The sequence below is a fragment of the Pseudarthrobacter sulfonivorans genome (assembly GCF_014712225.1).
Lineage (GTDB): Bacteria > Actinomycetota > Actinomycetes > Actinomycetales > Micrococcaceae > Arthrobacter > Arthrobacter sulfonivorans.
In genome coordinates, this window is the sequence record NZ_JACXBW010000020.1 from 1 (window position 1) to 57,024 (window position 57,024).

At 65.8% G+C, this 57,024-nt stretch carries 52 protein-coding genes, 1 tRNA gene and 2 riboswitches (1 of these 55 only partly in view); of the genes, 35 read left to right on the forward strand and 18 right to left on the reverse strand.

Annotated features, from left to right (window positions below; genetic code table 11):
- Positions 1-103: 103 nt before the first annotated feature.
- The 5 genes from IAQ70_RS19720 (at position 104) to IAQ70_RS19740 (ending at position 6,653) form a co-directional block, all read left to right on the forward strand.
- Positions 104-868, forward strand: a complete 765-nt coding sequence (locus IAQ70_RS19720) for an IclR family transcriptional regulator (protein WP_190991436.1) — start codon at positions 104-106, stop codon at positions 866-868.
- Between the two features lie 99 nt (positions 869-967).
- A complete protein-coding gene (locus IAQ70_RS19725) occupies positions 968-1,939 on the forward strand; it encodes a PDR/VanB family oxidoreductase (protein WP_190991438.1) in 972 nt (323 codons plus the stop codon).
- Positions 1,940-1,965: 26 nt separating this feature from the next.
- On the forward strand, positions 1,966-3,174 hold the full coding sequence (locus IAQ70_RS19730; RefSeq protein ID WP_190991440.1) for a cytochrome P450: 1,209 nt from the start codon (positions 1,966-1,968) through the stop codon (positions 3,172-3,174).
- Positions 3,175-3,287: 113 nt separating this feature from the next.
- Positions 3,288-4,622 carry an MFS transporter gene (locus IAQ70_RS19735; RefSeq protein WP_190991442.1) on the forward strand — a complete coding sequence of 445 codons (1,335 nt, stop codon included), beginning with the start codon at positions 3,288-3,290 and terminating at the stop codon, positions 4,620-4,622.
- A 468-nt stretch (positions 4,623-5,090) separates the two neighbouring features.
- Complete coding sequence (locus tag IAQ70_RS19740) at positions 5,091-6,653, forward strand: M1 family metallopeptidase (RefSeq protein ID WP_223860408.1); 1,563 nt, start codon at positions 5,091-5,093, stop codon at positions 6,651-6,653.
- On the opposite strand, the gene IAQ70_RS19745 is transcribed toward IAQ70_RS19740, so the two are convergent.
- Entirely contained in the window at positions 6,631-7,302 is a 672-nt protein-coding gene (locus IAQ70_RS19745; RefSeq protein WP_190991444.1) for an alpha/beta hydrolase, read from the reverse strand. The two genes, IAQ70_RS19740 and IAQ70_RS19745, sit on opposite strands and share 23 nt — an antisense overlap.
- A gap of 106 nt (positions 7,303-7,408) precedes the next feature.
- Positions 7,409-7,756, reverse strand: a complete 348-nt coding sequence (locus tag IAQ70_RS19750) for a hypothetical protein (RefSeq protein ID WP_190991446.1) — start codon at positions 7,754-7,756, stop codon at positions 7,409-7,411.
- Positions 7,757-7,929: 173 nt separating this feature from the next.
- Between IAQ70_RS19750 and IAQ70_RS19755 the strand changes: the two genes are divergently transcribed.
- The 3 genes from IAQ70_RS19755 (at position 7,930) to IAQ70_RS19765 (ending at position 9,816) form a co-directional block, all read left to right on the forward strand.
- The gene (locus IAQ70_RS19755) at positions 7,930-8,232 is read left to right on the forward strand and encodes a DUF4193 domain-containing protein (protein ID WP_190991448.1); all 303 of its coding nucleotides are present in this window, start codon (positions 7,930-7,932) and stop codon (positions 8,230-8,232) included.
- 312 nt (positions 8,233-8,544) lie between these two features.
- On the forward strand, positions 8,545-9,093 hold the full coding sequence (locus IAQ70_RS19760; protein ID WP_190991450.1) for an AMIN-like domain-containing (lipo)protein: 549 nt from the start codon (positions 8,545-8,547) through the stop codon (positions 9,091-9,093).
- Between the two features lie 243 nt (positions 9,094-9,336).
- Positions 9,337-9,816: a Dps family protein gene (locus IAQ70_RS19765; RefSeq protein ID WP_190991451.1), complete on the forward strand. Its 480-nt coding sequence runs from the start codon at positions 9,337-9,339 to the stop codon at positions 9,814-9,816.
- A 93-nt stretch (positions 9,817-9,909) separates the two neighbouring features.
- Here IAQ70_RS19765 and IAQ70_RS19770 read toward each other — a convergent pair whose 3' ends face one another.
- Positions 9,910-11,487 (reverse strand): MFS transporter, encoded by a 1,578-nt coding sequence (locus IAQ70_RS19770; protein WP_190991452.1) that lies wholly within the window; start codon positions 11,485-11,487, stop codon positions 9,910-9,912.
- Positions 11,488-11,553: 66 nt separating this feature from the next.
- Between IAQ70_RS19770 and IAQ70_RS19775 the strand changes: the two genes are divergently transcribed.
- Together IAQ70_RS19775 and gcvP are read left to right on the forward strand one after the other, a co-directional pair.
- Positions 11,554-12,093, forward strand: coding sequence for a TetR/AcrR family transcriptional regulator (locus tag IAQ70_RS19775; RefSeq protein ID WP_190991453.1), 540 nt, complete (start codon positions 11,554-11,556; stop codon positions 12,091-12,093).
- Between the two features lie 290 nt (positions 12,094-12,383).
- Entirely contained in the window at positions 12,384-15,248 is a 2,865-nt protein-coding gene (gcvP, locus tag IAQ70_RS19780; protein WP_190991454.1) for an aminomethyl-transferring glycine dehydrogenase, read from the forward strand.
- A gap of 17 nt (positions 15,249-15,265) precedes the next feature.
- Here gcvP and IAQ70_RS19785 read toward each other — a convergent pair whose 3' ends face one another.
- Positions 15,266-15,811: a TspO/MBR family protein gene (locus IAQ70_RS19785; protein WP_190991456.1), complete on the reverse strand. Its 546-nt coding sequence runs from the start codon at positions 15,809-15,811 to the stop codon at positions 15,266-15,268.
- A gap of 156 nt (positions 15,812-15,967) precedes the next feature.
- Here IAQ70_RS19785 and IAQ70_RS19790 point away from each other — a divergent pair, with 156 nt between their 5' ends.
- The 3 genes from IAQ70_RS19790 (at position 15,968) to IAQ70_RS19800 (ending at position 19,977) form a co-directional block, all read left to right on the forward strand.
- Positions 15,968-17,041, forward strand: a complete 1,074-nt coding sequence (locus IAQ70_RS19790; protein ID WP_223860412.1) for a lipid II:glycine glycyltransferase FemX — start codon at positions 15,968-15,970, stop codon at positions 17,039-17,041.
- Positions 17,042-17,133: 92 nt separating this feature from the next.
- Positions 17,134-18,450, forward strand: a complete 1,317-nt coding sequence (locus tag IAQ70_RS19795; RefSeq protein WP_317983719.1) for a peptidoglycan bridge formation glycyltransferase FemA/FemB family protein — start codon at positions 17,134-17,136, stop codon at positions 18,448-18,450.
- A 39-nt stretch (positions 18,451-18,489) separates the two neighbouring features.
- On the forward strand, positions 18,490-19,977 hold the full coding sequence (locus IAQ70_RS19800) for a threonine/serine exporter family protein (protein ID WP_190991463.1): 1,488 nt from the start codon (positions 18,490-18,492) through the stop codon (positions 19,975-19,977).
- A 39-nt stretch (positions 19,978-20,016) separates the two neighbouring features.
- On the opposite strand, the gene IAQ70_RS19805 is transcribed toward IAQ70_RS19800, so the two are convergent.
- Positions 20,017-20,856, reverse strand: coding sequence for a siderophore-interacting protein (locus IAQ70_RS19805; protein WP_190991465.1), 840 nt, complete (start codon positions 20,854-20,856; stop codon positions 20,017-20,019).
- Positions 20,857-20,870: 14 nt separating this feature from the next.
- Positions 20,871-21,641 carry a uracil-DNA glycosylase gene (locus IAQ70_RS19810; protein ID WP_190991467.1) on the reverse strand — a complete coding sequence of 257 codons (771 nt, stop codon included), beginning with the start codon at positions 21,639-21,641 and terminating at the stop codon, positions 20,871-20,873.
- 126 nt (positions 21,642-21,767) lie between these two features.
- On the opposite strand from IAQ70_RS19810, the gene IAQ70_RS19815 reads away from it, so the two are divergent.
- The 6 genes from IAQ70_RS19815 to IAQ70_RS19840 all read left to right on the forward strand — a co-directional run bounded on the left by IAQ70_RS19815 (position 21,768) and on the right by IAQ70_RS19840 (position 27,524).
- On the forward strand, positions 21,768-22,097 hold the full coding sequence (locus IAQ70_RS19815; protein WP_190991469.1) for a DUF3263 domain-containing protein: 330 nt from the start codon (positions 21,768-21,770) through the stop codon (positions 22,095-22,097).
- Between the two features lie 51 nt (positions 22,098-22,148).
- The gene (locus IAQ70_RS19820) at positions 22,149-22,781 is read left to right on the forward strand and encodes a LytR C-terminal domain-containing protein (protein ID WP_190991471.1); all 633 of its coding nucleotides are present in this window, start codon (positions 22,149-22,151) and stop codon (positions 22,779-22,781) included.
- Positions 22,782-22,985: 204 nt separating this feature from the next.
- The gene (locus tag IAQ70_RS19825; protein WP_190991472.1) at positions 22,986-23,192 is read left to right on the forward strand and encodes a cold-shock protein; all 207 of its coding nucleotides are present in this window, start codon (positions 22,986-22,988) and stop codon (positions 23,190-23,192) included.
- Positions 23,189-24,460, forward strand: a complete 1,272-nt coding sequence (locus tag IAQ70_RS19830; RefSeq protein ID WP_317983720.1) for an ABC transporter substrate-binding protein — start codon at positions 23,189-23,191, stop codon at positions 24,458-24,460. Before IAQ70_RS19825 ends, IAQ70_RS19830 begins: the two co-directional genes overlap by 4 nt.
- A 292-nt stretch (positions 24,461-24,752) precedes the next feature.
- Positions 24,753-26,381: a chaperonin GroEL gene (gene groL, locus IAQ70_RS19835; protein ID WP_190991474.1), complete on the forward strand. Its 1,629-nt coding sequence runs from the start codon at positions 24,753-24,755 to the stop codon at positions 26,379-26,381.
- A 129-nt stretch (positions 26,382-26,510) separates the two neighbouring features.
- On the forward strand, positions 26,511-27,524 hold the full coding sequence (locus IAQ70_RS19840) for an RNase H family protein (RefSeq protein WP_190991476.1): 1,014 nt from the start codon (positions 26,511-26,513) through the stop codon (positions 27,522-27,524).
- Between the two features lie 73 nt (positions 27,525-27,597).
- Here IAQ70_RS19840 and IAQ70_RS19845 read toward each other — a convergent pair whose 3' ends face one another.
- From IAQ70_RS19845 to IAQ70_RS19870, 6 genes are all read right to left on the reverse strand, one after another.
- Entirely contained in the window at positions 27,598-27,885 is a 288-nt protein-coding gene (locus IAQ70_RS19845) for a WXG100 family type VII secretion target (RefSeq protein ID WP_190991478.1), read from the reverse strand.
- A 108-nt stretch (positions 27,886-27,993) separates the two neighbouring features.
- A complete protein-coding gene (locus IAQ70_RS19850) occupies positions 27,994-29,538 on the reverse strand; it encodes a sensor histidine kinase (RefSeq protein ID WP_190991480.1) in 1,545 nt (514 codons plus the stop codon).
- A 2-nt stretch (positions 29,539-29,540) separates the two neighbouring features.
- A complete protein-coding gene (locus tag IAQ70_RS19855) occupies positions 29,541-30,251 on the reverse strand; it encodes a response regulator transcription factor (protein ID WP_190991482.1) in 711 nt (236 codons plus the stop codon).
- A 61-nt stretch (positions 30,252-30,312) separates the two neighbouring features.
- Positions 30,313-31,956: a DNA repair helicase XPB gene (locus IAQ70_RS19860; protein WP_190991484.1), complete on the reverse strand. Its 1,644-nt coding sequence runs from the start codon at positions 31,954-31,956 to the stop codon at positions 30,313-30,315.
- 12 nt (positions 31,957-31,968) lie between these two features.
- On the reverse strand, positions 31,969-34,482 hold the full coding sequence (locus tag IAQ70_RS19865) for a helicase-associated domain-containing protein (protein WP_190991486.1): 2,514 nt from the start codon (positions 34,480-34,482) through the stop codon (positions 31,969-31,971).
- Positions 34,483-34,492: 10 nt separating this feature from the next.
- Positions 34,493-34,726, reverse strand: coding sequence for a hypothetical protein (locus IAQ70_RS19870; protein ID WP_190991488.1), 234 nt, complete (start codon positions 34,724-34,726; stop codon positions 34,493-34,495).
- 259 nt (positions 34,727-34,985) lie between these two features.
- Here IAQ70_RS19870 and IAQ70_RS19875 point away from each other — a divergent pair, with 259 nt between their 5' ends.
- The 3 genes from IAQ70_RS19875 to IAQ70_RS19885 are packed head-to-tail and all read left to right on the forward strand — an operon-like array spanning position 34,986 to position 37,304.
- Positions 34,986-35,369: a cold-shock protein gene (locus tag IAQ70_RS19875; protein ID WP_190991490.1), complete on the forward strand. Its 384-nt coding sequence runs from the start codon at positions 34,986-34,988 to the stop codon at positions 35,367-35,369.
- Positions 35,370-35,378: 9 nt separating this feature from the next.
- On the forward strand, positions 35,379-35,939 hold the full coding sequence (locus IAQ70_RS19880) for a DUF3027 domain-containing protein (protein ID WP_190991492.1): 561 nt from the start codon (positions 35,379-35,381) through the stop codon (positions 35,937-35,939).
- 45 nt (positions 35,940-35,984) lie between these two features.
- The gene (locus tag IAQ70_RS19885; protein ID WP_190991579.1) at positions 35,985-37,304 is read left to right on the forward strand and encodes an MFS transporter; all 1,320 of its coding nucleotides are present in this window, start codon (positions 35,985-35,987) and stop codon (positions 37,302-37,304) included.
- Positions 37,305-37,342: 38 nt separating this feature from the next.
- Here the strand turns inward: IAQ70_RS19885 and serC are convergent, their stop codons facing one another.
- Entirely contained in the window at positions 37,343-38,473 is a 1,131-nt protein-coding gene (gene serC / locus IAQ70_RS19890; protein WP_190991494.1) for a phosphoserine transaminase, read from the reverse strand.
- 277 nt (positions 38,474-38,750) lie between these two features.
- On the opposite strand from serC, the gene IAQ70_RS19895 reads away from it, so the two are divergent.
- The 10 genes from IAQ70_RS19895 (at position 38,751) to IAQ70_RS19940 (ending at position 49,997) form a co-directional block, all read left to right on the forward strand.
- A complete protein-coding gene (locus IAQ70_RS19895) occupies positions 38,751-39,443 on the forward strand; it encodes a metal-dependent transcriptional regulator (protein ID WP_190991496.1) in 693 nt (230 codons plus the stop codon).
- 176 nt (positions 39,444-39,619) lie between these two features.
- Positions 39,620-39,838, forward strand: a riboswitch (cyclic di-AMP (ydaO/yuaA leader).
- Positions 39,839-39,841: 3 nt separating this feature from the next.
- Complete coding sequence (locus tag IAQ70_RS19900) at positions 39,842-40,669, forward strand: M23 family metallopeptidase (protein WP_190991498.1); 828 nt, start codon at positions 39,842-39,844, stop codon at positions 40,667-40,669.
- Between the two features lie 149 nt (positions 40,670-40,818).
- Positions 40,819-40,979: riboswitch (cyclic di-AMP (ydaO/yuaA leader) on the forward strand.
- Positions 40,980-41,049: 70 nt separating this feature from the next.
- Complete coding sequence (locus tag IAQ70_RS19905) at positions 41,050-41,721, forward strand: C40 family peptidase (protein WP_317983721.1); 672 nt, start codon at positions 41,050-41,052, stop codon at positions 41,719-41,721.
- 172 nt (positions 41,722-41,893) lie between these two features.
- Positions 41,894-42,640: an NlpC/P60 family protein gene (locus IAQ70_RS19910; RefSeq protein WP_190991502.1), complete on the forward strand. Its 747-nt coding sequence runs from the start codon at positions 41,894-41,896 to the stop codon at positions 42,638-42,640.
- A gap of 236 nt (positions 42,641-42,876) precedes the next feature.
- Positions 42,877-43,377 carry an HNH endonuclease gene (locus IAQ70_RS19915; protein ID WP_190991504.1) on the forward strand — a complete coding sequence of 167 codons (501 nt, stop codon included), beginning with the start codon at positions 42,877-42,879 and terminating at the stop codon, positions 43,375-43,377.
- Positions 43,378-43,419: 42 nt separating this feature from the next.
- Positions 43,420-44,097: an NTP transferase domain-containing protein gene (locus IAQ70_RS19920; RefSeq protein WP_190991506.1), complete on the forward strand. Its 678-nt coding sequence runs from the start codon at positions 43,420-43,422 to the stop codon at positions 44,095-44,097.
- On the forward strand, positions 44,094-44,432 hold the full coding sequence (locus IAQ70_RS19925) for a DUF6457 domain-containing protein (RefSeq protein WP_190991508.1): 339 nt from the start codon (positions 44,094-44,096) through the stop codon (positions 44,430-44,432). The genes IAQ70_RS19920 and IAQ70_RS19925 overlap by 4 nt, the downstream gene beginning before the upstream one ends.
- A 10-nt stretch (positions 44,433-44,442) precedes the next feature.
- Positions 44,443-45,852 (forward strand): molybdopterin molybdotransferase MoeA, encoded by a 1,410-nt coding sequence (locus IAQ70_RS19930; RefSeq protein WP_190991510.1) that lies wholly within the window; start codon positions 44,443-44,445, stop codon positions 45,850-45,852.
- 87 nt (positions 45,853-45,939) lie between these two features.
- On the forward strand, positions 45,940-46,839 hold the full coding sequence (gene fdhD, locus IAQ70_RS19935; RefSeq protein ID WP_190991512.1) for a formate dehydrogenase accessory sulfurtransferase FdhD: 900 nt from the start codon (positions 45,940-45,942) through the stop codon (positions 46,837-46,839).
- A gap of 131 nt (positions 46,840-46,970) precedes the next feature.
- Positions 46,971-49,997, forward strand: coding sequence for an alpha-mannosidase (locus IAQ70_RS19940; RefSeq protein ID WP_190991514.1), 3,027 nt, complete (start codon positions 46,971-46,973; stop codon positions 49,995-49,997).
- 293 nt (positions 49,998-50,290) lie between these two features.
- On the opposite strand, the gene IAQ70_RS19945 is transcribed toward IAQ70_RS19940, so the two are convergent.
- Positions 50,291-51,028 (reverse strand): hypothetical protein, encoded by a 738-nt coding sequence (locus tag IAQ70_RS19945; RefSeq protein WP_190991516.1) that lies wholly within the window; start codon positions 51,026-51,028, stop codon positions 50,291-50,293.
- Entirely contained in the window at positions 51,025-51,807 is a 783-nt protein-coding gene (locus IAQ70_RS19950) for a hypothetical protein (protein ID WP_190991518.1), read from the reverse strand. Before IAQ70_RS19950 ends, IAQ70_RS19945 begins: the two co-directional genes overlap by 4 nt.
- Before the next feature lie 255 nt (positions 51,808-52,062).
- Here IAQ70_RS19950 and IAQ70_RS19955 point away from each other — a divergent pair, with 255 nt between their 5' ends.
- Together IAQ70_RS19955 and IAQ70_RS19960 are read left to right on the forward strand one after the other, a co-directional pair.
- Positions 52,063-53,733, forward strand: a complete 1,671-nt coding sequence (locus IAQ70_RS19955) for an ABC-F family ATP-binding cassette domain-containing protein (RefSeq protein WP_190991520.1) — start codon at positions 52,063-52,065, stop codon at positions 53,731-53,733.
- Positions 53,730-55,643 carry an ABC transporter ATP-binding protein gene (locus tag IAQ70_RS19960; protein ID WP_190991522.1) on the forward strand — a complete coding sequence of 638 codons (1,914 nt, stop codon included), beginning with the start codon at positions 53,730-53,732 and terminating at the stop codon, positions 55,641-55,643. Before IAQ70_RS19955 ends, IAQ70_RS19960 begins: the two co-directional genes overlap by 4 nt.
- A 97-nt stretch (positions 55,644-55,740) precedes the next feature.
- Here the strand turns inward: IAQ70_RS19960 and IAQ70_RS19965 are convergent, their stop codons facing one another.
- The 3 genes from IAQ70_RS19965 to IAQ70_RS19975 form a co-directional block, all read right to left on the reverse strand.
- The gene (locus IAQ70_RS19965; RefSeq protein ID WP_190991524.1) at positions 55,741-56,172 is read right to left on the reverse strand and encodes an NUDIX hydrolase; all 432 of its coding nucleotides are present in this window, start codon (positions 56,170-56,172) and stop codon (positions 55,741-55,743) included.
- Positions 56,169-56,651, reverse strand: a complete 483-nt coding sequence (locus IAQ70_RS19970; RefSeq protein ID WP_190991527.1) for a DUF6314 family protein — start codon at positions 56,649-56,651, stop codon at positions 56,169-56,171. Before IAQ70_RS19970 ends, IAQ70_RS19965 begins: the two co-directional genes overlap by 4 nt.
- Before the next feature lies 1 nt (position 56,652).
- Positions 56,653-56,725 (reverse strand) — tRNA-Arg (locus IAQ70_RS19975).
- Positions 56,726-56,808: 83 nt separating this feature from the next.
- Here IAQ70_RS19975 and IAQ70_RS19980 point away from each other — a divergent pair.
- On the forward strand, positions 56,809-57,024 hold the 5' portion of the coding sequence (locus IAQ70_RS19980) for a DUF998 domain-containing protein (RefSeq protein WP_190991529.1). Its footprint extends 543 nt past the window's final position; only the first 216 of its 759 coding nucleotides appear in the window; it begins with the start codon at positions 56,809-56,811; its stop codon lies off the right edge, out of view.

Here is a 57,024-nt window from a genome sequence, read left to right on the forward strand (position 1 = left end):
CACCGTCGGTTCGGCTGGGATTCGCCCCCGACATGAGGGCCTCCTGTTAGCAACCAGCCCTTCGGATTCGACACCCCTTCGGATATCACCGAAGCTTTAGTACATGCCCCGCACTCAAGGGGGAGAGTCGGTGCTCTCCCGCGCCGTTCGCATTGTAGAGGCCTTTGGCCCGGGTGATACAGCATTGACCATCACGGAGATCGCCCGCCGGTCCAGACTTCATATCGCCACAGCCTCGCGACTGGTGGAGGAACTGAGCAGTTTCGGCTGGCTCCAGCGTGACGGGGACCGCAGGGTTCGGATCGGGGTCAGGATGTGGGAGGTTGTCTCCCGCGCTTCACCGACCCTCAGCCTGCGGGAGGCGGCCATGCCGGTTATGCAAGACCTGCAAGGCATCGTCGGGCAACACATTCAGTTAGGTGTCCTGGAGGGCGACGAGGTCCTTTTTGTGGAGCGATTAGCTGCGCCCGGTGCCGTCATCAACTTCACCCGTGTTGCCGGCCGGCTGTCACTGCATGCATCGTCGTCCGGGCTATTGCTCCTGGCCTATGCCCCGCCGCAGCAACAGGAACGGATAATTGCGCAACCCCTCGAGATATTTACGGAACGGACGATCAGCACGTCCTCGCAGCTAAGGGTCGCCCTTGCGGAAGTGCGCCGGCAGGGATACTCGTTCCTCGCCGGTCACATACACCCTGATGCGACCGGCATTGCCGTGCCCGTCCGGGACCCGTCCGGGAGGGTGGTGGCTGCCCTGTCGATTGTGGTGCCAAACGATGCCACTGCACGCTCCCGGATCGCCGTTCTCCAGGCCGCATCCGGCGCTGTTTCGCGGGCCATGGAGTATCCGGCGCCACCGCCCAATTAGCTCTTTTGGAAATGACTCTCAACCATTGAGAGTCGCATAGTGGCGGCGGTCACTTCCGGGCGAACCTTGGTGGAGAGCACAGCGAGCAAAGGAGCCTAGATGTTCACCGGAAAGAATTCCGCTGCTGACGAGTCACAGGTCAAACTGACCGTGACGGCGAAGAGCATGGTCTCGAACGACGTGGTAGCCCTGACGTTGGCCCATCCTGACGGGCGCAGGCTGCCCGACTGGACGCCGGGATCGCACGTTGATGTTGTCCTGCCCTCGGGTATCAGCCGGCAGTACTCACTCTGCGGGGACCGGTGGGATGCCCATAGCTACCGGATTGCGGTGTTGCATGAGCGCGAAGGACGCGGGGGATCTGCTTACATCCACGAGGAACTCGCCGAGGGAACATTGGTTGCCTTGGGAGGACCACGGAACAATTTCCGGCTCGTGCCGTCCGAAAAATATCTGTTCATCGCAGGCGGCATAGGTATCACCCCGATGCTGCCCATGATCCAGCAGGCAGACATCCTCGGCGCGGACTGGAAACTGCTGTATTTGGGCCGGTCACGGAGCACCATGGCGTTCCTTGACGAGGTGTCCGCTTACGGGGACCGGGTCTCGGTCATGCCCAAAGATGAATCCGGTCCATATCAGCTCAAGGACTTCATCGGCGACGCCGCCGCGGATACCAAGGTGTACGTCTGTGGACCGCAGCGGCTGCTAACCGCCGTCGAACATCACTGCGCAGGGTGGCCGGTGGGGCTACTGCGCCTTGAACACTTCGCCGCTAAAACGCAGGGCTCCCCGGCGCGTGACACCGCTTTCGAAGTGGCGCTTGCCAGAGCCGGACTGTCCGTAACTGTTTCACCCGAGGTGAGCATCCTCGACGCACTCCAGAACGCCGGAGTCAACGTCCTGACATCCTGCCGGGAAGGCACGTGCGGAACCTGCGAGGTGACTGTCCTGGCCGGGGAACCGGACCACCGCGACTCCATTCTCGACGACGCCGACCGGGCTGCCGGTCACTGCATGTTTCCCTGCGTCTCACGCTCCTGCAGTGACCGCCTCGTTCTTGACCTCTAAAGCGGATTCCACCCGAAGGACCTACAATGACCGTCCAAACGTCCATCTTTAACACGCCTGTCAGCGACGTCGACCCCTTCAGCTTCGACGTTCTTGAGGATCCACTCCCGTTCCAGGCCGACCTCCGGGCAGCCGGACCTGTGGTCTACTTGGCGAAACATGACGTCTACGCCATGGGCCGCTTCAATGAAGTGCAGGCCGCCCTTTCCGACTGGCAAACCTTTCAGTCCGCTGCCGGCGTCGGACTGAGTAACTTCCGTTACGAAAAGCCGTGGCGCCCGCCGAGCCTGCTGCTTGAGGCAGACCCGCCGCACCACGACGCACCCCGCGCGATTCTCACCAAGATCCTCGGCCCCCGCGAAATCCGCACGCTGGGCGAGTCTTGGGCCGAAGATGCCGAAGAGTTGGTCGATGACCTCCTTGCGAGAGGCACAGAATTCGACGCCGTCACCGATCTGGCCGCGGCTTTTCCCCTCCGCGTGTTTCCAGACGCCGTGGGCATTCCCCAGGCTGGCAGGGAAAACCTCCTGCCCTACGGGGACCACGCGTTCAATGCCTTCGGACCGCCGAATGAGCTCGTTGCCAAGGGCGCACTCCGGGTCGCTGAGCTCTCTGCGTCAATAGCCGCTCAATGCGCCCGCGACGTCCTGACCCCGGACGGATTCGGCGCCCAGATCTGGGCTGCCGCGGACAGGGGAGACATCACCGAAGCGCAGGCACCCCTGATCGTCAGGTCGCTGCTCACCGCCGGCGTGGACACGACCGTCAACGGGCTAGCCGCAGTCCTTTATGCGTTCGCCACCAATCCTGACCAGTGGGCCCGGCTGCGGGAAAACCCTGACCTGTCGCGCACTGCCTTTGACGAGGCTGTGCGGTTCGAGTCGCCCGTGCAGACGTTCTTCCGGACCACCACACACGACATAGAAGTTGGCGGCACCCTGATCCCCGAAGGCAAGAAAATCTTGATGTTCCTGGGCTCGGCCAACCGGGACCCGGAGCGTTGGGACAACCCGGACGCCTTCGATCTGGGCAGAGATCCGTCCGGCCACGTTGGCTTTGGCTTCGGCATCCACCAATGTGTCGGCCAGCATATTGCGCGTCTGGAGGCATCTACCATCCTTAACGCCCTGGCCAAGCGGATTGTCACTATCGAAATCAGCGGGCCGACGCGCAGGCACCACAACAACACCCTCCGGGCCTGGGAATCCCTCCCCGTCCGGGTCGAACTGGCCTGAATAACGCGTTCTGGCCGGAACTGACCCCACAGCTAGTACACAAAAGCCTTGACGAGGCAGTCGTACCTTTGCGGCTGTCCAGGTCAGTGCACCCAATTTACAAGGATGTAAACATGGACATACTCAAGGAAATTCGCACGGCACCAATGAGCCGGCTTCAAATCCGAGCGGTCACTGTTGCTATTGCACTGATGCTCATCGATGGTATGGACGTTGCGGTCGCTGCCTATGCGGCACCGGCACTGTCAAGGACCTGGGGTCTGGACCCCGTTACTCTGGGGTTCCTGCTCAGCTCGGGTCTGGTGGGCATGGCAGCAGGCTCGCTGTTTCTCACGCCCTTCTCAGACAAAATCGGCCGACGCCGGATGATGCTGGTGGCCTTAGTCCTGGTGAGTTCGGGCATGGTCCTATCCATTTTTGCCGTTGATGTCGTGCAACTGATGGCGTACCGCGTACTCGCTGGACTCGGCATCGGAGGCATGATCGCGAACCTGAACGTTTATACCTCCGAATATTCTTCTGACAAGCGCCGGGGGACCATCTTCGGGCTCTACACGGCCGGCTTCGCCATCGGAGCAACCCTGGGTGGATTCATTGCTGGACCATTGATCCCGCAGTTCGGCTGGCGCTCGGTTTTCGTCGTCGGAGCCGCAGCGAGCCTGTTGATGCTCGCCGTGACCTGGCGCTTCCTGCCAGAATCACTGGACTACCTGATCACCAAGCGTCCCCCGAACGCCTTGTCCAGGCTGAATGTCATTCTTGAGCAGATGCGGCGGCCCACGCTGGCTGAACTTCCTGAGCTGTCCTCTAACCAACAGACACAACGGGGAATCAAAACGTTGCTGACGGGACGGATGGCCGCCCAGACTCTCTTGCTTTGGCTCGGTTATGGCCTCATGATCGCCGCCTATTACTTCGCAAGCACGTGGACTCCGAAACTCATCGCCACTTCCTCTGGCGATGACAGTCTCGGTGTCACGATGGGCCTGTTTGTGAACTTCGGCGGCATCATAGGCTGCTTCATCTTCAGCATCCTGGCCGTCTTCCTTCGCAGCCGCCACCTGCTGCTAGGATCGCTGCTGGCCTCCGCACTGATCTACGTCGTCTTCGGAATGGCTTTCAACCAGACTTCCGTGGCCATCATCATCGGCGCACTTCTCGGCGTGGTCACATCCGCGAACGTAGCCGGGTTCTACGCCACCACACCCGCCCTGTTTCCCGCGACGCTTCGCGGGACTGGAATAGGTTGGATGGTGGGTATCGGACGGCTCGTCTCAATCGTTTCCCCCATCCTCGTGGGCTACCTCCTCGCCGGCGGATGGCGAGCCGAAAACATCTTCATGCTTTTCGGAGTCCCACTGATCGCGTCCGCCGTGGCCATGACTGCCGTCTGGTCACTGGCAGCAAAGAAGACCTCCGCTGAACCTGCCCTGGTCAAGATCCCCTGAACCGCGGCACGTCAGTGGAGGGCTAATAGCGGGGAGCCGATAAGGGCGGCATGGCCACCCTTATCGGCTCTCATCGAACCGCCGGAGTCAGAGGGAACTGAGCACTACGGCTAACACCTGCGGCATTTACATCTACTAGGTCTCAGGCCCCGGTGAGTTCTTCTACCGGTCAGAAATCGGGCAAAAGCAACCTTTCCTGCTCGTCGGCAGGCCTCTGGACCTGAAGCCGGGCCGTCACTTCGAATCTGACAGGCGGCTCCAGACAGCGGACGACGGCGGTGCTCCCGCCGTCCGCGAACCGTTGACGTGGTTCCGTTGGCGGCCTACATTGATTTTTGACTGTGGGGTGCGGCACTTCGGCGCCGTGGGTATGGGTCTCGTCGCCGAAAAGGCACTCATTTCCTACTGCCGATCGGCAGATTTCCGGCGAGAACCCTGGTTGGCTTCGGCCACCATCAGGAGTACAAAATGATCACCGTGATGCGGCATCTCCGCGCGCATTCCGCCCTGGCCACAGATTTCAAAAACCCGTTCACCCGTGCCAAAAAACGCCGCCACAGCGCGGCGCTGGCTGTCCTTGTGATGGCCAGCCTCACCGGTATCGGCGCGACCGCGCAGGCCGCACCCAGCCACAATCCGCCGCCACACGCCGCAGGGGCGCCGGGGAGCGGTGACCAATACTTTCCCTACGCCGGCAACGGCGGTTACGACGTCCTCCACTACGACCTCGCCCTCCGCTACGCGCCGCCGTCGAACCCCGCGGTACTCCAAGGGCGCCTCACAGGCGCAGCCACCATCACCCTTCAGGCCACCGAGGATCTGGAATCGCTCAACTTCGACTTGCGCGGCTTGGACGTAACGTCAGTCCGGATCGATGGAGAGGGCGCCAAGCACGGGAAGGCGCACGACGGCGGGGCCTCCGAATGGGCGCAGGTGCAGGACGACGCTAATCGGCGCTGGGAACTCACCATCGGCCTGCAGCCGAAACTGAAAGCCGGACAGACTGCCACCGTCGTCGTCGAGTACGGGGGCGTCACCGGCCGTCATGTCGACACCACCGGGTTTCCCTACGGGTGGGTCACCACCGCGGACGGCGCGCTGGTGGTCAACGAGCCAGAGGGGGCTTCGACCTGGTACCCGGTCAATGACGATCCGGAGGATAAAGCGACGTACTCGTTCCGCATCACGGTGCCGGAGGGCAAGACTGCCGTCGCCAACGGGCTGCCCGACGGCCAGCCGGAGACGGAGGCGGGATGGACCACGTGGAAGTGGAGCGCGGCGGACCCCATGGCCAGTTACCTGTCGACGGCAAGCATCGGCGACTTTGTCCTGTCGTACGGCGCAGGCCCCCGGCGGCTGCCCATCATCAACGCCATCGAGGCTGGCATAGCCGGCGAGGCGCTGGTGCAGACGAAAGCCGCGCTTGCCCTGCAGCCGGAGATGATCGCGTTCCTCGAGGATCTGTTTGGGCGGTACCCGTTTGAGGCATTTGGCGCGATTGTCGACGACGATTCAGTGGACTACGCGCTGGAGACGCAGACGCGGCCGGTCTACTCAGGAGCCGCCGATGAAGTGACCGTGGTGCACGAACTGGGGCACCAGTGGTTCGGCAACGCCGTCAGCCCGGCGGACTGGCAGCACATCTGGCTCAACGAAGGCTGGGCGACCTACGTGGAGTGGCTGTGGTCCGAACGCCAGGGATCCGCAACGGTGGCACAGGAATTTGCCAAGGCCGTCGCCTCCCTTGATGCCAACAATCGCTGGGGTTTGAACATCGCCGACCCGGGCAGGGACCACCTGTTCGCGCCTCAGGTCTACCAGCGCGGCGCGGCAGCCCTGTATGCACTCCACGCCAAGATCGGCGATGAAGCGTTCTTCTCCGGAGCCCGGTCGTGGCTGGCCCGTTACGACGGCTCCTCGGCCACCACTGACGACTTTCAGGCGGTGATGGAAGAGGCGTCGGGCGAAGAGCTCGACGGGTTCTTCAACGTCTGGCTACGGGCGCCAGTCAGGCCGATGGAGATCCCGTAGCGCTGATCCAGATACCGAGTTCACCCAGCGTCTGGGCTGAGATCTGGTGTCCACCGGGATCGCGGCGGGTGTGGACGCCGGCGGACGACTCTGTGGTCAGGTACTCCCAGGTCCGCGCGAGCAGCTCAGCAGGGATGACCCGGTCCTGGTCCCCGTGGGCGACAAAAACCGGAAGGCCAGCCAACCTCGCCGGCGTGACCGGCACTCCTGCATCGAACGGCAGCGTGCCGTACAGGATGGCTGCACCGGAGTAGCGGTTCGGATCGTCAAGGACAAGGCCGCCAGCAAACGCGGCGCCGCCGCTGAAGCCCACCAGGATGACGGGCCGGCCGTCGGGGGCGTATCCGTCGAGCCAGCGACGGAACCACGCCATTTGTTCAGCAAGGGATTCGGCGGTCGGCCGGCCGATGCCCCGGTTGGCAAACCACGCATAGCCGTTGCCCTCCTCGATCGGGGCTCGAACCGCCGCGTATGCAAAACCCTGCGGAAGGTGGCCTGCAAGGCTAAGGATCTCGCGCTCATTGGATCCCCGCCCGTGCAGCAGCACCACCAGCGGTGCGGACGGATCCGTTGATCCTGCCCTCGCCACGACGTGTTGGGCACTCGCGAAGGATAGGGCAGCGGCACCGGGGTCGGCGGGCAGGTTCATGGGCAGTCCTTTAGGGCGGGGGATGAATCTTTTGGTTGAAGATACAACCAGTAGACCTCCTTGCAGGACAACTGTCAATGCGCGGGCGCCCAAATCCGCACCGCCATTAGTCTGAATCCATCAGTTCCAGCAGCTTCTTGGCGGCGTCCCGAATGTCATCGTGGCCGTGCTGTGCGGCCCGGCTCTCCAGGGAGATGACTGCGCAGCGGTGGACTTTTTTGAAGTCGCCGAACGGAAAGCTCACGCTGCCCTTCGTGCCCTCGGATTGGGCATCGTCCCGGCCCAGATGCCATTCCGCGAATGCCGCGAAGCCGTGTTTGTCGATGTAGGCGTTCTCGTCATCAGTGGAGGGGGCGTGCTCACTCCAGTCGTCGCGGACATCCCGTTCGACTTTTCCGCTCTTGATGAGCTTGCGGGCGTGGGTCAATGCTTTGGGGTTGAGTTTGGCGGCCATCGTGCCTCCTGCGGGTTCAACGGGGAATGCCGGCCAATTCAGCGTAACCCCGTCGAGGCCCACATAATCTGTCGAATTGCCCACACTATTGCCTAAGTGGTGGGGCAATGACCTAAACTGCTTCACTGAGGCGCCTGAAATGGTGCCGCGCAGCAACGAAAGTGAACCACGCTATGGCTACCGATTACGACGCTCCACGCAAGACAGATGACGAGTCTTCCGCCGAGTCGCTGGAGGCACTTCAGGCGTCCCGCGGCGGCAACGCCCAGACTGCCGTCATCGACGTCGAGGAGAACGATACGGCCGAGGGCATCGACCTGCCCGGCGCCGATCTTTCGGGCGAGGAACTGACGGTTGTGGTTGTCCCCGAGCAGTCCGATGAGTTCACGTGCTCGTCCTGCTTCCTGGTCCGGCACCGCTCCCAGATTGCCCGCGAAAAGAACGGCCTGAAGTACTGCATCGAGTGCGAAGGCTAGGAATTTCCCCGCCCCTCAAGCGCGATCTAAGCCCCGTCAGCCTATCGGCCGGACGGGGCTTTTGCGTCTCCGCGGCGTATCCGGAACACGGCCGCTCGGTGGGCCGGTCCGGCGTCGTTATGCTGCATAACGGCGGGGTGCAGAAATGGTGTTAAAAGCATTTCTTTGGGCGGCAAAAACCCGCCGGAATTACTTCGGCGTGACCGGCGAACGCCGCCTTTAACGGTTCCGCGCCGAAGCGGCCACAACCCGTATCTACGGCCCCGGAGATCCTACGCTTGAGGTACCTCATCACTCGAAGGGTGGCCCATAATGAAAAAGTTTCATACGTGGCTGACAGTCATTCTGATGGCTGTTGGATTGAGTTTCCTGGCTCCGGGGCCCGCCTCGGCAGCCACATCATATTGCGGACTCGTCTGGGGATCGCTGGCTGATTCAGACCCGGCGATGAGCACCGCATCCGTCACCAACGTCAGGACGGGGCAGCACTACTGCTTCGACCGGATGGTGGTTGACCTCAACGGCCCTGTCGCCGGCTACACGGTTCAGTATGTTCCCGTGGTGGTCCAGGACGGTTCAGGTTTTGAAATCCCGCTGCTGGGTTCTGCATTCCTCCAGGTAACTGTGAACGCACCGTCCTATGACAGCAATGGCAACGTCACGTACAGCCCGGCCGCGAAGGCCGAACTGTCCGACGTCTCGGGATACCAGACCTTCCGCCAGGTGGCCTACGCAGGCAGTTTTGAAGGCTACACCAGCATCGGACTGGGCGTCCGTGCCCGGCTTCCGTTCCGGGTACTCACCCTGGACGGCCCGGGCTCCGGCTCGCGCCTGGTGGTGGATGTAGCGCACTTCTGGTGACGGCCGGTTCGCCGGCGGGACGAACCAGCGTTGAGAAATGGGAAACCCATAATAGCGGTGCCCTGTCCGGAGGCTTTCCGGCAGGGCGCCCCTTTTTTTGCCCGCCTTGTGCCGGCGGTGGCCTAGCACGTGCTTGGTGGCAGCCGGGAATTAGTAAGCTTACTGTGAAATTGTGGGCGGATGCCCGCACCCCCTTAGCCGGACTGATAGCGTCGGCATTACTGGACCAATCGAGGAGGATTCATGAAGGCTTCACCGACCCTGACCAATAATCTGCAGGCCGTTCTAGCGGACTTGATCGAGCTGCACATCCAGGGCAAGCAGGCCCACTGGAACATCGTGGGAACCAACTTCCGGGACCTCCACCTGCAGCTGGACGAAATCGTCGATGCCGCCCGGCAGTTCGCGGACGACACAGCCGAGCGGATGCGCGCCCTGCACGCCCTGCCGGATGGCCGGAGCTCCACCGTGGCCAAGTCGACGTCCCTCGCCCAGTTCCCCGAGGGCCTCATCAGTACCAAGGACGCCATCGAGCGGATTGTTGCCGCCCTTGAAGCTGCCGTGGGGACCATGCGCAAGGTCCATGACGAGGTGGATGAAGAGGACCCCACCACCGCGGACCTGCTCCACGAATTCATCGCGAAGCTGGAGCAGTATGCATGGATGGTGAACGCCGAGACCATGAAACCTTCGGCCAGCGTCACCGCGCCTGACACGAAGTAGGCACCGCTCACAGGGTGAAAACAGGGCCCGGCGCCGGAACCACTTCCGACGCCGGGCCTTCGTGTGCGCGCCTGCGGCGCCTTACCGCTGTGCCTAGTCCGCCGTCGGGACCTTTCGGAGGACGACGGCGGTGACGGCCGCCGCGCCCGCCATCAGTACCAGCGCAATTGCCGCAGTGATGTGGACCCCTGAATCGAACGCGAAGCGCGCCGCTCCGCGGAGCGCTTCGTCGAGTGGGGCAGGGAGGCTGGCGGCCAGTTCCGTGGCCCCGGCAAGGGTCTCGCCCGCCTGGTGTAGCGCGCTCGCGGACGCCGACCCTTCCAGCCCCGCCGGAATGTGCAAATTGTGCTGGTAAGACGCAGTGAGGATGGATCCCAGGACGGCAGTTCCCAGCAAGGAGCCCAGCTCATAGCCGGTTTCCGAGATGGCCGCCGCTGCGCCGGATTTCTCGGCTGGAACGGAGCCCAGGATGAGGTCGTTGGAGATCGTTTCCGCAGCGCCCACCCCCAGGGCAAGAATCAGCAGCGCGGCCAGCAGGAGGACCGGGCCGGAAGTGTGATCTCCGAAGGTGACGAGCCCGTAGCCGGTGGCGCTAAGAGCCAGGCCTCCGGCCACCACGAAGCCGGGACGCACTTTCCGGACCAGTGGAACCACCGCCAGGCCGGCAAGCACCGTGGCCACCAAGGCGGGGATCATGGCGACTCCGGCGGCCGACGGCGTCATCCCGTCCAGGAGTTGCAGGTGCTGGGCCAGGAACAGGATGAAGCCCGTGAAGGAGAACAGCGCCAGCACATTGGCCGTGATGGCAGTGCTGAAGACCCGGTTGCTGAAGAGCGACACGTCCAGCATGGGGCTGGCCAGCCGCTGCTGGCGGCGGACAAAGACGAAGCCCATGACCAGGCCAAAGGCGACGAGGGCCGCAGGAACGGCACCGAATCCTTCCGTCGCCAACTCCTTGATGCCATACACCAGGGGAACCATCACCAGCAGGGATAGGGCGATACTCGGCACGTCGAGACGCCCGGGCTGCGGATCCTTCGACTCCGGGATGAATGCGGGGCCAAACGCCACAAGCGGAAGCATGATCGGCACTGCGACCAGCAGGATGGCGCCCCACCAGAATTGTTCCACCAGCCAGCCGCCGAAGATGGGCCCCAGTGCTGCACCGCCGGAGAAGCCCGCCGCCCAGATGGCCACAGCCAGCCGGCGCCGGCTTGGCTCGGGAAAGATGTTGCGGATCAGGGACAGGGTGGAGGGCATCAGCATCGCACCGAAGAAGCCGAGCGCGGCCCGTCCGGCGATGAGCCACTCAGCACTGGGGGCAAAGGCTGTGGCTGCCGAAACGGCAGCGAAGCCGACACTGCCGATCAGGAGCAGGCGGCGGCGCCCGATCCGGTCGCCCAGGCTGCCCATGGCCACGAGCAGGCCAGCAAGCACCAACGGATAAGCGTCCACAATCCACAGCAGTTGGACACCGGTGGTCTGCAGGCTGCCCGCGATCGCCGGGAGCGCGAACGTCAGGGCCGTGTTGTCCACCGCCACCAGAAGTACCGGGAACATCAGCAGGATCAGAGCGAGCCAGTCGCGCCACGGTGCCTGAGAGGGCCTTTGCAGCAGGGCTCCGGCCTGCGTTCTGTGCGTGTTCTGGGGGAGGGCGTCGGACAATGTCATTCGATAACTATACCGTCCGGACGGTATAGTTAAGAAACGGGCCGCCGACCATGCATGATGGGAACCATGGCCAGAAAACCCGTAGCACGCGATGCCGTCCTCGATGCGTTCGAAGAACTCCTGATCGGCGTGGGGGAGCGGGCTGCCACCTTGGAGGCCGTGGCCAAGCGGGCCGGAGTGTCCAAAGGCGGCCTGCTCTACCACTTCCCCAACAAGGAGGCACTGATCGCGGCCATGTTGGAGCGCCTTGATTCGCTGGCCGGCGAGGACATTGCCCTCATGGCGGCGGCTCCGGAAGGCGCAGCCACGTACTTCATCCGGACGTCGCTCTGGTCGGGTTCGCCGATGGACCGCTCCTTCCTCGCGGCCAGCCGCCTGGCGGAGGTGGCCCACGTGGAGGCCCGGCGTCGTTTCGCGGCCATCCAGCAGCAGTGGCTGGAACTGATCGCGGCCGATGTTGGCAACGGCATGGCGAAGGCTGTGCTGTATATGGGGGACGGGCTGTACCTGAATGCGATGTGGGAAGGCGGGGCTGCCTCGGCTTCAGATGGCCGGCAGGGCGACGTGGAGGTGCTCCTGTCCGCGGTGGAGCGGTTGCGCGGCTGATTCTGCACCATCATTCGGGCCCCGCCTTGGCGGGGCCCGCGGTTTCCGGCCGCGCTGGAGCTTCGCACCGGAATGATGGCGCAGGATCCGACGGCCTATTTGCCCGATGACATGGGGCGGAGGAGAATTGGACCCCGTGACGGCCGTCTGCGGCCGGCACAGCATACGAATTACGGTGTAGGCCCCGCGCTGTGAAAACAGGCCCGGCGGAACTCCCAGGTCCCGGACGGGGCGGGGAGGAACCGGATCGATGTGGCGTACCCTTTCCCGCCTTAGTTATGGAGTTCCCTGTGAGTGTTAAGCCCGCTTCCGACACCTTCGTTGACCGGCACATTGGTGCCCGCCGCGAGGCGCATGTCGAGACCATGCTCAAGGCTGTCGGCTATGACACCGTGGAGGCCTTGGTGGACACCGCCGTTCCCGATTCCATCCGCCAGGCCCAGCCGCTTGCCCTCAAGGACGCGCTGAGCGAGGTTGAGGTCCTGGCTGAGCTGCGGAAGCTCGCGGGCAAGAACAAGACGGCTGTGCAGATGATCGGCCAGGGCTACTACGACACCGTCACCCCTGCTGTGATCCGCCGCAACGTCCTGGAGGCCCCGGCCTGGTACACCGCCTACACCCCGTACCAGCCCGAGATTTCCCAGGGCCGGCTCGAGGCCCTGCTGAACTTCCAGACGATGGTCCAGGACCTGGTCGGCCTGCCGATCGCGAACGCCTCGCTGCTGGATGAAGCCACCGCGGTGGCCGAGGCCGTCCTGATGATGCGCCGGGCGAACAAGAACAAGGCCGCCCACGACGGCAAGACCGTCCTGGACGCCGATGTCCTGCCGCAGACCATCGCGGTCGTGAAGGGCCGTGCCGAGGCCCTGGGCTTCGAGGTCGAGGTCGCTGACCTGTCCCAGGGCCTGCCCGAGGGTGTCATCAACGGCATCGTGCTGCAGCAGCCCGGCGTGTCCGGCCGGGTCTTCAACCACGCCGACGTCATCGCCGCCGCGAAGGAGCGCGGTGCGCTCGTCACGGTCGCCGCGGACCTGCTGGCCCTGACCCTGATCACGCCTCCGGGTGAGCAGGGCGCCGACATCGCGGTCGGTTCGACCCAGCGTTTTGGTGTGCCGCTGTTCTTCGGCGGCCCGCACGCCGCGTACATGGCGGTGGCGAAGGGCCTGGAGCGGTCCATGCCCGGCCGCCTGGTGGGTGTGTCCAAGGACGACGCCGGTGTCCCGGCCTATCGTCTGGCCCTGCAGACCCGTGAGCAGCACATCCGCCGTGAAAAGGCGACCTCGAACATCTGCACCGCGCAGGCCCTGCTCGCGATCGTGTCCTCGTTCTACGCGGTTTACCACGGCCCGGACGGGCTGAAGGCGATCGCCGAGCGCGTCCACCACCACGCCCGCACCCTCGCGGCGTCCCTTAATGCGGTTGGTTTGAAGGCCCTGTACGGCAGTTTCTTCGATACCATCACCGTCAGCGCCCCGGGCAAGGCCGTTGAGATCGTTGCTGCGGCCGAGGCCAAGGGCATCAACCTGCGCGGCATCGACGCCGACACAGTGGGCATCTCCGTGGACGAGACCACGACGCCGGAAATTGTCGCCGCCGTCGCGGATGGCTTTGGTGCCCAGGTTGTCACTGAGGACGCGGTCACCCAGGCAGGCTTCGCAATCGAGGCCGCCGTCGAGCGTTCGTCCGGGTTCATGCAGCACCCGGTGTTCAACACGCACCGTTCCGAGACCCAGCTGCTGCGCTACATCCGCAGGCTGAGCGACCGGGACCTCGCGCTGGACCGGACCATGATCCCGCTGGGCTCGTGCACGATGAAGCTGAACGCCACGGCCGAGATGGAAGCGATTTCCTGGCCGGAGTTCGCCTCGATCCACCCGTTTGCCCCGGAGTCACAGACCGTGGGCTGGCGCGAGCTGATCAGCGGCCTGGAGGCCGACCTGGCCGAGATCACCGGCTATGACCAGGTCTCTTTGCAGCCGAACGCCGGGTCCCAGGGCGAGCTCGCGGGCCTGCTCGCGATCCGCGGCTACCACCGGGCCAACGGCGACGCCCAGCGCAACGTGTGCCTGATCCCGGCCTCGGCGCACGGCACGAACGCCGCGTCGGCCGTCCTGGCGGGCATGAAGGTTGTGGTGGTGGCCACCGCTGCCGACGGCACGATTGATCACACGGACCTGTACGCGAAGATCGAGGCGAACAGGGACGCCCTCTCGGCGATCATGATCACCTACCCCTCCACCCACGGCGTGTACGACGCGGACGTGACCGAGATCTGCGAGGCGGTGCACGCCGCCGGCGGGCAGGTCTACGTCGACGGCGCGAACCTGAACGCCCTGGTGGGGCTGGCGCAGCCGGGCAAGTTCGGCGGCGACGTCTCGCACCTGAACCTGCACAAGACCTTCTGCATCCCGCACGGCGGCGGCGGCCCCGGTGTTGGCCCGGTCGCGGCCAAGGCCCACCTGGCACCCTTCATGCCCGGGGACGCGAACAAGGCAGCCCACCAGGACGGGACCGGGGTCGCCATCAGCGCGTCGAACTTCGGTTCCGCCGGTGTCCTGCCGATCTCCTGGGCGTATGTGAAGCTGATGGGCGGCGAGGGCCTGAAGGAGGCCACCATGTCCGCGCTGCTGGCGGCGAACTATGTGGCGGCCCGGCTGAATGAGTACTTCCCGGTCCTGTACACCGGTGAGGGCGGGCTCGTGGCGCACGAGTGCATCCTGGACCTGCGCGAGCTGACCGCGAGGACCGGGGTGACGGCCGAGGATGTGGCCAAGCGCCTGATCGACTACGGCTTCCACGCCCCGACCCTGGCGTTCCCGGTCGCCGGGACCCTGATGGTGGAGCCCACCGAGTCCGAGGACCTGGCCGAGATCGACCGGTTCATCGACGCGATGATCACCATCCGCAAGGAAATCGACCAGGTCGCCAACGGTGACTTCAGCGTGGAGAACTCCCCGCTGCGCCACGCACCGCACACCGCGTCCGCCGTCGTGAACACGGACTGGACCCGCGAATACACCCGCGAACAGGCCGTCTTCCCGGTCCACCACCTCAAGCAGGACAAGTACTTCCCGCCCGTGGGCCGCATCGACGGCGCCGGCGGGGACCGCAACCTCATCTGCTCCTGCCCGCCGCTCTCCGAATTCGAAAACTAGGCCTGGAACCCTGCTGCCTAGTTGTTCAGCGCGGCCCAGAGGTTGAGGGACGAAGCGAACACAATCCAGGTGACGTAGGGCAGCAGAAGGAGCCCGGCAAGGCGGCTGATCGGGCCGAAGCGGACCACCGTTACGGTCACTGCCACGATCAGCGCAAGGATGATGGCAAAAGCCAGCCAGAGGGCCGCCGTGCCGATCACAGGGTAAAGGCTGAAGAAAGTCGGGGTCCAGAGCAGGTTGAGGCCCAGCTGGATTCCGTAGACCACCAGGGCCGGCCGCGACTCCGAGGTGCGGCGGCGCCAGACCAGCCAGGCGGCAACCGCCATGGCTGTGTAGAGGGCTGTCCACACCGGCCCGAACAGCCAGTTAGGTGGTGACCAGGGAGCTTTGTCGGCGCCGACGTACCAGCCGTTCACGTTGGCCACTGTGGCAAAGGCACCCAGCCAGGCGACGAAGGCGGAGGCTGCCAGGAAGACCGCGAGGGCAACCACCTGGGGGCCGGGCCCGGGTTTCGGGCTGGCGCCTTCGGGGCTTTGGGCGGACTTTTCCGGCAGTGGCTCCATGGGTCAACCCTTGCGAAGGGCGGCCCGTTGGTCAAGCCGCTCGCCACCCTGCTGGAACGGCTGTACCGGATCAGGCTTTAGACTTGTGGCTACATGTCCGCACGCTGCCACGAGAACAGAACCCCGCACGAAACCCTGAGATTGGACACTGCCCCCTTGCGAGAATTCACCGCCCGCTTTGCCACAGCGGAGGAAATTGAGAACTGGGACAAGCACGTCACTGCCAACCCCAACGGCGGCAACATGCTGCAGTCGGCGGCTTATGCGTCCGTCAAGAACGGCAGTGGCTGGAGCGTCCGCTTCCTGGTCCTCGAATCGGGCGGGACGGCCAGCTACAACCTTGTCCTGGAGAAGAAGTTCCCTATCCTGGGCCGCCTCTGGTACCTGATCAAGGGCCCGGACCTGGACTCCGTCGCAGACCTTAAACCGGCCCTGGAAGCCTGCGCCGCGTTCGCCCGCAGCCGCAAGCTCAACGTCTTCACCATCAAGATCGAACCGGACATCATCTCCTCGCCGGAAGTCCAGGCAGAGCTGGCGGCCGCGGGCCTGGTGAAGGCACCCAATATCCAGTCCAATGACTCCACTGCGCTGCTGGATATTGCTGCGCCCGCGAACGAAGTGCTCCGAGCCATTTCCTCCCGGGCCCGCAACGCGATCCGCCGGGCTGAACGCGAAGGCTGCGAGGTAGTGGAACGTGAAAGCAGCCCGGAAACGTACCGGGCCCTTTATGACCTCATGGCGGACACGGTCAGCGCCAAGGGCTCCATGCCGCTGCGCAGCTACGAGTACTACGCCCAGTTCTGGGAGGAGTTCTGCAGCCGCGGCCAAGGCCGGTTCTTCTTCACTTATGAGGACGGCAAACCCAGCGTCGGCGCCTTTGTGATCAACTACGGTGCCAAGGCAACCTACAAGGACGGCGGCTCCACCCAGAACCGCAAGCAGTACGGCGATTCCCACTTGGTCCAGTGGGCCGCGATCCGCCGCATGCAGGAACTTGGCTGCACCGAATACGACTTCTGCGGAACCCCGCCGGCGGCCCGGATCAAGGACAAGTCCCACAATCTGTACGGTATGGGCATGTTCAAGACGAGCTTCACCAAGACGGTCACGGACTTCGTCGGCTGCCTTGACCACGTCCTGGCCCCGGCAAGGTACGCCCTGTGGGTCAAGGGAGCGGAACGGGTCTTCCGACGGGTCGAAACTGCCCGCACCGGGCAGCAGTTCTACTGACAGCGCGCCTCCAACGCACACCGACCACACACACAGACGAACGCCAGCGCATGACCCAGCCGGGCGGCGCAGCCACAGATGAGGTTACTTCCGTGAATCCAACCAAGGCCGAAGCCGGACTCCAGCCTGGCGTCCTCAGCGATGCCGAGTTCGAGGCCTTCTCCCTCAAACACCCGCAAAACAACTTCATCCAGTCCGCGGACTTCGTCCGGTTCCAGCGTTCCCGCGGCCAGGTCGTGGAACTCTTCGGTGTCAGGCGCGACGGCGAACTCGTCGCCGCCGGCAAACTCAACTACACCACCAACCGGTGGGGCTACAAGGTGTGCGAGTGCGCCAAGGGCCCCCTCATGGACTACACGGACGCCGCCCTGGTGCGTGACGTCGTCGGACTTCTCAAGGAACGCGCCGCGTACCACAAGGCCGCGGAATTCCGGATCTCCCCGAACCTGCCGTACATCGCCCGCGATGAAGACGGTGCCGAGCACCCCGAAATCACGGATAACAGGCCCCTCGTGGCCGAGCTGGGGCGCCTGGGCTTTGAACACCAGGGCTCGGAGATGGACTTCGTCAACGTGAACTGGATGTTCATCAAGAAGCTCGAAGGCATCAAGGATTCCGAAGAGCTGATCATGAGCACCAGCTACCGGACCCGCAAGGCCATCCGGAAGGCTGAGAAGAACGGTGTGTTCCTGGAACAGGCCACCCTGGAGACCCTGGATGAGTTCTACAGCGCGCTGAGCACCGCCGGGGACGAGAAAGGCTTCGTCTACCGGGAACGCGGCTACTACGAACAGCTCCTGCGGACCACGTCGCCCGAGTTCACCAAACTCATGATGGCCAAGATCGACATCCCCGCGTACCGGAAGTCCATCACCGAACGGCTGGAGGCCGAATCCGCGTCGGCCGCCGAACTGCGCCGCGAGGTCGAGGAAACCGGCAGCAAGAAAAAAGCCAACCGGCTCAAAGTGGTCCAGGACCTCGCGGACAGCTATGAGCGCAGCCTCAAGGACATTGAGCGGTTCCCCGATTCCGTGGGCGTCGCCACCGTGGCCGCCATCCACTTTGTCTGCTTCGGCGACGAAGTGGTGTGCGTGATCGGCGGCACCAAACAGGACTACATCTACTTCAACGGGGCCACCTCCCTGTACTGGGGCATGATGCTGCACGGCCTGGAGAACGGCTACGCCAGGTACAACTTCTACGGCACCTTCGGCATCGAGGGGCAGGACGAGGAAGGCCACGGCGGCTACCAGTTCAAGAAGGGTTTCGGCGGGAATGTGGTTCAACTGGTGGGCGACTTCGTGATGCCGGTCCGGCCCCTCGCCTTCCAGGCCAACCGCCTGGGCCGATCCGCCATTGCCGCCGCCAGGATACTGCTCGGCAAACTGCCGCTGAAGCGGCAGGCGTAACACCAACCCACCAAGCGTCAGAGAGGCAGGAGGACCCACGTGAACAAGCGTCCTGAAAAATTCCGCGGCAAGCCTCATACCGACGGCCTGCCCAAGACAGAAGCACTGTCGCCCTCCCAGATCGGTCAGGATGCTGCAGCCAAGCGGATGCTGCGGCGCCTGGTCCAGGGGGAGAACCCGCCCACGGCGCCACTGAGCATCGTGGACAGGCTCGCCGGGAGCCCCTACGCCAACCCGATGATCCAGGTGGGCGGCGTAGACACCTCCGCCCGCAAGACCCTGGACTTTGCCCTGCACCTGGCCGAGACCATGTTCCGGTACGGGGCGGGCGCGCTGGAAGTCGAGACGAGCATCATTGCTGTCACCGCAGCGCTCGGACTGAAAAACATCGAAGTGGACATCACCAACCAGTCAGTGGCCATCAACTACGCCCCGAAGGACCAGCCGCCCATCGCACTGCTTCGGGTAGTGCGGTCCTGGACCAACAACTACGCCGGGCTGGCGAAAGTTCACCGGCTGGTGACGGACATTGTTGCCGGGGGAGTGGGCCGCGATGAAGCCATCCGCCGGCTGGACGAGGCCATCACCAGCCCCAAACCGTTTCCGCGCTGGCTGGTCACCATGGCCTTCGGCGTGTTCGCGGCGGTCTTTGTGGGCGTCCTGGGCGGGGGTCCGGCGTCCTCAGCCATCGCCTTCGTGGCCAACCTCGGTGTCAGCCTCCTGGCCCGCCAGCTGGGCCGGTGGCGGGTCCCGGACTTCTTTACGACGGCGGCGTGCTCCTTCGGTGTCACGCTCACCGCGCTGCTGTTGTGGCGCTTCGGCCTCACCAATGCGCCGGCGATCGTGGTGGTGGGCGGCATCCTGCTGCTCCTCCCCACCGGGCGGCTGGTTTCCTCGGTCCAGGACGCCATCAACGGGTTCCCCGTCACGGCAGCGGGCCGGTTCCTGTCCACGCTGCTGACTTTCGGCGCAATTGTGGCCGGGATCGCGGTGGCCTCTGTGGTCGGGGTGATGACCGGGATGCAGGCCATAGACGTCACCGAGACGTTCCCACCCGCCTACGATCTGTGGGTCCTGGTGATCTTTGTCGCCCTCGCAGTGATGGCCATCGGTATCACCGAGCAGACATCGTGGGATCTGCTGCTGCCCACAGCCGGCGTAGGCGTGGTGGGCTACTTTGTCCTGCTGGGCGCCGGGTCCCTCGGCGTCGGTGACCGGTTCTCCCCGGCGCTCGCCGCCGTCGTGATCGGTCTGCTGGCGAGGGTGGTGGCGCTGAAGATGGGCGCCCCGCAGCTGGTGGTTGCCGTTCCGGCCGCGCTGATCCTCCTGCCCGGCTTGACCATCTTCCGCTCCATGTACGTCCTGACCATTGAGGAATCCGAGATCCTGTTTGGCGCCGGCGGGATGCTCAACGCCGGGGCGATTGTGCTGGGCACGGCGGGCGGCATTGTCCTCGGCGACACCCTCGCCCGGCCCCTGACACGCAGCCTGGCCAGCAACGAGCGGCGCCGCGCGCGCCGGCGGTAAGGCCGCCGGCTCAGATCTGCCCGCTCAGATCTGCCCTGCCTAGATCTTCCCTACGGGCAGCTTCTTCTCAGCCTGGAAATCGTCCTCTACCCGGCCCTTGGCCCAGTAGCCGGACAGTGACACCTGTTTCCGTTCGAGGCCCCGCTGGACGAATAACACGTCCCGGAGGGCCTTCATGTAACCGCGTTCGCCGTGGGCAAAAACGTCAACCCGTCCCGTCGGCCAGTCGGCGTCGGCCACCGCGGAGACGAGGAGATCGCCTTCGCCCGCGGGTGCACCGTTCCGGCGGACCCAGTTGACCTGCACCCCTGCCGGGGCCGCGATGTGCTGGATGTCGGCGTCGCCGTCCACCTCGATGAAAGCCAGGCCGCGGGCGTCCGCCGGCAGTGATTCGATGACTGCCGCGATGACCGGCAGTGCGGCCTCGTCGCCGGCGAAGAGGTACCAGTCGGCGTCCGGCGAGGGGTTGTAGGCGCCTCCGGGGCCCGTGAACGTGAAGGTGTCACCGGGCTTCGCGGTGGCCGCCCACGGCCCTGCCAGTCCTTCATCCCCGTGGATCACAAAGTCGATGGCCAGTTCCTGGGCTGCCGTGTCCACCCAGCGGACGGTGTAGGTGCGGGTGAAGGGCCACTGCGCCCGGGGCATGGTTTCACGGATGGTCCACAGATCCAGCGGCTGGGCGTAGTCAACGCCGGGCTGCGGGAACACAATCTTGACGTAGCGGTCTATAAAAGCGTTGTTCACGTAGGCGGAAAAGCCCGGGCCGCCCGCCACGATCCGGACCATGTGCGGTGAGAGTTCTTCCCGTCGGACCACCGTGAGGTCAATCTGCGGACGGGTGTTCTTTGTTGCGCTCGTGGCGGCCGGGACAGTGCTCATAAGGCAACCCTAAGCTAAACAACCGGGGGGAGCTCCCAGGTTACGTCGGACGAGCCCTGTTCCCGCAGCAGCTCATTGATGGCGCTGAAGGGCCGTGAGCCGAAGAAACCGCGCGACGCCGACAACGGGCTCGGGTGCGCACTGGACACCACCGCCGCGCCGGACAGAAGCGGCCGGACGCCCCCGGCATCCCTGCCCCACAGCACCGCCACGAGCGGCGGCCTGCCGCCGTCGGCGGTGCGCCGGTGGGCAACCGCGGTGACTGCCGCCGTCGTAATTGCCTCCCAGCCCTTGCCGCGGTGCGATCCGGCGGCACCCGCCCGGACGCTCATGACCCTGTTCAGCAGCAGAACGCCCTGACTGGCCCAGGCGGACAGGTCGCCGTGGACGCGCGGCGGAATCCCGAGATCGGACTCCAGTTCGCGGTAGATGTTCGCCAGGCTCCGGGGGATGGGTCGGGTGCGGGCATCGACGGCGAAGGAAAGGCCTACCGCGTGGCCAGGCGTCGGATACGGGTCCTGGCCCACGATGAGGACCTTGACATCAGCCAGCGGCTGCCTGAAGGCGCGGAGGACGTTCGACGGCGACGGCAGCACTTTGTGCCCCGTGTCCACTTCTGCGGCCAAAAACGCCAGGACGCCGCGCAGCTCTGTTTCAACCGGGCCCAGCGCGTCCGCCCAGTCAGCGGCCATCAGCTCACGGAGCGGCATCGCGGCCAGCTCGGCGAAACCAACGGCGTCCGCCGGGTCCGCCGCCAGCTCGAACAGGGCGTCAGAGTCAAACACGGTCCCATTCTCGCAGGGATTCTCCCGGCGCCGCCGGCCACTGGGGCCGAACCTCAAATGACAACCTTGTTATTTACGCCGTAGCATGGGATGAGAATTTCAACCTGACCAGCGAAGGGATGTGCCGTGGCGGAGCCTGCTCGGGAACACCTGCCGGACACCGCGGAGCCCAGCCCGCTGCTGGCTGGCTTCACCCTTCGTGACTCCCCGTTGAGCGAGCGCGACCAGCAGATGCTGGCTCTGGAACGGCAGTGGTGGAAGTACGCCGGGGCCAAGGAACAGGCCATCCGGGAGCTCTTCGACCTGTCCGCGACACACTACTACCAGCTTCTGAATGCCCTTATTGATTCTGAGGCGGCGCTGGCCCACGACCCCATGCTGGTCAAGAGATTGCGTAGACTACGTACGTCGCGTCACCGGGCGCGCACTGCTCGCCGCCTGGGTTCCGACGCCTGACTAACTTCGTGCTGAGCCATCAGCAGCAATCAACAAGGACGTCCCTGCACCATGACCAAATACGCTCGCGATGAATTCGACAAGGTACCGGAGACCGCCTCGCGGCAAGGCGTCCACCGCACGGCTTCGGCGGCTGTCCGGCGGAGGCTCTGGCCGGTCCTTGCGGTGGGGATCGCGGCGCTGGCCATCGGACTTGTTTCTTTCCTGATCCTTCCCAAGCTCGGCTTCACCCATGCCGGCAGCGAGCTGTCCACAAGCCTGGAAGCGTCCGCGTCACCCGAACCAAGCGCCGCCCAGCCGGCCAGCGCGGAGCCGTCCCCCAGCGCCGAGCCCTCGGAGAGCGCCGGGCCTTCAGCGAGCCCGGAGCCTTCGGCCTCGCCGTCTGCCACTGAGACGCCGGCCGCCGTCCTGAACAAAGCGCAGGGCGTTGCGGTGTACAACGCAGCCGGTACCGCCGGGCTCGCCGGACGTGTCAGTTCGGTGCTGCAGAACGACGGCTGGACGCTGGGGCAGGTAGGCAACTGGGCCGGGGCGCCGCAACAGACGTCCAGGATCTTCTACGCGGGTGAGGCTCAGCGGGCCAACGCCGAAGCGCTCGCAGCCCTGCTGGGCGTCCCCACGCTGGTCAACAGCCAGGAGTTCCAGGTTCCCCTTGTGGTGGTGCTGGGGCCGGACTACCGGTAAACACCAGCGGTCACGCGTCCGTAACTTTCGGGCAGCTGTGGGCCGTGCGGCTCGGCCACTCGAAGGGGTTGTGGCTAGAGTGAATTCAGGCTTCGGTCCCTTTCGCGGCGCACGGCTGTACAGGGCGCACAGCTGTACGCGCTCACTGCTGTACGCGGCTCACAGCAGGGGTGGACCGTCGGCACTACGGAAAGAGTGGACATCATGGCATTGGGAACCGTCAAGTGGTTCAACGCCGAAAAGGGCTATGGCTTCATTACCGTGGACGGCTCCGGGGATGACGTCTTTGTGCACTGGTCGGCCATCGACGGCGAAGGCTACCGGGCCCTCGAAGAGGGGCAGCGGGTAGAGCTCGAAGTCGGCGAAGGCGAGAAGGGCCCGCAGGCCGAAAGTGTCCGGCCCGCAGAGTGAACCGCGGCAGCCTGACCTCAGCAATCCTCCGGAGCACCACAGCGGCGGCCCTCCTTCTGGCACTGGCCGGGTGTGCCGGCGCGGCCGGGGGCAACTCCCGGCTGGACACCGTTGAAGCATCCGGCGATGGTGTCCTGCGCATCGGTGTGATCCTGGACAACGCGGGCAAGCAGAGCTTCCTCAACGAGGCACAGCGGGCGGCCGCCGAGGTTGCAGTCAAGGACATCAACGCCGCCGGGGGCCACAAGGGCAGACCTGTTGAATTGCTCATCGGGGCCGGCGACGATACCGGAGCACAGGCCGGGAACCTCGTTGACGGCAAAGCCGACGTCGTGATCGGACCCACGGATTCCAGCCACGCGGCAGCCGCCATCGACGTGCTGTCCGCCGCCAGGACACCACTGATCTCGCCGGCGAATTCAGCAGCCGCCCTGAGCACGTACAAGAGCGGCGGCTATTATTTCCGGACGGCGGCAGCAGACGTTGCCCAGGCCTCCGTATTGGTGAAGCTGGCCAAGGATGGCGGAGCCAAGAACATCGCCGTTGTCCACCAGGACAGTGGCTACGGCAAGGACGTCTCCGCCGCGGTAGCCGGTGCCGCCACGGCCGCGGGCCTGGAAACCGTCAGCACATCGGCCTTCAAGCCGGGCGCCGCTCAGAAGTCAGCCACCGCTGCCCGGGCTGCAAAGCCCGATGCCGTCATACTGATCGCGCGCGACGACGCCCAGGGCGCCCTCGCGGAACTCAATAATGCGGGGCTGCCCGGCGCCAAAATCATCCTCAGTGACGGGGCCTTCGCGCAGTATGGTTCGGGGCTTGGCTCGAAGGCGCTTGAGGGTGCCCGCGCCGTGGTGCCCGGCGTGTTCGCCTCGGCAGCCTTCCAGGCGCGGCTGCTGGAAGTAAATCCGGCCTTGAAGGACCTGTCCTTCGCGGCCGAGGCCTTCGATGCAGTGAACCTTGCGGCCTTGGCCGCGGCTGTGGCCGATGACGACGCCGGGCGCTCCATCGCGGCCAACCTGATCACCGTATCCGGCGGGACTGCCGGCGGGCAGGACGCCGGCCAGCCCGGCAAGGCGTGCACCTCGTACGCCGACTGCCTGGCAGTCCTGAAGACCGGGGCGAAAATCAACTACGACGGCGAATCGGGGCCGGTTGCCTTCGACTCCCACGGGGACATCACCACGGCGAACTTCATGGTGTTCACGTACGGCGCGGACAACCGGGCCGTACTCACCGGACACGAGGCAGCAGGCCGGGCGGCGGGCTGATCGCCCATGGCGAACGACCCGCCGTCGGATACGCGGTTTCGGAGTCCATTCGCTTGCACTCTCACCTAGGGAGTGCTAATTATTGAGTTAGCACTCCTACGTACCGACTGCTAAAGCAAAGGCCGGCATCCGCCGGTTCCGGAGCTTGGCGCCGGGCCTGGAGCGAGAGAAACACCTAGCTGGAGTGAGATCCCCAGCCACGGCATACAGAGGCCGCGGGCAAGGATCGTCCGTCGCGGGCACTGCAGTGAGGTTCATTCTTAACGACTGTCCCGAAAGGACTACTGCCGTTATGGCCAAGATCATTGCATTTGATGAAGAGGCACGCCGCGGTCTTGAGCGGGGCCTGAACATCCTCGCCGACGCCGTCAAGGTCACCCTCGGCCCGCGTGGACGCAACGTCGTCCTCGAAAAGAAGTGGGGCGCCCCCACGATCACCAACGATGGTGTTTCCATCGCCAAGGAGATCGAGCTGGACGATCCTTACGAAAAGATCGGCGCCGAGCTGGTCAAGGAAGTTGCCAAGAAGACGGATGACGTCGCTGGCGACGGCACCACCACGGCTACCGTGCTGGCCCAGGCCCTGGTCAAGGAAGGCCTGCGCAACGTTGCAGCCGGCGCTGACCCGCTGTCCCTCAAGCGTGGCATCGAGAAGGCCGTAGAGGCCGTCACCGTTGAGCTGCTTGCCTCCGCCAAGGAGATCGAAACCAAGGAAGAGATCGCGGCTACCGCCTCCATCTCCGCCGGTGACGACGAAATCGGCGCCCTGATCGCCGAAGCCCTGGACAAGGTGGGCAAGGAAGGCGTCATCACGGTCGAGGAGTCCAACACCTTCGGCCTGGAGCTTGAGCTCACCGAAGGCATGCGCTTCGACAAGGGTTACATCTCCGCTTACTTTGTGACCGACACCGAGCGCCAGGAGACGGTCCTTGAGGATCCGTACATCCTGATCGTCAACTCCAAGATCTCCAACGTCAAGGAACTGGTTGCTGTCCTGGAAAAGGTCATGCAGTCGTCCAAGCCGCTGCTGATCATTGCCGAGGACATCGAGGGCGAGGCCCTGGCCACCCTGATCGTCAACAAGATCCGTGGCACCTTCAAGTCTGTTGCCGTCAAGGCTCCGGGCTTCGGCGACCGCCGCAAGGCCCAGCTGGCCGACATTGCTGTTCTCACCGGTGGCCAGGTCATCGCCGAGGAAGTCGGCCTCAAGCTGGAGACCGCCGGACTGGAACTCCTGGGACGCGCCCGCAAGGTTGTTGTCACCAAGGACGAGACCACCATCGTTGAAGGTGCCGGCGACGCCGACCAGATCGCTGGCCGCGTTTCCCAGATCCGCGCCGAGATCGAAAACTCCGATTCGGACTACGACCGCGAGAAGCTGCAGGAACGCCTGGCCAAGCTGGCCGGCGGCGTTGCAGTCATCAAGGCCGGTGCCGCAACCGAAGTTGAGCTCAAGGAACGCAAGCACCGCATTGAGGACGCTGTCCGCAACGCGAAGGCTGCTGTTGAAGAAGGCATCGTCGCCGGTGGCGGCGTTGCACTGATCCAGGCCGGCGCCAAGGCGTTCGCCAACCTGAACCTCACGGGCGACGAAGCAACGGGCGCCAACATCGTCCGCGTTGCCATCGACGCTCCGCTGAAGCAGATCGCCTTCAACGCCGGCCTCGAGCCCGGCGTTGTGGTGGACAAGGTCCGCGGCCTGCCCGCAGGCCACGGCCTGAACGCAGCAACCGGCGAATACGTCGACCTGCTGGCTGCCGGCATCAACGACCCCGTCAAGGTAACCCGCTCTGCACTGCAGAACGCGGCTTCCATTGCCGGTCTGTTCCTCACCACCGAGGCCGTAGTGGCCGACAAGCCGGAGAAGAACGCTCCGGCCATGGGTGGCGGCGACGACATGGGCGGCATGGGCGGCTTCTAGCCCCCATTTGCCCAGGCAAGACGCACCATAGCAAAACGCACGACGGCGGTCCTCACCAAGGGTGGGGGCCGCCGTCGACCGTTAACCCCGCGCGTTAAGAGGGTGCCGGAATTCTGGCAGGATGGAATAGTGACAATTACTGCAGCAGCCGACGGTTCGGCTTTAGGAAACCCCGGCCCGGCCGGCTGGGCCTGGTACGTCGACGATGAGTGCTGGCGGGCAGGGGGATGGCCGCACGGCACCAACAACCAAGGTGAGCTGATGGCCGTGCTTGACCTGTTCCGCGCCACCGCCCATGTTCCCGACGAGCACCTGAAGGTCCTCTGCGACAGCCAGTACGTCATCAATTCCATCACCAAATGGATGCCGGGCTGGAAACGGAAGGGCTGGCGAAAAGGTGACGGCAAGCCTGTCATGAACTTGGAGCTGCTCAAGGAACTGGACCGTGAACTCGCCGGCCGCAAGTACACGTTCGAATGGGTCAAAGGCCACGCCGGCCATGACCTCAACGAGGCAGCCGATGAACGCGCGCGCGCCGCAGCCACCGCCTACCAGCAGGGGGTGGCGGCCCGTTCCGGCCCCGGGTTCGCCGGTGCCCCTGTAGCCGCGGGCCCGTCCCGGACTGACGCGGGCGCCGGGAGTGCGGCCGCCAAGGCCGGGAACGGCCCCGCCGCCGCCCGTACGGAGCCATCTCCCGCCGTCGGCGCGAGCCCCTTCGGCCAGCCACCCTTTGAGGAGCCGGACCTGTTCAGCGAGCTGGAGGCCGAAGCGTTCAACGAAGCGGAGGCCACCGGGGCAGAACCCGGCCCGGAGGCGATCGTCGAGGCCCTCGAACGCGAGCTGGCCGGTCCCGAGGCCAGGGGCGACATCGGCCGCACCGGTGTCCTCCTGCACCCGGACTTTATGGAGATCGGAAGTTCAGGCAGGGTCTGGACCCGGGACGCCATGATGATGGCACTGGAAGAGGATCCGGGACACCATACGGAGCTCGAGATCCTGGGCGCCGACCGCATCGGCACCAGCGCGGTCCTGCTGACGTACCGAAGCTATACGCGCTCGGGCACGGTCCTCCGGAGCTCTCTGTGGGTGCACGATGGCACCAAATGGCGGCTGCGGTTCCATCAGGGGACACCCGAAGCCTGACCGGCTCAACTGCAGCGGGCCCGGCCGAAGCCTCACGGCTGCAACTGCTGCGGGGACTCAGCGAAGCAACTGCTCAGCTGAAGCGCTGCGTGTTGCCCTGCTCCGCCTGGGCATACGTGTTCGCCGCAGATGCCAGGGCCATGTTGATGGATGCCAGCGACGCCTCAACCTTGCCCTGGGTCAGGGTCCACTCCGTCACGAGGGCCTGGAAATTGGTGGCGGCCGAGCCGCGCCACGTGGCCTGCAGTTCGTCCAGGCCCCGCTTCATGGTCTGCACGTCGGAACTGATCCGGTCCACTGTTGCTTTGACGTTCGCTGACTTGAGCTGGAGAAGCTCGGTATCGACGGAAATGATGCTCATGGCTGATGCCTCTCGATGAAGTGGGACAGCTTCCGCTGCCCGCCCGGCTGCTCCGGGCCCCTGCATCGAGCCTACGGAGGGGCTCTGCCGGGCCGCCACGCTCGAGGGCTATATGTGGATAACCTTGCCGTCGCCCTTACCGCCGCCCAGGGCCTCCCCATCGCGCCGGTTGCCCCCCTCGTGCAGGTCCGCCCGTTCCGCAGGGTCTCCGTGGACGCCGCCGGCAACTTCATGACGGACGGGCAGGCTGACCACCAAAGTGGCACCGCCGCCGTCGGTCGTGGCCACCCTGACGGACCCGCCGTGCGAACCGACGATGGCGGCCACAATCGCGAGCCCCAGCCCGCTTCCACCGGTCTCGCGGGTCCGGGACGTGTCCGCACGGTAGAAACGCTCAAAGACCTTCGCGGCTTCCTCCTCCGAAATGCCGGGGCCGTGGTCCCGGACTTCAATCACCGCGCGGGGTCCAGCGTCGGTCGTGCGGACGCCTACAGCCAGTTCGATGGGACTGCCTTCGGGCGTGTAGCGCAGCGCATTGCCGACGAGGTTCCCCACCACCTGGCGCAGTTTGGCCTCGTCACCCAGCACGGGCGCGGGCACGGCAGGGCCGCCGTCGAGCCCTGTCAGGGAGATGGGGCGCGTCCGGTCGCCGGCCTGGGTGTCCACCACGGCATCGTGCGCAATCAGCTGCAGGTCAACAGGTTTCTGCTGCAGGGGACGCTGCTCGTCCAGGCGTGCCAGCAGCAGGAGGTCCTCCACCATGGACCCCATCCGTTTGGCTTCGCTTTCGATCCGCCCCATGGCTGTGGCCACATCCTCGTCGGTGGCCAGGGCGCCGTGGCGGTAAAGCTCGGAGAAGCCCCTGATGGTCACCAGCGGCGTGCGCAGCTCATGGGACGCGTCGGCCGCGAACCGGCGCATCCTGGCTTCGGAGGCGGTCCTCGCGGCAAAAGCCGTTTCAATGTGGGCCAGCATGGCGTTCAGCGAGCTGCCAAGCCTGCCCAGTTCGGTGTGGGGATTGTCGATGTCCACCCGCCGGGACAGGTCGCCGGCGGCGATGGCAGCGGCGGTTTTCTCCACCCTGGCCAGGGGCCGGAACGAGCGGGACACCGTCCAGCTGGCGATCAGGGAAGCGAGCAGCAGCGTGAGCAGGCCTGCCCCGCAGATCACCAGGGTGGCGTGTTTGAGGACGTCATCCACGCTCTGCAGCGGCAAGCCGATGACCACAACGGCCAGGCGCCCGCCGCTGAGGACCGTCACGGCGACGACGCGCCAGTTCTGCCCGTCCGTTCCCCTGACCTGGTAGGGCTGGGTGCCCCGTTTCTGGGCCTCCTCCAAAGAGATGCTGCTGATGTCCGGACGGACGTTGGCGTCCCCGCCGAACGGGTAGGGCTCCTCGCCGGGTACAAAAAGAGTCAGCGAGTAATCAGTGGGGACCGACATCGGGTTGGGCGCCTGCAGCGGCGTGAACGAGCGCTGCTTACTCGCGAGTTCGACGGCGGCGTTCAGCTTGTCATCCACCTGGCCCTGCAGATAGCTGTTCAGCAGTGCAAGGGTCCCCGCGCCGGTGGCGGTCAGGGCAACAATCAGCAGCGCCATGATGATGGCGACCAGCTGGGACCTCAGGGAGGCCGACTTCCACCGCTGCAGCAAGGTCAGCGCTTCTCTGCCGTCCGGAGCACGTAGCCCACGCCGCGCTTGGTCTGGATCAGGGCAGGGGCTTCAGGATCGATGTCCACCTTGCGGCGCAGGTAGGAGATGTAGGACTCCACAATCGAGGCGTCGCCGTTGAAGTTGTACTCCCAGACGTGGTCAAGGATCTGGGACTTGGACAGTACGCGGTTGGGGTTCAGCATCAGGTACCGCAGGAGCTTGAACTCGGTGGGGGAGAGTTCGATGACGGTGCCGCCACGGCGCACCTCGTGGGCGTCGTCGTCGAGCTCCAGGTCATCAACACGGATGACGGCGTCGTCGTCCAGCAGCGGCTGGGTGCGGCGGAGGACGGCCCGGATGCGTGCCACCACCTCGTCCAGGCTGAAGGGCTTGGTGACGTAGTCGTCGCCGCCCACAGTGAGCCCGGTGACCTTGTCCTCGGTGTCGTCCTTCGCCGTCAGGAACAGGACGGGGAAGTGCTTGCCGGATGCCCGGAGTTTGCGGGTGACGGTGAACCCGTCCATGTCAGGCAGCATGACGTCCAGTACGGCCAGATCCGGTGCGTGCAGCTCGGCCGCGGCCAGGGCGTCCCGCCCGTTGGCAGCCGAAACCACCTCGAAACCGGCGAAGCGCAGGGATGTGGACAGAAGCTCGCGGATGTTGGGTTCATCGTCAACAACGAGGAGCTTGGCTTCGGGACCGGTCTTCTTCATACTCCCATCATGCTCCCGGAATCTGTGAGTTTTCTGGATGGCAGATGTGTGTTGCATGAGCCTAGGCGGCACCCACATCCTTGGCGTCCATGATGCGGTAGGCATAGCCCTGTTCGGCGAGGAACCGCTGCCTCTTGGCTGCGAAATCCTGGTCCAGGGTGTCCCTGGCCACCAGTGAATAGAAGCGGGCTGCCCGGCCGTCCTTCTTGGGCCGGAGCAGGCGGCCCAGCCGCTGGGCTTCCTCCTGGCGGGATCCGAACGAACCCGATACCTGGATGGCAACCGAGGCCTCCGGCAGGTCGATGGAGAAGTTGGCCACCTTGGACACCACAAGAGTTTGAACGTCGCCCGCACGGAAGGCGTCGAAGAGCTTTTGCCGTTCCTTGACGGAGGTATCGCCCTTGATGACGGGCGCGTCCAGGCGCTCGCCGATCTCGTCCAGCTGGTCGATGTACTGCCCGATCACCAGCAGCTGCTCGCCCTGGTGCCTGGCCACCAGCTGCTCCACGATCAGGGTCTTGGACTCCGACGTCGAACAGAGCCGGTACTTGTCGGCGTCCTCGGCCATGGCGTACGCCACGCGCTCGTCCCGGGGCAGGTCAACGCGGACCTCCACGCAGTCCGCGGGTGCGATGTAGCCCTGGGATTCGATGTCCTTCCAGGGCGCGTCGTACCGTTTGGGTCCGATGAGGCTGAAGACCTCGCCTTCACGGCCGTCCTCCCGGACCAGGGTGGCGGTCAGGCCCAGCCGGCGGCGGGCCTGGAGGTCGGCGGTCATGCGGAAGATGGGCGCCGGGAGCAGATGGACCTCGTCGTAGATGATCAGGCCCCAGTCGTGGCCGTCCACGAGCTCCAGGTGCGGGTAGAGGCCGCCGCGCTTGGTGGTGAGCACCTGGTACGTGGCGATGGTCACGGGCCGGACCTCCTTGACCGCGCCCGAGTACTCACCGATTTCGTCCTCCGTGAGGGAGGTCCGCTTGAGCAGTTCATCCTTCCACTGCCGGGCAGCCACCGTGTTGGTGACCAGGATCAGCGTGGTGGTGGAGCTGGTGGCCATGGCCGCGGCGCCCACCAGGGTCTTGCCGGCGCCGCAGGGGAGCACCACCACCCCGCTGCCGCCGGCCCAGAAATTCTCGGTGGCAAGCTGCTGGTAGGGACGCAGCTTCCAGCCGTCCTCGTTCAGGGCGATCAGGTGCGGCGTGCCGTCCACGTAGCCGGCCAGGTCCTCGGCCGGCCAGCCGATTTTCAGGAGCAGCTGTTTGAGCTGGCCCCGTTGGGAGGAATGGACCACGATGGTCTCGCCGTCGATCCGAGGCCCCAGCAAGGGTTGGATCTTCTTGGCCCGGATTACCTCCTCCAGCACCGGGTAGTCGTCAGTGCGCATCACCAGGCCGTGCTGCGGATCCTTTTCAAGGCGGAGCCGGCCGTACCGGGACATGGTCTCTTCGACGTCGATCAGCAGCGAATGCGGCACCGGGAACCTTGAGTACTTAAGCAGGGTGTCCAGGACCTTCTCGGCGTCCAGCCCGGCGGCGCGTGCGTTCCAGAGGCCCAGCGGCGTCAGCCGGTAGCTGTGCATGTGTTCCGGAGCCCGTTCCAGCTCGGCGAAGGGGGCGATCGCATGGCGTGCCTCGGTAGCCAGTTCGTGGTCCACTTCGAGCAGGATGGTCTTGTCGCTTTGGACAATCAGCGGGCCGTCGTTCACGTGGGGAATTCCTTACTGGCGCAGATCCTCTGCGGCTTCGACATCGATGATGCGGTGGATGGAGAGGACACGCTCGGTTTCCTTGGCCGGATCGAAGACCCTGACACGGCCGCCGCCTACGGAGAGGGGAACAACCGTTTCCAGGTTGGAATTCCCGTGGCTGTCCACCACGTTCATGCTCACCAGCTGCTTGAGCCGGATGGCCCGCTGCAGGGTCTCGAGGCCTAGCTGGGTGGCTGTTTCGCCGGAGCCAGGTGCGGTGGCTGGATGGCTGCCGTTGCCCTCTGCCCGGCCGTCAGCCCGGCCGTCCTGCCTGCCGTTCCGCAGGACAGCCAGCTGGGCGGCCACGTCCTCCTCCGCAGGCGCCGTGCGCGGCGCAGTGTAGACGGGCCGGGCGCTGCCGGCGGCGCCGGCGGTGCGCCGGAGCCGGACCAGTGCGGGCTCGGATTCCTCCACCGAGGGGGAGAAACCCAGTCCGCGCAGGACCTGGGCAGTTTCCCGGGGCGGGGCCGCCGAGATCAGCACGGTGGGTGCGATGCGGGCCAGCCCCAGGGCGGCCGCCCTCGATTCGGAGGCGAGTTCCAGGACCGCAGCCTCGTCATCGCTTTGGATAAAGCTGGCGGCTGTTCCCACCCGGAGGCGGCCGTGCCGGGACGCGGTGTCTTCCACGAGGTACTCGAGCGGCTGGGGCACGGCGGTGGCTGAATGTTCACGGAGGAAGCCCAGCAGGCTGGACGCGTCGTGCCCGGCGTCGAGCGCGCGCCTGATGGAGTTGGTGGAGAACCGATAGATGGTGGCGGGCCCCTGGCCTTCGGCGTCGGCCATCAACAGAAGCCTTTCACTCAGCTCCGGGGCCAGGTAGCCAGGGGCAACAGCCGTGAGGTCTGCCTGGAGCAGGACGTGGTTGAGCGCGGCTGGCAGGTGTTCGCCGAGGATGTTCAAGGCTTCGTCCGGGTTGTCGTCGGCGATGGCGCTGCCCAGCTGGCTCAAGGCGCCGGAGCCGATCAGTCCCAGCAATTCTGCTTCGGCCAGCACACCCCTGATCAGGGAGCTGAACCGGCGCGCCATCCGGGGCTGTGCCCATTCGGCCCGTTGCAGGACGGCGGCCGCGTCCAGGACCGGGGCCGTGCCGTCCCCTGCACCCGCCTCGCGTGTGAGCTCGTTGAGTATCTCCAAAATCCGTTTCCTGACAACCGGGGCGTCGGGCCGCTGCGCCTCGGCGGAGAGGGCGTTGACGGTGGTTCCGGCCAGGCCCCGGTGCGCGGCGGAGGCGCCGGCGGGACCGCTGACGGGCTGCCCCACCAGCGAAGGCACTCGCTCGCTCGCGAGCCAGGCGTTGACCAGCCACAACCATTGCTCCTGCCGGGTGAGATCCAGCCATTCCAGCTGCGGCGGCTGCATCCACGTGGAGGAGTCAACATCCAGGCGCAGGAGGCCCGAAAGCGCGCTGAGCTCCAGCAGCAAGCCGGCCTGGTGCTGGTCGATGCGCACGGTTTCGGCCAGCCGCTTCATTTCGCGGACCCCCACTCCGCCGCTGCGCAACGTGGCCAACGGCTGTGCCCGGACCGCATGGAGGAGCTCGCCCACCAGCCGAAGTGTCTCGGCGATGGCACCCAGCGCTGCGTTCCGGCGCAGTGCAGCGGTGGTGCCGCCCAGCTCCGGAACCGGCGGCGCAAGAGCGAAATCGTTGATGATGGCACCGCCGCGCAGGGACAGCCCCACGCTGTGCGGCAGTTCCACGTGGGCGGCGTCCAGCGGGACGAGGAGTCCGCGCGCCAGCAGCCAGTCAACGGGCCCGACGTCGGCGCCCTGGTTCGTCACGGACGCTTTCCGTTGCGCCTGGGGCACGGCACCCATGGCCCAGTTACGGAATTTGGCGAGCAACGCCGTCGTCCGTTCCGGGGCTCCGGCCAAGGCCTGGGCGAGCGCCTCCGGCGAGGACGTCCAGTGCTGCAGCGCGAGCGCTGCCTCCATGGGCGTGGTGGCTTCCTGGATGGCGACCCCACTGCGGTGGAGCTCGGCAACGAGCTGGACGGCCCGCTGGGCGAACGCCGGCTGGAGCCGGACCAGCTCGGTGTAGCTGCGCCCCAGTCCGGCGGGATAGATGCCCACAACGTCCTTGAGGCAACCGACGGGCAGGTAGTAGCGCTGCCGGTGCCCTGACGCCGGCGTCCCGTGCGGCGGCTCGGCCCTGTGGACCAGTGCCAGCTCCTGGAGAGAGGCCAGGATGCGTTCCACGGCCGCCACTGTTGATCCGGCTATGAGCTTCCGAACGCCCGCGGCCGAGGCGCTGTGTTCAGTGTCCGTGTTGGTGCACAGATGGAGTGTCTCCAGCACCTGCATTTGGGGCCTGTTCAGCCGTTCCAGGGCGCGCTGGACGCTGACCCGGGCGCTGGCCCGTGCCGCCAACGCGGGGAAATCCGGGACCGGCGGGGACATCAGGTCCGGCCGCGCCGCAAAGAGGGCCCGCAGCGAGTCATCGCTGCGTGCCTCCAATTCTTTGCTGAGCGCGCGGATAAGGGACATCAGTCCAACGTTACAGCCCGCCGGACTTTCCCGCCCGGCGCCTGCCGGCCACGCTGTCCAGGACCAGGAAGAGCATGAGGAGGAAGGCCACCGGCAGTCCGTATAAAGCGGCGGACGTGACCCAGATCGGGGCGGCGATGCCCGCGAAGGCCAGGGCCATTACCGCCCCCACTGCCACGAGGGAAAGGACGGCAACTACCGCTGCAGAGATCATCAGTGGGCGCCGGTAACGCGAGGGTGTCATGCAGGTAACGCTAACAGGGCGGGCCGGCGCCGGCGCCAGTGGCCGTGGCCATCCGGCCGGCCGGGCAGGAGCCGCGGCGACGGGCGTGACAACGGGCGTGACGAAGGGCCGCTGAAAGCGGGAATCCGCCCCCGGCAGGATAACCTTGGGGGAACAGACCAACACGGTCCGTCGCTGTCATACCCTGAACCCGCATATCGGTGCGGATGCGGTGACTGCCGGCCGTGTCTCAAGACGCAGAACGAAGAAGGTTGATTACGTGCCTACCGGCAAGGTCAAGTGGTATGACAAGGAAAAGGGTTTCGGGTTCCTCGCGGGCGAAGACGGGCAGGAAGTCTTCCTGCCCAAATCATCGCTGCCCGAGGGGGTCACGGAGCTGAAGGCGGGCACCCGCGTTGAGTTCGGCGTCGCCGACGGCCGGAAAGGCGCCCAGGCGCTTGGCCTGCGCGTCCTGGACAAGACCCCGTCCATCGCCAAGGCCAAGCGGCCCAACGCCCGGGACCTGGCACCGCTGGTGCAGGACCTGGTGAGTGTGCTGGACAACCTCTCCGGCACCCTGTCCGCGGGCAAGTACCCGGAAGGCAACAAGGGCAAAGCCATCGCGGCGGCCCTGCGTAAGGTTGCCGACGAGCTGGACGTTTAGGCCTTGGCGATGAACCCGGAAGCTGAACGGCCGGACACCACGGCAGGGGAGCCGGCACCCTCAAGCGAGCAGACGCCGTCCAGCGAGCAGGCACCGTCCAGCGCGGAGGCGCCGGCAGCTGAGCAGCCAGGCGTCAAACCTGAGCCCAAACGCCGGGCCGGCGTGCCCGTGTGGCGGATCGGCAAACCGGATGCGTTCCTCGCGGCCGCCGTCGACGTGGCGCGGGCCGCCGTCGAAGGCATCACTGCGCCCTCGGACATCGGGGCACACATCGCGGCCAAGAGCGAGGGCGACCGCCTCGTCACCCACCTTTTCGAATCCAAGCTGCCCGGCTACCAGGGCTGGCAGTGGTACGCCGTGGTGACCCGGAATTCCCGCTCGAAAGTGGTTACCGTCAGCGAACTGGGCCTCCTCCCGTCGGCGGACTCCATCCTGTCCCCCGAATGGGTGCCGTGGGCCGAGCGCGTGCGCCCCGAAGATGCACAGGCCGTGGAGGAAGAACCAGCCGGCAATGACGAGCCGGACGCGGACCAAGCCGGCGAAGCCGAACCTGCCGGCGAGGCTGACTAGGCAGTTGGTGACGCGCAGGGTTGAACAGCACGGAGGCCGGCAATGATGTCCACCTTCAAATCCCTGCACATCCTCAATTACCGGATCTGGTTCATTGGCGCGCTGGTTTCCAACATCGGAACCTGGATGCAGCGGACGGCCCAGGACTGGCTGGTGTTCGACCACCTGACCGATCACGACGCAGGTGCCATGGGCATCACCATGGCCCTCCAGCTGGGACCCCAGCTTTTCCTGGCCCCCGTCGCCGGTCTCGTGGCGGACCGTTACAGCCGCAAGCAGCTGCTCATCATGACCCAGTCGGTGATGGCCCTGCTGAGTACCGGACTGGGCGTCCTGGTGGTTCTCGGCGTCGGCCAGTTGTGGCATGTCTATGGCTTTGCCCTGCTGCTGGGCATGGTGTCCGCGCTGGATGCGCCGGTCCGCCAGACTTTCGTTTCTGAGCTGGTCCGCGACGACTATCTCCCGAACGCCGTCGCACTGAACAGCGCTTCCTTCAATGTGGCCCGCATGATCGGGCCCGCGGTGGCAGGCATCCTGACGGTGGCGGTCGGGCCCGGCTGGGTGTTCCTGATCAATACCGCCACATTCCTGGCGATGCTCCTGAGCCTGTGGAGGATCCCGACGGCGTCCTTGCGGCAGCTTCCCCGCGCGGCGCCCGGCAAAGGGCGTATCCGGGAGGGGCTGCGCTACGTGCGGTTCCGGCCCGACATCGTGGTGGTCCTGGTGGCCGTTTTCATCGTGGGAACCCTCGGGCTCAACTTCGTGCTGTTTATCGCTGCCATGGTGGGCACCGAATTCGGCCTGGACGCCGGCGCCTTCGGTCTGATGAATTCGATCATGGCGATCGGGTCCGTAACGGGCGCCCTCCTGTCCGCCGGCCGCGGCAAGCCCCGGTTGCGGATGATTTTCGGCGCCGCCGCTGCCTTCGGCGTGACCTCCGGACTGGCCGCACTGGCCCCGAACTACTTCTGGTTCGGCGTTGCGCTGGTGCCGGTGGGGCTGTTTGCGATCACCATGATGACCAGCGCGAACGGTTACGTCCAGACCACCACCGATCCCGTCATGCGGGGCAGGGTGATGGCCCTGTACATGGCGATCTTCATGGGCGGCACACCCATCGGGGCGCCGCTGGTGGGGTGGGTGGCGAACGTCGCAGGGGGACGCTGGTCCCTTGCCGTAGCGGCCGCCTCCGGGATCATCGCTGCCCTGATTGGCATGGTGTGGATCATCCGTGCCCGGCAGCTCCGGCTCACGTTCAACCGGCGGGCACGGGGCCTGCGCCACTTCGGCGTCGTCTCCCGGCTGGGGGACACAGCAAACGGCACCGCCCGGGACCAGAACCCGGACGACGCCGTCGAACGCTGACGCCTGCGACTTACCCAGGCACGCGCGCCGCGCGCAACTTACTTGCGCAGCGCGCCCACAACGTAGTCGATGCTTGCCAGCAGGGCGGAGACGTCGTCCGGCTCGATGGCAACGAAGGTGGCGATCCGGAGCTGGTTGCGGCCAAGCTTGCGGTACGGTTCGGTGTCCACCACGCCGTTGGCGCGCAGTACCTTGGCGATGGCCGCGGCGTCGATTGAGTCGTCGAAGTCGATGGTGGCGATGACGTTGGAGCGGTCCTCGGCCTTGGCCACGAACGGGGTGGCGTATTCGGATGCCTCGGCCCAGGTGTAGATCCGGCCGGCGGAGTCGGCAGTGCGCTTGCTGGCGAAGTCCAGCCCGCCGTTCCTGTTCAACCACTGCACCTGGGAATCCAGCGTCACCAGTGTTGAGAGCGAGGGCGTGTTGTACGTCTGGTTCAGCCTGGAGTTATCGATGGCCGTCTGCAGGTCCAGGAAGTCGGGGATCCAGCGGCCGCTGGCCTTGATCCTTGCGGCGCGTTCCAGCGCGGCGGGGGAGAACAGGCCGAGCCACAGGCCGCCGTCGGACGCAAAGTTCTTCTGCGGGGCGAAGTAGTACACATCCGACTCGGCAACGTCCACGTCCAGCCCCCCGGCGGCGGACGTCGCGTCCACCAGGACCAGCGAGCCGGCATCGGTGCCCTCGACGCGCTTGACGGGAGCTGCAACGCCGGTGGACGTCTCGTTCTGCGGCCACGCGTAGACGTCAACGCCGGCCTCCGCCCGGGCGGCCGGGCGGGTGCCGGGCTCGGACTTGATGATGGAGGAGGCCTCCAGGAAAGGCGCCTTGTTGGTGGCGGAGGCGAACTTGGAGCCGAACTCGCCGAACGACAGGTGCTGGGCCTTCTTCTCCACCAGGCCGAAGGCTGCGATGTCCCAGAACGCTGTGGAGCCGCCGACGCCCAGGACGACCTCGTAACCCTCCGGGGCGCGGAAGAACTGGCTGAGGCCCTCCCGGACGGAACCTACGAGATTCTTGACGGGTGCCTGGCGGTGGGAAGTACCGAGGATGGTCCGGGACGCTGCTGAGAGGGCCTCAAGCTGCTCGGGCCTGACCTTGGAAGGTCCCGCGCCGAAGCGTCCGTCCTTGGGCAGGAGATCGGCAGGAATAGTGATGCTGGTTTCGCTCACAAGGGCTCCAATTTCGGCATGGACTTGGTTGGTGTCCGGGACGGTGGGGTGGCCGGCAGTCAGCGGCGACTGCAACGAGGGCCGCTTTTATTCTGCCTGAAACCTTGGATCGGGCGGCAACCGGCACCGTCATAGTCTGGTCAGTGAGACGATTGGCAGCCTCCGGCGATTATCCGGACAAATTCAAAATAGGCTAAGCTTTTTACTGGACCTCCCTGCGGCTTGAACGCGATACGGTGGGTCAACGCAAGGTACTGTGCTCGAGGAGCTGAGCTGGATGACGGATCTGATCGATACCACGGAGATGTATCTTCGAACCATTTTGGAGCTTGAAGAAGAGAACATCGTTGCTCTTCGCGCACGCATCGCCGAGCGGCTGCGCCATTCCGGACCCACGGTGTCCCAAACGGTCGGCCGGATGGAACGTGATGGACTGGTTGTGGTGTCCGGGGACCGCCATTTGGAACTCACCGAGACCGGCCGCAAGCGCGCCACCGAGGTGATGCGCAAACACCGGCTTGCGGAGCGCCTCCTGGCTGATGTTATTGGCCTGGACTGGGCCTACGTTCATGATGAAGCGTGCCGCTGGGAGCACGTGATGAGCGAGCGGGTCGAACGTCGCATCTACCAACTGCTTGACCACCCCACCAAGTCGCCTTATGGCAACCCGATCCCCGGGCTTGCCGCGCTGGGCGGGGTTGCCGCCCTCCCGGAAGCTGGTGTGATTAATCTCGTTGAGGCCATGCGTGGATACGGGCCGACGTCGAGTGTCACGGTCAGCAGGCTCGCTGAGCCCATCCAGGTGGAACCTGAGTTGCTGGTACAGCTGGATGAAGGGGGCATCAGGCCCGGCGCGGCGGTCTCGCTGGAGCGCGTAGGCGAGTATATTTCCGTACGGGTTCCGGGGATCGAGGGCGCCCTCGAGCTGCCGCCGGAAGTTGCGGCCCACGTTTTCGTCTCCGTCAGCTGAGGCCAATCGCAACCCGGTGAAGCGGGCCTGTGGCGCTGCCGTTCCTCTTCGGCCTTAGCGCACCCTTCGCCGTTACGCAAATATAACGGAATTGTTACTGTCCGTTGTGATCGCCTATAGTTTAAAACCAAGCGTCGATATAAAAGCGTTACCTGATCCGGAGCCGAGCTCTGCCAGCGGATCAGGTGCACGAGTCACTAACTGGCAGAGGCGGGGGAACCACAACCGGCAGTCGCAACACTGCCTTGGGGTGAAGTCCGTCAGCAGCAAGCCTCTTCCAGCGAAGGATCCTCACGGGATAGTTCTGCGCCGAGTGCTTGCAGCGGCGGACCGGGTCTATGAACTCTCTGACCCGAATCCGACAGCTAACTTCGCAGGCTATCCAGAGAGGAACATTCTTGACCACGCAATACTCCAGGGGCCGCCGCCGGGCGGCGGGCCCTGCTTTGGCGCCCCGCGCGGCTGAGGATTCCACCGCGGAGAGGCCCCGTGACCGGCAGCGCGAAGCGCGCCGCCACCGCCGGGGTGCATTCCGGCAGGTTACCGATTTCGCCGCGGCCAGCGGCGTTGGGCAGAAAGCCGGCATCGCCCTTGCTGCGACGGGCTTGGTCCTGACCGTGACCGTTCCGGTGACCGGCCCGGTCATGGCAGACCAGCAGCCTGGCCACTCCGTCTCGGCCGTGTCCGCCGCTCCGCAGCCGGAGATTTCCGCCGAAGCCGCTGCGCAGATTGACTTCAGTCGATCCTCTGTGGTCACCCAGGGTGACCCGGACGGCAAGCTGAAGCAGCTGTTGAGCGCCCAGTCCGCCGGATCCATCACCCGTGCTGCCTCCGCCGGAAGCCTCGGTGCGCCGCTGGCCCAGATGGTCACCGCGTCTCCGTTCGGATTCCGGGTCAGCCCCATCACCGGCGGTACCGGTGATTTCCACCGCGGCCAGGACTACGTGGCCCAGTGCGGGACCCAGGTCATGGCTGCCGCCAGCGGAACTGTGACCTTCGTCGGCTGGCACCAGTACGGCGGCGGCAACCGCGTAGTGGTGGACCATGGCAACGGCCTGGAAACCACCTACAACCATTTGTCTTCGGCCAGCGTCACGGTTGGCCAGACCGTGACCCGCGGCCAGGTGGTGGCCCTCAGCGGCACCACCGGCGCCTCCACGGGCTGCCACCTCCACTTCGAGGTTCAGGTCAACGGCGAAGTTGTTGACCCCACAGGCTGGCTTTAAGCCCAAATGATGGTCAACTCTCAAATCACAGTGACATGCCGTGACCTGAATGTGACATTGACTCTGAACTCCTGTACCGTCTAAAGCGCGTCAACTTTTCCGAAGTTGACGTTCTTGAGTGGATTGCCTAGCTCTGCCACCGCTCAAGGTCCGTTCGCATGACATCGTCTGGCAGGGGCGGGGGAACCAATTTTGGTCTTCGATTCTGAAGGCCTTGGGGTTAAGTCGCAAAGCTTCCCAGGAAGCAGCGCGGCCGGGTGACTCCCATCCGAATCCGACAGCTCACCTCGCAGGCATTGGGAGAGGCTACCTTCGTGTCTTCACGCCATAATTCTGCGCGCCACCGTGCGCAAACGGTTCGCACCAACCCCTTGGGCTCCGTGTCCAAGGCCGTTAGTGCAAATGCCGGGACCGTAGGTCGCCAGGCTGCTGTCATCGCAGCCGCGTCAGGTCTCATCCTGACCATGGGGCTTCCGGCCAACGCCGCGGACACCACCGCTGGTGTGTCCGCGTCCACCGAGTCCGGCTCCTCGCAGGCTGCGCTTGCCGTGACCGCCGCACCCACGGCCACCGTCTCCTTCGAGCGCCCGGTAGTCAAGACCACGGCCGCGCCCGTGATCGAACGGGTCCGTGCACAGTCCACGGCTGCGGAAACAGCAACCCGGGCTGCTGATGCAACCAAGGATGCCCCGGCCAAGCTTGCGGACACCGTCTCCTCCGCAGCAGCGTCGGGCCTGGCAGCTATCGCCTACACCGGCATCGGCCACCCCTACCTCTGGGGCGGCACCACTCCCAACGGCTGGGACTGCTCCGGCTTCACCCAGTGGGTCTACGCCCAGGCCGGCATCAGCATTCCCCGGACGAACGCCTGGACTGCCATGCGGCCCACCTCCACCCCGTCCCCCGGCGACCTGGTCATGCAGAACGGCGGAGCCCACGTGGGCATCTACGTCGGCAACGGCATGATGATCAGCGCGCTGAACCCCGGACAGGGCACCCTGCTGCACGCCGCTGCAGCAACGGGCACGTCCTCCTTCTTCACCCTGGGCTAATAGTCCTCACCCCGGACTAGTCCGTCCTCCGGACACCCTCCCGTTTCTTTCCCTGGAAACTCTTCGCTAAATCCCCGTTCGGGGCGTGCCGGCGTACCCCCAAGATGCCGGCGCGTCCAAAGCCCTTGGGCTGCCACCGCGGTCCTGAGGAACACGAAAGAGAGAAAAATTAATGACGACACGTGCAACTGTTGCACGGCACCGCGCCGAGGTCACCAAGACCAACTCGCTGGCTGTCATTGCCAAGGCAGTCGGCGACAACGCCGGCGGTATGGGCCGTCAGGCCGCGGTTATCGCCGCTGCTTCGGGCCTGGTTCTGACCAGTGGTATCGCGGCCAACGCCGCGGATACCAACGTTCAGCGTGACGCGGCCCCCTCCTTTGAGGTTGGGACGGCAGCACCGGCCGTCATTTCGGCTGAATCCACCATTGCCATCTCCTACGAGAAGCCGGCAGTCACCACCACGCCGGCTCCCGTCGAAGAGCCCGAGCCCGTTGTTGAGGCGCCGGCCGCGCCCGCAGCCCAGCCTGCGGCAACTATCAAGGTGGCCTCCTCCGCCCCTGCTGCACAGGCCGCCCCGGTCGCTGCCAGCGGCAAGGGCCAGGCCATCCTGTCCGCCGCGTACGCCCAGCTGGGTGTCAACCAGGACTGCACCATGCTGGTGACCAACTCGCTCGCCGCCGTGGGAATCAACTTCCACGACTGGCCCGCTGGCTACCTCTCCCTGGGCCGCACCGTGAGTGCAGCAGAAGCACAGCCCGGCGACCTGATCTACTACGCGGACGGCGGCGCAGGCATGGCCCACATCGCGGTCTACGCAGGCAACGGCCAGGCCGTGCACGGCGGCTACAACGGCAACCAGACCGTTGTGTTCAGCGCCAACGTTGGCTCGGGACCGGTTTTCATCCGCGTCTCCTAGTAACCGTTTGAACTTTCAAAGGACCTCCGCCTGATGGCGGGGGTCCTTTGCTGTCTGCTGCCTTCCGGGACCGGACGGGCTGGTGGCGGGCCCCGACACGTCAGAACGGCCGACCGGGCGATTAGTTTTTCCGGGTATTTTTTGTTTACTCTTGTGGTGTCGATCCATAGCCCGGATATGCCGGGGGCAGCCGGCCCTCGTGCCCCTGACGGGTGCGGCCACAAAGAGGTAAGTGCATGCGCACTCTCGTTCTGAATGCTGGATATGAACCGCTGGCGGTAGTCACCTTCCGCCGGGCGCTGGTGCTTGTGCTTACGGGCAAGGCCAGTGTTATTGCCGAGGGCGATGACCCCGTGGTGGGGCCGCAGGAGATCCTGGGCCGCCCGTCCGTGATTCTCCTGAACCGCTACATCCGCCCGAGATACAACCAGAGCACCGCGGTCAGCCGCCGCGGCGTCCTGCGGCGGGACGGTCACCGGTGTGCTTATTGCGGCAAGGGTGCCCACACCATCGACCATGTGCAGCCCAAATCGCGCGGCGGCGCGGACTCGTGGGAGAACCTCGTGGCCGCGTGCCTTCGATGCAACAACAGCAAGGGCGACCATACGCCTGCCGAGATGGGCTGGAAGCTGAGGTTTGTGCCTGAACCGCCGCACGGCACCATCTGGCAGATCAAGGAACTCGAGAAGCCGACGCCGGCCTGGGATCCCTTCCTGCTGCCTGAACGGGCCGCCTGAATTCCGTCCGCCGCCAGGTTCCGGCACGGTTAGGCTGGGCACGTGGATGCAGACTCTTTCGACTTTGATGCGCTCATTCTTGCCGGCGGACGTTCGGCGCGCCTGGGCGGCGTACCCAAACAGGGGCTGACGTACGACGGCGAAACCCTGTTGCGCCGTTCGGTCGCCGCCGCCGGAGGTGCCCGGGCCGTCGTCGTCGTGGGTCCGCACACCGGGGAAACTCCGGCGGGGATCCTCCGCTGCCGTGAGGAGCCCCCCTTCGGCGGTCCGGCCGCGGCCATCGCGGCCGGGCTTGCCGCACTGGAGAAGGCGGACGGCACCCGGCCTCCGTTGACCCTGGTTCTGGCGTGCGACATGCCCAATGTCCGGGGGGCGGTGGCTGCCCTTCGGGCGGGGCTGCGCGCCGCCGGCCCGGAGCCGGAATGGGACGGGGTGGTGGCTGTCTCAGAGGATGGTCGCCGGCAGCCCCTGGTCGGCTTTTATAGCACGGCCGCGCTACAACGCTCCGCGATGGAGCTGGCCGCCAACGGTGCCTTAAATAACGGGTCGGTCCGGGTACTCCTTGCTAGTCTTGACCTAAAGCCTGTCGCCGTTCCGGCCGGCTCCACGGCTGACGTGGACACCTGGGACGATGCCGCCACCCTGGGGGTGTCCGGCCCTGATCCACTCGGTGGATTCCGGAGCACTGCGGCCGCAGAAGATTTGGGAGGCAAAGCGTGAAGAGCCAGGACGAGACGCTGGAAGAGTGGTGCAGGTCCCTGCTGCAGGCGTATGACCTGGAGGACGTGCAGATTGACGTCAATGCCATCCTGTCGCTGGCCGGAGTTGCGGCCCACTCGGTAGTGCGGCCGGCCGCGCCGCTGACGACCTTCATTGCCGGCCTCGCGGCAGGCCTGGCCGCAGGATCGGGGCAGGCAACCGACGCCGCAGCCATGACGGCGGCCATGGACCGCGCCCGGACCCTGGCCGCGGACTACGATTCTGAGACTGCCCCGCCCGCAGCCGCCGCGCCTGAAGCTACGGCTTCCAAAGCCACCGGGGCGCCCGTCGAATGATCACCGTCGAATGACCGCCGCCCCCGGCGATGAAGCCGGGAGCCCCGACCCGCAGCATTCCCCGCCCCCACCGGAGGCCCACTCAACGCACCTGGCCCACACCTGGGAAGAGGCGCGGCAAGCCGCCTTTGACAGTGCCACCCCGATTCCGCCCGGACGGGTCCCGCTCAGCCATGCCCTGGGCCGGGTCCTGGTTGAAGACATCACGGCACTTCACGATATGCCGCACTACGCTTCCTCGGCCATGGACGGTTGGGCGGTCAACGGCAGCGGTCCATGGATCGTGGCGGAGCCGGGCCAGAGGTTGGCACCGCATCAAGCCAGCCCCATCGTCACCGGCGGATTGATCCCGGCCGGCGCCAAGGCGGTGCTGCGGAGCGAGAGTGCGGTGCTGGGCACTGACGACGACGGCCTGCCGCTGTTGCTCACGGGCGGCACCGCCCGGCCCGGCGAGCCCAGGAACGGCCAGCACATCAGGAAGGCGGGCGAGGAGGCGGCCGAAGGGGACGTCCTGGTGAAGGCCGGCGTGACCCTGAACCCGGCACACCTGGCCGTCGCCGCACTGGCCGGGCATGATGACCTGCTGGTCCGCGGAAAGCCGGTGGTGAAGCTCCTGCTCACCGGTTCCGAGGTGGTGGCGCACGGTTTGCCCGTGCCGGGGCAGGTCCGCGATACGTTCGGCCCCCAGCTTGCATCCGTGGTGGGGATGCTCGGCGGCCTTTACGCCGGCCAGGAACGGATCGGCGATTCCTATCCCGAGTGGCTGGCAGGGCTGGAGGACCTCGCACCGGAGGTTCCGGACCCTGCCGCGCTGCCCGCCGACGTCGTCATCACCACCGGCGGGACGGGAGTCTCCGACACGGATCACCTGCGCCGGGCCGTGGCGGAGCTGGGCGGCCGATTGATCATCGACGGCATCGCCATGCGCCCCGGCCACCCTGCTGTCCTGGCCGAACTGCCGGACGGGCGTTTCGTGCTGGGGCTGCCCGGAAACCCGCTGGCCGCCATGATGGCGCTGTCCACGGTGGGGGAACCCCTGCTGGCTGCCTTGGGACACCGCGCCATGCCGCCCATCCAGCACGTCCCCTGCGGCACCACCCTCGAGCCGGAGCCGGGCCGGACACGCCTGATGCCTTTCCGCCTGCTCTACGGCATGGCTTCGCCGGCCAAGCACACCGGCCCGGGGATGATGCGCGGGCTGGCGTCGGCACACGGCGTGATGGTTGTCCCGCCGCACGGCGTGCAGCTCGGGGAGCCCGTGCCCGCCTTCGCTTTGCCGTGGGGGCCGCCGCTGCCGGTACCCGAACCGGCCGGAGCCAAGCCCAAAACCCGGCCGGCGGCCAAGGGTGCCACCAAAGCCGCGGGCAAGGATGCCGCGAAGCCTGCCGGCCCGGTGGACTGGAGCGCACTGCTCGGCTGACGGACCCTGTCGTACGGGGCCCGTGCGTACTGCACGGGCTCATCCGTGGTGCGATGATTGACCTATGAACAGCATGGAAGCCCGCTGATGGGACGCGTTACCCAGCGCCGCAAGGTGCACAAATACGTCCTGGACGGCTCGCCCAACGCCCTGGAGTTCCCAATCCGCCACCGCGAGGACGTCCTCGCTGTTGAAGAGCCGCTGGAGATCCGGCTCGGCGAGCTTTCGTTCTCGGTGACAATGCGGACTCCCGGTGACGACTTTGACCTGGTGGCCGGATTCCTGGTGTCCGAGGGGATCATTTGGGCTCCCGAGCAGCTTGTGTCGCTCCGCTTCTGTGCCGGTGAGGATGAAAACGGTGTTCAGACCTTTAATGTCGTGGAGGCCCAGCTGCGGCCCGACGTGGAACTTCCGGCCAAGGGCCGCAACGTCTTCACCTCGAGCTCCTGCGGCATCTGCGGTACGGATTCAATCGAAGCCGTACGGAAATCTTCCCGCTACAGCCCGGCCGCCGATCCTGTCACCTTATCGGCGCAGGTTTTGGCCACCCTGCCTGACCGGCTTCGGGAAGCGCAGGCGGTCTTTGATACCACCGGCGGCGTCCATGCCGCGGGCCTTTTCCGAATAGCGGACGACGGCGGCGTGGAGTTGCTGTGCCTGCGCGAGGACGTGGGCCGCCACAACGCCGTGGACAAGGTGGTGGGCTGGGCGCTGCGGGAGCGGATGCTGCCGCTGACCGGGCTGGTCCTGCAGGTATCGGGACGGGCATCGTTTGAACTGGTCCAGAAAGCAGCCCTGGCCGGGATCCCGGTCCTGGCAGCAGTAAGTGCGCCCTCGAGCCTCGCCGTGGAGCTGGCGGAGGCCAGTGGCATGACCCTGGCAGGGTTCAGCCGTGGCACGAGTATGAACGTCTACGCCGGCCAGGAACGGATCACCCTGCCATCCCGGGACGTGGCAGGGGACGCCGCAGCCGGGGTCGCGGGATAAGCCCCCTCAACGGTCCTGGAGTCGGGACTGGCACTTGGCTATTAGGCTACTAGCCGGTAGATTTTATCCATCGATTGGACGGCGTTGTCCGGATTCGAACAATCCAATTCACGTATCTAAGAGGGTTTACAGTGCATGACGACCGCCGGATTACCGAAGTCCGACTGGCCCGGTTTGTCCGCGAGCGGATCAATCCCGCCGTTTACGCCCGCAGCGTTCCCCTCACCCTGAGCAGTTGGGACGCGCCCGGCGAACCGGTCACCGTGATGGAAGCCCTGCGTCATGACTTCCTCCCGCAGGAACACGGTGCAGCCTGGGGACAGCCGTGGGGCACCAAATGGCTTCGGCTCCGGGGCGATGTTCCTGAGGCCTGGGGTACAGGCCCGGACACCGCGGTGGAGATCGTGGTGGACCTCGGGTTCATCAACGAAGCCCCGGGCTTCCAGTGCGAAGGCATCGCGTGGCGCCCCGACGGCACTATTATCAAGGCGATTTCGCCGCGGAACCAATACATCCCGCTCAAGCTGCTGGGCAGCGGCATGGCCGTTGACTTCTATGTTGAGGCAGCCGCCAACCCCGATATGGCGCAGGGCTGGACCTTCGCCGCCACCTCCTTGGGGGACAAAGCGACGGCCGGTACGGCCCCGCAGTACCGGCTCGGCAGGATCGCCATTGCGGAGCTGAACCAGACGGTGTGGGAACTCCAACAGGACGTCTGGACGCTTTCCGGACTGATGCATGAGCTTCCCGTGGAGCAGCCGCGGCGGCATGAGATTCTCCGCGCGCTGGAGCGCATGATGGACCGGATGGACCCGGAGGACATCCCCGGCACTGCCGCCGCCGGCCGCGCAGCCCTGGCCGAAGTGCTGTCCCGTCCCGCTTATGCGTCCGCGCACCAGCTGGTGGCCACCGGTCACGCGCATATCGACTCCGCCTGGCTGTGGCCGGTGCGCGAAACCATCCGCAAATGTGCCAGGACGTTTTCCAATGTCGTGTCACTGATGGACGAGGATCCGGGTTTTGTGTTCTCCTGCTCCTCGGCCCAGCAGTTTGCCTGGATGAAGGAGTTCTACCCCGAGCTGTTCAGCAGGATCCGGGAGAAGGTCAAGGCAGGCCAGTTTGTTCCGGTGGGCGGCATGTGGGTCGAATCGGATACAAACATGCCCGGTGGCGAGGCCCTGGCCCGCCAGTTCGTTGAAGGCAAGAACTTTTTCCTGCAGGAATTCGGCGTCGAATGCCGCGAAGCCTGGCTGCCGGATTCGTTCGGGTACTCTGCAGCGTTGCCGCAGATTGTCAGGTCAGCCGGAAGCCGCTGGTTCCTTACGCAGAAGATTTCGTGGAACCAGGTCAACCGGATGCCGCACCACACCTTCAACTGGGAAGGCATCGACGGCACGCGGCTCTTTACGCATTTCCCGCCCGTGGACACCTACAACGCCGAACTGACGGGGCGGGAACTGGCGCACGCTGAACGGAATTTCCGCGACCATGGGCGCGCCAACACCTCGCTGGTGCCGTTCGGCTACGGCGACGGCGGCGGCGGGCCCACGCGTGAAATGCTGGCTGCCGCCCGCCGCACAGCGGACCTGGAGGGCTCGCCTAAGGTCAGGATAGGTTCCGCCGAAAGTTTCTTCACCCAGGCGGAAGAGGGCTATGCCGCCCTCCCCGTGTGGGTGGGGGAGATGTACCTTGAACTTCACCGCGGTACCTACACCAGCCAGGCCAAGACCAAGCGCGGCAACCGGCGCAGCGAACACCTGCTGCGCGAGGCCGAACTCTGGTGCGCCACGGCCGCCATCCGCAGCTCCTTCGCCTACCCGGCTGCCGAGCTGAAACGCCTCTGGCAGCTGGTGCTCCTGCACCAGTTCCACGACATCCTGCCAGGCAGTTCCATCGCCTGGGTCCACCAGGACGCGGAACGGAACTACGCGTCCATCAGCGCCGGCCTGGAAACGATCATTGGCCAGGCGGCAGCCGCACTGCTCGGGGAAGGTTCACGGACGTTCCTGCTCAACGCCGCACCCCACGCGCGGAACGGCGTCCCGGCACTCGGAGCCGCCGAGCCGTCCGTCGAGGGCCAGCCCGTCCAGGCCAGCGGGGTGGACGGCGGTTTTGTGCTGGACAACGGCATCATCAGGGCTGTCCTGGACGGCGACGGCCTGCTGACGTCGCTCACCGACTACGCCACCGGGCGCGAAGCCATCGCCCCCGGATCACGCGGCAACCTGCTGGAACTGCACCGGGACACCCCCAACGAGTGGGACGCCTGGGACATCGATGAGTTCTACCGGCGCAACGTCACGGCCCTGACGGATGCGCAGGACGTCCGGCTGGAGCACGTCGGAAACAGTGCCGTTGTGGTGGTGCAGCGCCTTGCAGGTTCGTCGCCGGTCAGCCAGCGGATCGCGCTGGACGTGGGCAGCGACTCCCTGGCCATCACCACTGCCGTTGAGTGGCAGGAGAGCGAGAAACTCCTCAAGCTGGGTTTCCCGCTTGACGTCAAGGCAGACCGCTCCGCCGCTGAAACACAGTTCGGGCATCTCTTCCGGCCCACGCACAACAACACCTCCTGGGAAGCGGCGAAGTTCGAGATCTGCGCGCACCGCTGGATCCACGTGGCCGAACCCGGCTACGGCGTGGCGATTTCAAACTCCGCCACCTACGGCCACGATGTCACCAGGAACGTCCGGGAGGCCGACGGCGGGACCACCACGTCAGTGCGTCTGTCCCTGTTGCGGGCGCCCAAGTTCCCCGACCCGGCGGCGGACCGCGGACAGCATGAGCTGACGGTCACCATCCGTCCCGGTGCAGGAATCGCCGAGGCCGTGGAGGAGGGGTACCGCACCAACCTGGCGCCGCGCCTGGTTCGCGGCGGCCGCGGGGCGGAGCCATTGTTCACCGTGGACAACCCGGCACTGGTCATCGAGGCCGTCAAGCTTGCGGAGGACGGTTCGGGCGATGTGGTGGTCCGGCTCTACGAGTCCTTGGGCCAGCGCTCGGCAGGTGTCATCAAAGCGGCCTTTCCGGTCCGGGACGTACAGGCAACGGACCTCCTGGAACGCCCGGTGGAGGCACCCGGGGTGACGCCCGCGGAGCAGGGAAGCGTCAGGCTGGCCCTTCGCCCGTTCCAACTGGTCACGTTGAGGTTCGCTCGGTAGCCGATGTGGGACCGGGGGTAATCACGTTCGGGGACGTCCACCGCGACCCCGTGAAGCCGACGGGGACCGAGGAGTGGCGCTGCAGGGCCGGGGGAGCGGTAAACGGGTTAGGCCCTTAAGCAGGCTGAGTGGGGGCGGTCCCCAACGGCCGCCACCACTCATCCCCCCAATGCGCGCAAAGGCTTAGGGCAGCGCGGCGTCCAAGAAGTTATCCCCGTTCGCAAACACCCGCGCGCCACCTTCACACATTCATGATTGTGTCACGTCTAATGATTTTGTGAAAGCTACGTAGGCTACTTTTCGGTAGAAGTCTTTTGCCGCGGGTGGTGCCGTTTGTGAACCAGGCTGGCGACGCCAATCAAAGCCAGCCCCATCACGAAGCAGAGCACCGCTGTGTAGTTGATAACAAACTCCACAAAACCGAACTCCGGTGGGATCAGCGGGAAAACCAGGCTCACGCCAATGGCGACCGCGCCGACGGCCAATAAGAAGGCCGACACGCGAACCAGTGCCGGAAGAGTGCTGCTGACTGCGCGCGCCATGGCCGGCAGCAGAACGAGTGACACATAGGCAGGGTATGCGCGGCCAGCGGCTCCGTAGTACTCGACCAGCAGTCCATTGCGGCCGTCCTTGGCGGAAACCGCGACCATGCCCGCTGAGGAACCGGCGGTATCCATCATCAGGAAGACAACAACCACAATCAGGGAGGTGAGCGCCACGACGGTCATCCCCATCCGTCCCGTAATCAGCCGGTAGGCGTTGTCAGCACCAAAGCCCCTGGTGATGCGGATCCCCACGAAATAGATGGCGGCGAAGATGACCAGGCGGAGAATGAGATTGGCTACGTTGACGCCCCCCAGCGCCTGGTCGATGGCAACATAGGGCGCCTCGATGCTGAGGAGGATGGCCAGGGTCATCAGGGCAAAAATGTAGAACAGTGTCCTGTTATTCCCGCGCAGGGCGCTGGGAACCCGGGTCAAGGCCACCAGGCCGCACACCGCCAGGGTGGACCACTGCAGGATCTCGATCATCCCAGGTTCTCCCAAATCTTCTCGGTTCGTTCTTGGTCATGTTCCTGCCGGCGGAGGGCCCTGCCGAGAGTCTGCAGCCGTTCTCCGGCCAGCACGGTCAGCTCGCCGTCGGTCATGCTGTCCAGCGCTGCCTGCCGGGCCCCGGGAGGCCAGCCGGCCTCGGCCTCGGTGACGAGTCCGGTGGCCACCAGCCCGCCGGCCGCAGCGACGCCTGCAGCCGAAGCGGTAGCGACAGCCAGCGCCGGGGTGAGCCGGTTGGCGGTCAGCTGCGCCGAATAATTCTGTGGTGCGATCCCCGTGGCAGTCGAGACGCGGTGCCGCAGTTCGCCGTCGTCGATTGCCTCCACCCAGTCCCGCACGGATGTGGCATGCGGCGGCGGTCCCAACGGTGTTGGCTGGGGATCAGGAAAACTGGCGCCCGGGGACTCCATGTCGCTCTGGCCTGCTTTCGCCAACCCGCCTGGTTCAGCGGCAGTGCGCAGCAGGAGCGCCCGCAGGAGATCCGGCGTGGAAATCTGGCTGACCAGCTCGGACCTGGTTGGCTGGAACGGCGGGGCGGCAAGCTGCCGGAAGGCGTCAAAGCCGGCCAGCGCGGAGACAGGGTTGATGTTGTAGGCGCGGCTGATGCTTACGACCGTCGCGCCGGCCACTTTGCCCCGCACCAGCTGCTGGGCCAGGGTGCTCCGCTTGATGCCAGCCGCCCGACAGATGTCAGAGGTACTCGCCTCCGGGGCGATCTCGTGCAGCCAGCGCTGGAACGCCTTGGCAGGAATGGGCATATCGGCTCTCTGCTGAACGGATGATTGCTCTTGATTTTAGCCTGCCTGCGGCTGACGGTTTGATGCAGGCGGCGGAGTCGACTATGCTTGATGGTCGAGCCCGTTGGTCCGTACACCCCCCAAGTCCGGACCGGCGGGCTCTTTAGTGTCCCGGCACTTTTGCGGGCTGGAATGCTGCGGATTCCCCGCAATTCCGGCTGACTCAGGCGGCGTCATCAGGCCTTCCGCCGGCCGGGCGAGAGGACAGACCAAGCCATGACTGCAACCCTTGTTGCCAAAGACCTGTCCGGCGGCCACGACCACCGGACACTTTTCTCCAAGCTCTCCCTCACGGTGGCTCCCGGCGATGTTGTGGGCGTGGTAGGTGCCAACGGCGCCGGAAAATCCACCCTCCTGCGCCTGCTGGCCGGCGTCGACCAGCCCCAGGACGGGAGCGTGAGCCTCGCACCCGCCGACGCGTTTGTGGGCTGGCTACCCCAGGAACACGAGCGCGTGGCCGGAGAAACCGTGGCCGGCTACATCGCCCGGCGCACCGGCTGTGCCCAGGCGACGGCGGACATGGAGTCCACGGCCGACGCGCTCGGTTCGGCGGCCCCGGGCGCTGACGACGCCTATTCCCTCGCTTTTGACCGCTGGATGGCATCCGGCGCGGCGGACCTCGACGAACGCATTCCGGCTGTGTTGGCCGACCTTGGCCTGGAAACCGGCGCGGATGCGCCCATGACCGGCCTCTCCGGCGGGCAGGCCGCGCGCGTGGCACTGGCGGCCCTCCTGCTCAGCCGCTTCGACGTGGTGCTCCTGGACGAACCCACGAACGACCTGGACCTGGCCGGACTGGCCAAGCTGGAAGCCTTTGTCCAGGGCCTGCGCGGCGGCGTGGTGCTGGTGTCCCACGACCGCGAGTTCCTGGCCCGGTGTGTCACCACCATCGTTGAGCTGGACCTCGCCCAGAATTCAGTGGCGGTGTACGACGGTGGCTATGACGCTTTCCTGGAGGAACGGGCCGTGGCACGGCGTCATGCACGCGAAAAGTTCGAGGAGTTTGCCGCCACCAAGGCGGACCTGGTCTCCCGCGCCCGGACCCAGCGTGAGTGGAGCTCCCAGGGCGTCCGGAACGCCATGAAGAAGAGCCCGGACAATGACAAGATCCGCCGGGCCGCCAGCACGGAATCATCCGAAAAGCAGGCCCAGAAGGTCCGGCAGATGGAGTCCCGGATCGCACGGCTGGACGTGGTGGAGGAGCCCCGGAAGGAATGGCAGCTGCAGTTCAGCATCGGCCAAGCGCCGCGGTCCAGTGCCGTGGTGGCCACCTTGCGTGACGCCGTCGTGAACCAGGGGGACTTCACCCTGGGCCCGGTGAACCTGCAGCTGAATGCGGGGGAGCGGATCGGCATCACCGGCCCCAACGGGGCGGGCAAGTCCACGCTGCTGCGCCTGCTCCTGGGCGTCCAGGCACCGGACGCAGGCAACGCCGCCATGGGCGCCTCGGTGGCCATCGGCGAAATTGACCAGGCCCGCGGACTGCTGGCCGGCCACCTCAACCTGGCGGACGCCGTTGAAGCTGTCCTGACGGACCTGACCCCGGCTGAAGTCCGGACCCTGCTGGCGAAATTCGGGTTGAAGGCAGACCACACCTCGCGGCCTGTGGAATCCCTCTCACCGGGCGAACGGACACGTGCTGCGCTGGCCTTGCTGCAGGCGCGGGGCGTGAACCTGCTGGTCCTCGACGAACCAACAAACCACCTTGACCTGCCTGCCATCGAACAGTTGGAGGACGCCTTGGAAAGCTACGAGGGGGCCCTCCTGCTGGTCACCCACGACCGGAGGCTGCTCGAGAACGTGCGGCTGGATGTACGGTGGAATGTGGATAACGGCGCCGTCTCCGAACTGATCGGCCACGCCGCCCCGAAAGGCAACAACTCATGAGCATGGACCGGGTGGCCTGGAGCTCCCTGTACAACATCACGCGCGCCTCGAGCGGCTCGAAGCCCTTCTCGAAGGAGACGCTCAAGCGTGTGTTCACCTTCGCCCGGCCGCACAAGGGCAAGCTGATCGCGTTTGTGCTGTTGTCCATCGTGATGGCCGTCCTGGCCGTCGCCACGCCGGTCCTCGCCGGCCAGGTGGTTGACGCGATCATCGCAGGCGCGGGCACCGACGTCGTCGTCTGGCTGGCCGTGCTGATCGCCATTGTGGCGGTCGCCGAAGCCGGGCTGGGACTGGTCACCCGCTGGCTTTCCTCCACCATCGGCGAAGGCGTGATCGTGGACCTCCGCACGAAGGTCTTCGACCACGTACAGAAGATGCCCATCGCCTTCTTCACCCGCACCCGCACCGGTGCCTTGGTGAGCCGGCTCAACAATGACGTGATCGGCGCGCAGTCGGCCTTCGCCGGCACCCTCTCCGGCGTGGTCAGCAACGTTGTGGCGCTCGCGCTGACCCTTGTGGTGATGCTGGGCAAGTCCTGGCTCATCACCGTGCTCGCCATGATCCTGCTGCCGCTCTTCCTGATCCCCGCCCGGCGGATGGGCTCGAAGCTGGCGGACCTGCGCCGCGAGGCTGCGGAGCACAACGCGTCCATGGGGACCCAGATGACCGAGCGGTTCTCCGCTCCGGGCGCCACGCTGGTGAAGCTTTTCGGCCGCCCGGATGAGGAATCCCGCGAGTTCGCCGTGCGGGCGGGCCGGGTACGCGACATCGGCATCCGGACGGCGATGCTGCAGTTCACCTTCGTGACCGCCCTGACACTCGTTTCGGCGCTGGCTCTCGCGCTGGTCTACGGCCTCGGCGGCTTCCTGGCGTTGCAGGGGCAACTGGCAGCGGGCGACGTCGTGGTGCTGGCGCTGCTGCTCACGCGCCTTTACGCGCCGCTCACGGCGCTCTCCAACGCCCGGGTGGAGATCATGAGCGCCCTGGTCAGCTTCGAGCGGGTCTTTGAGATCCTGGACCTCAAGCCGCTCATCGAGCAGAAGCCCGATGCGGTGTCATCTCCCGCCGGGCCGCTGTCCGTGGAGTTCGACGACGTCCGCTTCTCCTACCCTTCGGCCGACAAGGTCTCGCTCGCCTCGCTGGAGGACGTTTCCACCCTGGACACCCGCGGCGGCGAGGAGGTGCTGCACGGTATCAGCTTCCGTGTGGAACCCGGCCAGACCGTTGCCCTCGTGGGGTCCTCAGGGGCCGGCAAGTCAACCATCGCGCAGCTGCTCTCGCGCCTGTACGACGTGGATTCCGGCGCCGTCCGCTTCGGCGGGGCCACACCCGGGACCGGTGTTGACGTCCGCGACCTCACCTTCGATTCGATGCGGCACACCCTCGGCATGGTGACGCAGGACGGGCACCTGTTCCACGAGAGCATTGCCTCCAACCTGCGCCTGGCCCGTCCGGACGCCAGCGACGAGCTCATGTGGGATGTCCTGCGGCAGGCCCGGCTGGAGACCATGGTCCGGTCCCTGCCCGACGGCCTGGACACCGTGGTGGGGGAGCGGGGTTACCGGCTCTCGGGCGGCGAACGCCAGCGGCTCACCATCGCCCGCCTGCTCATCGCGCAGCCGCGCGTCGTGATCCTCGACGAGGCCACCGCGGCCCTGGATTCGACCAACGAAGCTGCTGTCCAGGAGGCCCTCGGCGCAGCGCTCGAGGGGCGCACCGCCGTCGTGATTGCCCACCGGCTCTCGACCATCCGCGCCGCCGACGTCATCCTGGTGGTGGAGGACGGCCGGATCGTGGAACGCGGCACGCACACCGAACTGCTCGCGGCCGAGGGGCGCTATGCCGAGCTGTACCGGACGCAGTTCGCCGAGGCCACCGCGGTGGCTGAGGAAGCCGTCCCCGAATACTAGGTCCCAGCCTCCCCCCCAACTAAGTAGCAGTAAGTGTCGTTTTGAGCCCTCAGAACGACACTTACTGCTACCTACTTGGGGCCTGGGCAGGAGGCGGTCAGGGGCGGCTGGCGGCCAGGACCGGCAGGATGTGGTCCGTCAGGAGCGGGGCGAGGTCCGCCGGGGGTTCCGCACCCCGCTCAAGTTCCACCTCAAGCGCGGCCAGATCCAGCCAGCGGATTTCGGCGATCTCGGCCGACGGGCGGGCTGTCCACGTGCCGGGCGCCAGGAATACCGTGGCTTCGATGTCGGTGGCGGCCTCGTTCGCGGCGTCGGCAATCCAGACACCCATCAGTTCGAGGTCGCGGGGCGCAATAAGGATCCCCACTTCCTCTGCCAGCTCCCGGGACGCGGCCTGAACGGCCGTCTCACCGGGTTCGGGCTTGCCGCCGGGGTGCATAAACATGCCGGTGCCGCGCTTGCGGACGGTCAGGAGCCGCCCCGCGTCATCGAACACGCAGACGGCGGAGACCACAATGCGTGCTTTCACGCCTTCGAGCCTAGCCGCAGGAGCACCGACGTCAGCAGCAGATCCTTGCTCGGCCCGCTGACGTCCCAGATATAGCCGAACGCGTCCGGGCCCTCATATCTGTAGGTCACGCGGTAGGTGTCGGGGTCGCACCAGTGCTGGTCAAGGTTGGCTTCCGGCGAGAAACTCATCCGGTGGAAGGGGCGCCCGTCTTCGAAGAACACGTCCAGGGCGTCCATCCGGTCAGCGGGCTGCAAAAGGTATTCACGGAAGGCGGGGCCGGCGAAGGTGGGCCAGCGCATGGTGCCTTCTTCGCGTAAGGCCAGGCCGCCGTCGTCCGTTGGAACAAAATGTACGACGCCGGAAAAGGTGCCGCGGGTGCCGGCCGCCCGGTCCAGCAGCTGCCGTTCAACGGACCACTTTCCCGCAGCGGCGGGACCGGCCGGCGAGGGGCCGAGCAGGTAGGCGCGGAGGCTGAACTCCGGAGCAGGAAGGTTCAAGTGCCCTCGATTGGAATCGAACCAACGACACCGGCTTTAGGAGAGCCGTGCTCTATCCACTGAGCTACGAGGGCGCGTGTCCGCTGTTCCGGCAGGGCCGGCCCGTCCGGACACGGATACAAGCATACAAGGTGGGAGGCCGTACTACGCTCTTGGCATGAGTTCAGCCCCGATGTCCGCTCCCGCAGCGGTCTTTATCCCGGACACGGCCTCCACCCGCCACTACATCGGCGCCTGGTCCGTCCTGAGCGTCCTGCAGTATTTTGTGGCCGAAACAGCCGTGATCGGGGGCTGGGCCGGGCCGCAGCCCTATGACCGGCGGACCGGCTTCATCAGCGACCTCGGCGCGGTCAACTGCGGGATTTTTGACGGC

Excerpts from the sequence above, each read along its gene's own strand:
- IAQ70_RS19720 (WP_190991436.1), top strand. The coding sequence starts at position 104 with ATGCCCCGCACTCAAGGGGGAGAGTCGGTGCTCTCCCGCGCCGTTCGC.
- IAQ70_RS19725 (WP_190991438.1), top strand. The coding sequence starts at position 968 with ATGTTCACCGGAAAGAATTCCGCTGCTGACGAGTCACAGGTCAAACTG.
- IAQ70_RS19730 (WP_190991440.1), top strand. The coding sequence starts at position 1,966 with ATGACCGTCCAAACGTCCATCTTTAACACGCCTGTCAGCGACGTCGAC.
- IAQ70_RS19735 (WP_190991442.1), top strand. The coding sequence starts at position 3,288 with ATGGACATACTCAAGGAAATTCGCACGGCACCAATGAGCCGGCTTCAA.
- IAQ70_RS19740 (WP_223860408.1), top strand. The coding sequence starts at position 5,091 with ATGATCACCGTGATGCGGCATCTCCGCGCGCATTCCGCCCTGGCCACA.
- IAQ70_RS19745 (WP_190991444.1), bottom strand. The coding sequence starts at position 7,302 with ATGAACCTGCCCGCCGACCCCGGTGCCGCTGCCCTATCCTTCGCGAGT.
- IAQ70_RS19750 (WP_190991446.1), bottom strand. The coding sequence starts at position 7,756 with ATGGCCGCCAAACTCAACCCCAAAGCATTGACCCACGCCCGCAAGCTC.
- IAQ70_RS19755 (WP_190991448.1), top strand. The coding sequence starts at position 7,930 with ATGGCTACCGATTACGACGCTCCACGCAAGACAGATGACGAGTCTTCC.
- IAQ70_RS19760 (WP_190991450.1), top strand. The coding sequence starts at position 8,545 with ATGAAAAAGTTTCATACGTGGCTGACAGTCATTCTGATGGCTGTTGGA.
- IAQ70_RS19765 (WP_190991451.1), top strand. The coding sequence starts at position 9,337 with ATGAAGGCTTCACCGACCCTGACCAATAATCTGCAGGCCGTTCTAGCG.
- IAQ70_RS19770 (WP_190991452.1), bottom strand. The coding sequence starts at position 11,487 with ATGACATTGTCCGACGCCCTCCCCCAGAACACGCACAGAACGCAGGCC.
- IAQ70_RS19775 (WP_190991453.1), top strand. The coding sequence starts at position 11,554 with ATGGCCAGAAAACCCGTAGCACGCGATGCCGTCCTCGATGCGTTCGAA.
- IAQ70_RS19785 (WP_190991456.1), bottom strand. The coding sequence starts at position 15,811 with ATGGAGCCACTGCCGGAAAAGTCCGCCCAAAGCCCCGAAGGCGCCAGC.
- IAQ70_RS19805 (WP_190991465.1), bottom strand. The coding sequence starts at position 20,856 with ATGAGCACTGTCCCGGCCGCCACGAGCGCAACAAAGAACACCCGTCCG.
- IAQ70_RS19820 (WP_190991471.1), top strand. The coding sequence starts at position 22,149 with ATGACCAAATACGCTCGCGATGAATTCGACAAGGTACCGGAGACCGCC.
- IAQ70_RS19825 (WP_190991472.1), top strand. The coding sequence starts at position 22,986 with ATGGCATTGGGAACCGTCAAGTGGTTCAACGCCGAAAAGGGCTATGGC.
- groL (WP_190991474.1), top strand. The coding sequence starts at position 24,753 with ATGGCCAAGATCATTGCATTTGATGAAGAGGCACGCCGCGGTCTTGAG.
- IAQ70_RS19845 (WP_190991478.1), bottom strand. The coding sequence starts at position 27,885 with ATGAGCATCATTTCCGTCGATACCGAGCTTCTCCAGCTCAAGTCAGCG.
- IAQ70_RS19855 (WP_190991482.1), bottom strand. The coding sequence starts at position 30,251 with ATGAAGAAGACCGGTCCCGAAGCCAAGCTCCTCGTTGTTGACGATGAA.
- IAQ70_RS19865 (WP_190991486.1), bottom strand. The coding sequence starts at position 34,482 with ATGTCCCTTATCCGCGCGCTCAGCAAAGAATTGGAGGCACGCAGCGAT.
- IAQ70_RS19870 (WP_190991488.1), bottom strand. The coding sequence starts at position 34,726 with ATGACACCCTCGCGTTACCGGCGCCCACTGATGATCTCTGCAGCGGTA.
- IAQ70_RS19880 (WP_190991492.1), top strand. The coding sequence starts at position 35,379 with ATGAACCCGGAAGCTGAACGGCCGGACACCACGGCAGGGGAGCCGGCA.
- IAQ70_RS19885 (WP_190991579.1), top strand. The coding sequence starts at position 35,985 with ATGTCCACCTTCAAATCCCTGCACATCCTCAATTACCGGATCTGGTTC.
- IAQ70_RS19895 (WP_190991496.1), top strand. The coding sequence starts at position 38,751 with ATGACGGATCTGATCGATACCACGGAGATGTATCTTCGAACCATTTTG.
- IAQ70_RS19910 (WP_190991502.1), top strand. The coding sequence starts at position 41,894 with ATGACGACACGTGCAACTGTTGCACGGCACCGCGCCGAGGTCACCAAG.
- IAQ70_RS19915 (WP_190991504.1), top strand. The coding sequence starts at position 42,877 with ATGCGCACTCTCGTTCTGAATGCTGGATATGAACCGCTGGCGGTAGTC.
- IAQ70_RS19930 (WP_190991510.1), top strand. The coding sequence starts at position 44,443 with ATGACCGCCGCCCCCGGCGATGAAGCCGGGAGCCCCGACCCGCAGCAT.
- fdhD (WP_190991512.1), top strand. The coding sequence starts at position 45,940 with ATGGGACGCGTTACCCAGCGCCGCAAGGTGCACAAATACGTCCTGGAC.
- IAQ70_RS19945 (WP_190991516.1), bottom strand. The coding sequence starts at position 51,028 with ATGATCGAGATCCTGCAGTGGTCCACCCTGGCGGTGTGCGGCCTGGTG.
- IAQ70_RS19950 (WP_190991518.1), bottom strand. The coding sequence starts at position 51,807 with ATGCCCATTCCTGCCAAGGCGTTCCAGCGCTGGCTGCACGAGATCGCC.
- IAQ70_RS19955 (WP_190991520.1), top strand. The coding sequence starts at position 52,063 with ATGACTGCAACCCTTGTTGCCAAAGACCTGTCCGGCGGCCACGACCAC.
- IAQ70_RS19960 (WP_190991522.1), top strand. The coding sequence starts at position 53,730 with ATGAGCATGGACCGGGTGGCCTGGAGCTCCCTGTACAACATCACGCGC.